Below are 40,616 nucleotides of genomic sequence, written 5' to 3'. Positions count from 1 at the left end.
CCGACGACCTCGTAGGTGGCGCAGACGAAAGCCCGGTTGCGGTCGACCGACGTCAGGCGGAGGTCGATCGGCCGGGGCAGCAGGGGCTTGCCCGCGCCGAGCGTCACCGCGGCGATGGACACCGCGATCTCGTCGAGCAGCCCCGCGGCGGCCAGGTCGGCGGCCAGGCCGCCCCCGCCGACGACCCAGATGTCGCGGCCGTCGGCAGCCGCCACGAGGTCGGCGTGCACCGCCGCCAGGCCGGCCTCGTCGTCGGCTGCTGCGAACCGGATGTCGGCCCCCTCCACCGGTGGCAGGTCGCGGTGGGTCAGCACCCAGGTCGGCACGTCGTAGGCCCACCCCTCCCCTGTCTGGTCCATGTGGGCCCGGATCCAGTCGTACGTCGTGGCGCCCATGACCAGCGCCCCGACGTCGGCCATGAAGGCGGCGTGGCCGAGGGGGCCGTCGGGGTCGTGGTCCTGGACGAAGAGCCAGTCGAGGCTGTCGTGGGGGTCGGCGAGGAAGCCGTCGAGCGTGGTGGCCGTGTAGTAGCGCGTGCGGGTCACTGGGTGCCTCCAGGTGCGGGGTCGTCGGAGCGGTCGATCAGCCACTGCAGGGGGTCGCCGTCGCCGGCGGCGGTCACCCCCGCTGCGCGGAGCAGCAGGCGGGCCCGCTGCCGGCGGGCCGCGGAGTAGGTCAGGACGTGGGCGACGACGCCGGCCAGCAGGAAGGACTCGGGCGGGTCGCACAGCGCGTCGACGAGCCGGTCGCCCCAGGCGCCGCGGCGGTCGATGTCGCGGATCGCGGCCAGCCAGCGCGGGGCCACGGCGTCGTGGCGGTCCAGAAGCGCCGTCGGGTCGCCGTCCGGGCGGGCCGGGACGTCGGCGCCCTCGATCGACGCGAGCCACACCTCCTTGGTGAACACGAGGTGGGCGAGGACCGCGGCGAGGGTGTCGTCGGGGCCGTCCCAGTCGAGCATCGCGTCACCAGGCTGGTGGACCGCGTGGAGCGCCTCGTCGTCGAGGTCGACCGCCAGGGCGAGCAGCGCACGGGTGTCCTCGAGGTCATGGGTGACCATGAGCGACGTGACCGCCCCGCCGCCGGGCGCGGGCTCGCCCTCGACCCACAGCGAGGCCGGCGGGTGGAAGTGGATGCCGTTGGGCGCGGTCAGCCAGTGCGCGGTCCGCCCGGCGGGCGCCGCCTCCCCGGCGGCCCGGTAGGCGCTGGGCGCGCAGCCGTACGCGCGGGCGAACGCCCTGGCGAAGCCGTCGACGGAGTCGTAGCCCGCGGCCTCGGCGGCCTCGTGGACCGCCGCGCCGCCGGCCAGCTGCCACGCAGCCCGCTCGAGGGCCACCCGGCGGCGCATCGCCACCGGCGGCTCGCCCGCGTCCCGGCGCAGCTGGCGCGCGAAGTGGAAGGGCGAGGCGTGCGCGTCCCGCGCCATCTCGCCGAGCGAGCGGTTGTGCTCGTCGAGCACCGCGTCGAGCAGCTCGCGCAGCCGGTCGCGGCCGGCGGGGGTCGAGGTCATGGGTCGAAGTGTGACCCGCCGGCGACCCCCGCGGTCCGACCGTCCTTGCGCACCTCGCGGGTCAGCTCTCCCCGCTGCCGACCCGGAGCGAGCGGAGCCGCTGCCCGGCGTAGGCGGTGGCCCCGACCGTGACGACGACGAGCAGCGCGATGCCGGTGCCGGTGCTCACCGCACTGGTCACCCCGAGGGCCTCCGCGCGTCCGCCGAGCAGCCCCTCGGTCACGGCGAGGCCCCACTGCTGGACGCTGAGCACCTGCGCGCCGGGGACGAACCCGCCGATGAGGGACTCCCAGATCAGGGCGTAGAGAAGGCCGATGACGACGGCGTTCCGGCTGACGACCGCCAGCAGGAGGAAGAGGGCGCAGTACGCGATGCCGGCGGCCACGGCCCCCACCCCGAAGGCGACGGCGAGGCCGTCCTCCAACCCCGCCACCACCACCCCGGCGAGCAGCGTCGGCACCGCCGCGACGACGGTGACCACGCCGATCGCCACGGCCAGCTTCGAGGTGACGATGGTGGGGCGCGGGAGCGGCTTGGCGAGGAGGTAGACCACCGAGCCGTCGTCGATCTCGGGGCCGATGGCGCCGGTGCCGGCGACCAGGGCCAGCAGCGGCACGACGGTCCCGAGAGCGAAGCCGCTGAGCAGCGCGACCGTGACCGTGAGGTCGTCCCCGGCCACGGATCGGATGACCACGGACAGGACCAGCAGGATGAGCGGGAGGATCGCGAGTGCGAGGACCCGGCGGCGGCCGAGGAGGCTGCGGGCGGTCAGCTGGGCGACGGTTGCGTTCACGGGCGTGCCACCAGGTAGGAGAAGACGCTCTCGAGGGATTCGTCGGCCGGGCTGACCTCGAACAGGCGGATGCCGTGGTCGGCGGCGAGCCGGGGCAGCGCGCGGGTGAACGTCGCGACGTCGGAGGCCTGCACGTGCAAGGCGCTGTCGGTGCCGTCCAGCAGCTCGATCCCCGTGGCGCCGGTGCCGGCGATGATCGCGGCAGCGAGCTGGCGGTCGTCGCCGGAGCGGACGACGTACCGGTGGGGTCGCTCGGTCATGAGCCGGCGGATGTGCCGGAAGTCCCCCGAGGCCGCGTGGCGGCCGGCGACCATGACCTGGATCTGCCCGGCGATCTGCTCGACCTCCTCGAGGATGTGGGAGCTGAACAGGATCGTCCGCCCGGCCGCGCCCATCTCGTCGAGCAGGTCCATCAGCTGGAGGCGCTGGCGCGGGTCCATGCCGTTGAACGGCTCGTCGAGGAGCAGCACCGGCGGGTCGTGCACCAGGGCGGTCGCCACCTTGATCCGCTGCTTCATGCCCTTCGAGTACGTGGCGATGTCCCGGTCGGCGAACTCGGCCATGTGCACGGTCTCGATGGCCCGCGTCGCGGCGGCCTCGGGGTCCGCCAGGCCGTGGAGCTCGGCGTTCGCGAGCACGAACCGCCCCCCGGACACCGAGTCGTACATGGCCTCCTGCTCGGGGACCAGCCCGATGCGCGTGTAGATGGCCTCGTTGCGCCACACCGCCTCGCCGTCCAGGGTCACCGTCCCGGCGGAGGGGGCGAGGAAGCCCGCCATCATGTTGATGAGGGTCGACTTGCCCGCGCCGTTGGGGCCGAGCAGGCCGGTGACACCCGGGCCGATCGACATCGTGACGTCGTTCACGGCGACGACGTTGCCGAACCAGCGGGACACCTGGTCGAGGGTGAGGACGCTCATGACACCGACACCGATCGGTAGCGGGCCAGCAGGGCTGCGATCGACCCGCCGACGAGGAGCAGGCCGACGCCGAGGAAGACGAGACTGCCGGCCCCGGGCGGGACGGGGAGGGAGCTGGTGGCGCCGAGCAGGCCGCTCTGCACCCCGTCGACAAGGGTGTAGGGGGAGAGGAGGCCGAGGTAGGCCACGCCCTCACCGGCCCCCTGCTCGATCGCGATCTCCTGGGTGACCGCCTGGACGCCGGACAGGACGACGAGGACCGCCACTATCGCCGCGACGGCGAGGCCGCGGCGAGGCGTGATCGCCGCGATGAGCGCGCCGAGCCCGGCGAGGATGCCGGCCAGCAGGGCGGTGCCGGCGAGCGCGCGGAGGAGGTCGGGGACCTGGTCGCCCAGCGGCAGCCCGACGACGAGGGCGCCGAGGAACATGATCACCAGCGGCGTGCCCATGAGCACCAGCAGCGCGGCGGCCATGGCACCGACCTTCGCGAGGACGTAGTCGGGGCGTTCGAGCGGTCGGGAGAAGTACAGCGACATGACCCCGAAGCGGAGGTCGCGGGACACGAGCGCCGGCGCCTGGGCCGCGACGAAGATCGAGATGACCACCTGCATGTTGAGCTGGTAGGACAGGTAGTCGGCGACGAGCTCGTCGGACCGGGTGACGGCGGTGATCGCGACGATCGCGAGGGCGGGGAGGCACATCACCGCCAGCAGGATCATCGGCATGACCTTCGACCGGGTGCTGCGACCGAGCCCGTAGGCGGCGCGGAGGCTCTCGGTGAACAACGACCGGCGGATGTAGCCGCGGCCGAGCCGCGGGCCGTCGTAGTGCCGGTAGCCGATGTCGTGGATGACGCCCTGGGCGTCGGCGGTGGCGGGGGCCGTCTGCTCAGCCATGGGTCGCAGCTCCCGTCGCGGCGGTCGTGGTAGCGGTGAAGATCTCTGCCATCCGATGGCGTCGTCGCTCCATGCGGATCAGGCCGAGCCCGGCGGCGACGACCGCGTCGCGGACGGCGTCGTAGGTCGCGTCGTCGCGCAGCTGCACCTCGATGAGCCGCCCCGCGGTCTGCACGTCGAGGCCGGCGCGCTGCAGGGCTGCGGCGACCTCGTCGTGGCGGTCGTCGACCTCGACGACCAGCACCTGGCTGGCGGCGGTGACGTCGGCGGTGGAGGAGGCGCGGAGCAGCCGGCCGGCGTCGATGACGACGACGTGGTCACACACCCGCTCGAGCTCGCCGAGGAGGTGGGAGGTCACCAGCACCGAGATGCCGAACTCGGCGCTGATCCGGGCGATCAGCCCGAGCATGTCGTCGCGACCGGCGGGGTCCAGCCCGTTGGTCGGCTCGTCCAGCAGGACCACCTCGGGGTCGTGGACCAGCGCCTGGGCGAGCTTGACCCGCTGGCGCATGCCGGTCGAGTAGCCCCCGATGGGCCGGTACCGCTCCTCGTACAACCCGACGTGGCGGAGGATGTCGGCCGTGCGCTCGCGGGCGGCGGTGGGCGGGAGGCCGGACATCCGCGCCATGTGCACGACGAGCTCGGTCGCCGCGACGTCGGGTGGGAGGCAGTCGTGCTCGGGCATGTACCCGACGCGCTCGCGGATGGCGGGCCCGTCCGCGGCCACGTCGAGGTCGAGCACGGTCGCGGTGCCGCTGGTGGCCGGCAGCAGGCCGAGCAGCATCTTGATCAGCGTCGACTTGCCGGCTCCGTTGGCGCCGATGAGCCCGACGACCCCCTCGCCGATGGCGACGGTCAGGTCCGACACCGCGGTCACCTGGCCGAAGCGCTTGGTGAGGCCGTCGGTGGCGATCAGGGTCACGCGGGATCTCCTCGGTCGGGGTCGTGGGGAGGACGACCGACAGCATCACCGCCTGCGGTCGGACCAGCCATGGGGGATCGCCCCCACATGACCCCGACGGGGCGTTCCCCGACGTGGACGGTCAGCCGCGGGTGAACGTGTCGGTGTCGAAGGGGTCGCCGCCCGCGAGGCCGGGCGCGCCCGCGACGTCCATCGCGACCTCCTCCGCCCGGGTCGCCCACGCGGGCATCGGGAAGTTCACGACGAGCGGCGCCGGGACGCGCGGCTGCTTCAGGATCATCGTGCCCGGGTTGATCAGCATCGCCCGGTCGCGCTGGGACTCGGGCATCCAGCGGTACTCGTTCTTCGACGCCTCGGCGGGGTCCATGCGGCCGACGACCTTGATCGAGGCGTTGGTGATGATCGCCTCGTCGACCGCGGAGGCGGTCTGCTGGGCGCCGATGAGGATCATCCCGAGGGACCGTCCGCGCTCGGCGATCTCGACGAGGGTCGACTTGATGGGTGAGTTGCCCTGCCGGGGGGCGTACTTGTTGAGCTCGTCGAGCACGACGAACAGCAGCGGGTCGCGGGTGCCCCGCGCCTCCTTGGCCGCGAACTCCTGGGTCAGCAGCGCGCCGACGACGAAGCGCTGGGCCCGACCGGACAGCGGGGTGAGGTCGACGACGTTGACCTGCTCGTCGGAGCTCATGACCCGGACCCGGTGGCGCTGCCAGCCGTCCTGGTCGCCGCGGATCAGGTGGGCGACGTGGTCCGCGGCGGAGTCGAGCCGGCGCATGAACGCCCCGATCGACCCGGAGGTGGCGAACCGGCCGACCCACTGGGGGTCCTCGTCCTCGGCGTAGTCGCGGATGATCCGGACCAGGTCGGCGAAGGTGGTGGCCTGCTCCACGCCGATCTGGACCCCTCCCTGGGCGAGGGGGGTGGCGAACCGCTCGAGGGCGGTCGCGACGTTGCGGGCGACCGCGGTGTACTGCTGGCGCTCGTCGTCGGTGTCGGCGAAGAGCAGGCTGAGCATGCCCTCGGCGCAGAAGTCCGCCAGCGACCACCAGTAGGCGCGGACCTTGTCCTTGCGGGCGCTGGCGGGGGTGGGCGATGCCGCCCCCTTCACCGGGGGCGACCAGAACGCGACCGAGCCGAAGGGTTGCGCGGGCAGGCCGACCTCGGCCCATCTGGCCCGCTGCTCGACGCTGAGCCGGGCGTTCGGCTGGTCCAGGTACAGCAGGTCCTGGCCCTTCACGTTGAAGATCAGCGATCGGGCGTGCTTTCCGGAGGGGCCGAGCACGGTCGAGCCGTCGTGGAACAGCGCGTGCAGCAGGAACGTGGCGTAGGACGTCTTGGTCGCCACGCCGGAGACGCCGGAGATGTTCACGTGCGCGCCGCTGGTCCCGTCGACGAAGTCGGCGTCCACGAAGACCGGTCCACCTGCGCGGTGCAGACCCGACGCGAGGCGTCGCCCCGGCTCGATCTTGTCGAGGAACATCGCCTTGTCGCGCTGACGGCCGGCGACCTTGTGGACCTCGTTGCCGGGGATCGGCGGCAGGAACACCTCCGGCTCGATCCGGGTGGTGAGGATCGTCGCGACCTCCGATGCCCGGCCGTACATCTGCCCGGCCATGACCCGCTCGACGTCGGAGTGGTGCTCGAGCCCCTCGTGGAAGCCCCGCACCTCGGTGACCACGCCGTACAGCTCGATGTCGGACTGCCCCGGGACGGGCCGGCGGACCGCGACGATGTCGTCGAGCTGGAGGAACTGGCCGGGCCCCACGTGCACGTGGAACTCGAGCGGCCGGGCGGCCTCGGTCCCGATGACGCGGCCGGCGGGCGTGGTCTGGGCATCGGGGGTGGGGACATCCATGACCCTCACGATAGGCAGCAGGTGCGACAACGCCGAGCACCTGCACCGGTCGTCCCAGACGGGTCGACATGGGATATGGTGACCTCGCCGCACGCGTCGAGGTGCGCCCGGGACGTCCGGGAAGGGCACGGCCCACTCGTTCATGAGGCTCCCATGGACGAACTCGAGAACATCCGCAAGCGTGCGAAGCACTTGGTGCGCGACCACCGGGCGGGGCTGATCACCGTGCCGGAGCGGATCCGGCAGCACGCGCCGCGGTTCGCCGGCATGACCGACCTCGAGGTCCTGGACGCCCGCTTCACGCTGCGGGACGCACAGCAGGTGCTGGCCGCCGAGCTCGGTTTCCCCACGTGGGAGGAGCTGACGGCCGCGACCGATCTCCCGGAGGCTCGACCGGCCCCGTGGCGGGGGACGTGACGGGCGTTCGCCCAGGTCTTCGTGCGGGCGATCCCTCCCTCGATCGAGTTCTACGCCGACGTGCTGGCCTTCCGCGTGGACTACGTCTACGGCGTCCCGCCGTTCCACGCGCAGCTGAGCCGTGACGGCGTGGCGCTCAACCTGCGCCGGAAGACCGACCCGCCGTGGCCGGCGCCCCCTCCCGAGCCCGATCTCCTCGCCGTCCGGTTCGAGGTCGACGACGTCAGGGCTCTCTACCTCGAGGTGCGGGAGCGCGGGGCGCGGCTCCACCACCCCCTCCGCCGTGAGCCCTGGGGCCAGCGCACCTTCGTCGTCGCCGACCCGGACGGCAACCTGCTGTCGTTCGGCTCGCACATGCCCGTCACCCCTCCGCCGGAAGGACCCTCCCGATGAGCTTCACCCAGGCCGAGCGCGACTACCTCACCGCGCAGCCCCTCGCCCGCATCGCCACCGTGGACGCGGGGGGCCAGCCCGACGTCGTGCCGGTGGCGTTCGAGCTCGACGACGACGTGCTGTGGATCGGCGGCGGCGGCGAGTCGTTCCTCTCCACGAGGAAGGTCCGCAACGTGATGGCGGGCCGCAGGGACGTCGCGCTGGTCGTCGACGACCTCGCCTCGCTCGACCCGTTCGTCGCCCGCGGCATCCGGGTGTACGGCCACGCCGATGACCCCGTCGAGCGGACCGGTCTCATCGGGCCCGGCTGGTACGTGCGGATCACGCCGACGGTCTCGTGGAGCTGGAACCTGGCCGGCGAGCCGGCCGGCGCCGAGTGGTACCCCATGCCGCGGAGGGCGCACGACCAGGAGCGGTGACCGGTCCCCCCTCCACCCGAGCGGCGTGATCAGCCGGGCAGCTCGACCCCGTCGACCTCGGTGGTCACGCCGTCGCCGAGGAGGCACAGGTGGCCGGCGGCGGGGAGGGCCTCGGCGAACGGCGTCTCGTAGCTCCACGCGATGTCGTGGCCCGAGCCGTCACGCAGTGACCAGTAGGAGGCATCCCCCTTGTAGGGGCAGTGGGTCCGCGTGGTGGACGAGGTCAGCAGGTCGGTGCGCACGTCGCCGGCGGGCAGGTAGAACCGGTTCGGCAGACCCGTCTCGCTGACGACGACCGGGCGGGTCGACTCGGCCAGGACCACGTCGCCGTGGCGGACCACGACGTGCCGGCTGGACCGCCGCGCGTCGACCCGGTGGTAGGGGTCGCGGAGGTGGCCGTGCACCTGCTCGTCCTCGTCGAACCAGGCGTCGAGGCGGTCCCAGTAGAAGGCCTGGTACCCCTCGAGCCAGGCGGCCGCTGCCTTCGGGTCGGGGTAGCCCCACACCGCGTCGGTGGCGGTGCGGTCGCCCACGCGGATCGACCAGTAGCGGGCGTCGCCCTTGAACGGGCAGTGAGTGGTGTGGTCGGAGTCGACCAGCAGGTCCGCGCTGACGTCGGCGGTGGGGACGTAGAGGACGGGCAGCATGTTCGACTCGTGCAGCAGCCGCCCCTCGACGGTGTCGAGCACCACCTGGCCGGCGAACACCGCGCGCACCCGCCGCGGGAACGGCGACAGGAGCAGCCGGTGCGGCGGCCCGTCGACGGTGTAGTTCGTCTGCTCGGGCGGGGTGGTCGTGAGGGGGCCGTCGCCGAGGGTCAGGGTCATCGCGTCCTCCGGGGGATCGTCGCGGTCGCCGTCGCCCGACCGTAGCCGCGCGGCCCGCGCCCGGACCCCGGTGAGCTCAGGCCGCGGCGCGCCGTTCGGCGATCCCCTGCTCGACCAGGCCGCGGTCGATGCCGGACGCGCGGAGGAGGTCCGCCGCCTCGCCGCCCTCCCGGAACAGCGCGAGCAGGATGTGCTCGGTGCCGATGTACCCGTCCTTGCGGGCGAGGGACTCGCGGAGGGACAGCTCGAGCACCTTCTTCGCCGGCTTGGTGAAGGGGATGTGGCCCTTGGGCTTGCGGGCAGCGCGCTCGAGGGCGCCATCGCCGAAGGTCTCGGCGACCTGGTCGCGGACGGCGTCGAGGTCGATGCCCAGCGTGCGCAGGACCGCCGCGTCCGAGGCGTGTCGCAGGTGCTCGCGGAGCCGGGGCCCGTCCAGCCCGGCGGTGCGCAGGATGTCGCCGGCCATCTGGTCGGTCCCCTCCGCCATGGCGAGCAGGATGTCGGTCGGGCGGATGGTCCGCTGGCCGAGGTCGCGGGCGACCTGCTGGGCCCGGACGACCACGTCGCGGGCGTTGTCGGTGAACCGCTCGAACACGTCCTCATCTCCTCCGCAGCCGGCTGCGCGCGTGCTTCTTGTGGACCGCCTGCTTGGAGACCCCGAGCGCATCGGCGATCTGCTGCCACGACCAGCCCTGCTCGCGGGCGTTGTCGACCTGCAGGACCTCGAGGTCATCGGTCAGGTCCCGGAGCGCGGCGACGGCGCGGAGGCCGATGGCGGGGTCGCGGCTCGACGCCTCCCCTGCGGCGGTCATCACCGGTGGTGCGGTCATGTGTCAACTGTAGTTGACGGCCGATGGAGTGTCAACCACCGTTGACGGCGTGCCGCACGACCCGCCCTCGGTGTGTCGGGAGACCCGTCAGGATGACGGGTGTCCCGACACACTGGCGGGGTGGGTCCCCACGACGACGTCACCGCCGCCGAGGTGCTGGCCGCGCTGTCCCGGCTGGACGAGCCGCCCGAGCTGATCCTCGCCGCGCTGGCCGCGGCCCTCGGAGGATCGGCCGACCGGCTGCCCGCGGTCGACGCGCTGGTGGCCCGCCTCCCCACGGACGTGCGGACGCCGTGGCTGCTGGGCCGGGCCCGGGAGGTCCTGCACGACCCGGCGGCCCGGACCGCGCTCGGCGCGTGGTTCACCCCGCCGGACGTGGCCAGGGAGCTGGTGGCGTGCGCCACGTCCGACCCGCCCGCCCGGGTGGTGGACCCCGCCTGCGGCGGTGGCGCGTTCCTGCTGGCGGCGCACGAGCGGTGGCCGGCGGTCGAACTCGTCGGCGTCGACGTCGACCCGTTGGCGGTGGAGACGACCCGGCGGGCGCTCGACCTCGCCGGCGCGACCGACGTCCACGTGCGCGTCGGCGACGGGCTGGCGCCGCGGGAGGCGATGCCGGGCGACCTCGTCCTCACCAACCCGCCGTTCCGCTCCCAGCTGAGCGCCCGGACGGCACGGTCGCCGGACCGGCGTCGGCAGCTGGAGGCGTGGCTGGGCCCCGCGGCCCGCGGGTACGTCGACGACGCCGGCCTGTTCCTGCTGGCGGTCGCCCGGGACCTGGAGGTCGGAGGGGTCGCTGTGCTCGTCGTGCCGGAGGCGGTGCTGGCCGCAGCCGGTGCGCAGGCGGTCCGTGAGTCGGTCGGTTCCACGTGTGACGTGGAGGTCGTGTGGCGCGACCGCGACGGCGCCTTCCCGGGGGTGCCCACCTGCGCCGTGCGGCTGGTCAGGCGGCGCGAGGGTGGGCCGGGGACTCCGCCGGGGACGTGGACCCCCCTGCTCGCTGCGGATGTCCCCGCCGTGGCGGTCCCCGGAGCGCGGGTGATCGGCGACGTCGCGATGGCCTCGGCGGACTTCCGCGACGCCTACTACCTCCTGGCCGACCACGTGGTCGAGGCGGCCGAGGCCCCCGAGGGCCGCCCCGTCGTGACCGCCGGGCTGATCGACCCCGCGCACCTCCGCTGGGGTGAGGTGCCGGCGCGGTTCGCGAAGCGGCGTTGGCGGGCGCCCGCGGCGCGTGCCCTGCCGGCGGGGTTCGCAGCGGCGCGGCTGGGCCCGAAGGTGCTGGTGGCGACCCAGAGCCGGGTGCTCGAGGCGGTCGTGGACGCCGACGGCGGGTGGATCCCGTCGACGCCGGTCATCACGGTCCGGACGGACAGGCCGTGGCACGTCGGCGCCGCGCTGACGAGTCCCGTCCTGACCGCCGTCGCGGCACGACGCCACGCCGGTGCCGCCCGAGCCCGCGGCGCGCTGAAGCTGAGCGCGGCGCAGGTCCTGTCCCTCCCCCTCCCCCGTGGTCCGTCACCCGCATGGGACGCCGCCGCGGACGCCTACCGCCGGGCCCACGACGCAGACGATCCTGTGGCCCGGCACGAGCTCGTCGTGGCCTGCGGACGGGCGATGGTGGCCGCGTTCGACGTCGATGACGAGGCGCTGGTCAGGTGGTGGGTTGCCCGGTTGCCCCGCCGCGCCGCACGGATCGACCACCACGAGGGGTGAGACCCACCTCCGGGGGGTGATCCGCGCAGGTCACGGGCACGGGGCTCCACGGATCGACCACGCCGGCGACCTCCTCACACCTCTCCAGTGGTCGATCCGTGCGTTTGGGGTGGGGGGGTGGGGTGGGGGGTTGGGGTGGGGGGTTGGGGTGGGGGGTTGGGGCGGGTGCGGGTGCGGTCAGCAGGTGTCGAGCTCGTCGAGCTGGACCGCGGCGGGGTGGCTGATGACCGAGCCGGCGCCGATGAGGGCCAGGTCGACCTCGGTGCAGCCCGTGACCATCGCCGCGGTCGGGTCCGGGACGACGTCGCCGTTGACCATCAGCAGCGGGGCACCGGCGTCCGACGCCATCCCGGCGGCGGCCAGCCCGTAGGCCCAGCCGTCGGGGTCGAACCCGTCGATGATCGTGAAGCGGCGCGGGCCGGAGTCCGCGGCCTGCCACAGGGAGGCGGCGATCGCCGCGGCGGTGCCGGTCCGCTCGGAGGCGGCGATCCGGACCGGGTTCGGCACGGCGCCGGCCACCGCGTCGGACAGCGCGGCGGTTCCGCCGAACAGCACGGTCCGGTCGATGCCGTTGGCGGACAGCCACGCGGCGACGTCGGGGTGCAGGGCCGCGGTGTCCGTCACCAGCGTGGGGACGCCGGTGGCCGCGCCCCACGCCCCTCCGGTGACCGAGTCCGCCCACCCGGCGGTCGGGTTGTCCGCGGGTCCGCCGGCGCGGGCGAGCGCCACCGCGGTCGTGCCGGGTGCGACCTGGCGCACCCGGTCCGCGACGGCGATCGCGGTCTGCACGCGGGAGGGACCGGCCAGGCGGTCCACGACGTAGCCGAGGGCGGTCAGCTCGGCCTCGACCTCCTCCGACACCGCGTTCACTCCGCCGAGGACGTGGACGGTGCCGCCGGGCGGCAGGACCCGCTGGATCTCCATCCGGGTGCCGGCGTGCAGCTGCCCGGTCGGGGTGAACAGCAGGGGTCCGTCGGCGGTGAGCGTCGCCCCGGCGAGGGAGTCGGGGAACTCGTCGTCGCGGGAGAGCACGACGCGGCCGGCTGCGCCGTCGGCGAAGCGCGCGCGGGAGATCGCGAGGCCCATGGCGATCGGGTCGCTGACGTTGACCCGCTCGGTCGTGGCGGGGTTGCCGTCGAACGCGCCACGCGGCTCCGTCGGGTCGACCGGGCTCGGCTCCGGCACCGCACCCGGGGGGAGGGGCTCGGTCGGCGGGTCCGTCGGCTCGGTCGGCGGGTCCGTCGGCTCGCCGGGGGCGGCACCGAGGGGTGCGGCGCTCCAGTCCGGCGAACCGCCGACGCCCAGCGACACGGCAGCGGCGAACCCGCCCTCGCAGTCGGTGTCGAGCCCGGTGGCCATGAACAGCTCCCCGGAGCCGGTGCCCTCCTCGCCCTCGCGCACGAGCTCCCACACGAGCGAGGACCCGTCGGGCGACCACTCGGGGTTCCGGAAGGACCGGGTGTCGGAGAAGCTCGGCTCGGGGCCGACGATCTCACACGAGAAGGTCGGCGCGGCGGGTGGCGGGCCGGTCATCTCGAAGACGTAGAGGCGGGAGCCGACCGGCACCCAGGCGATGCCGGGCAGGGCGACGACGACGCGGTCCTGCGCGGTCGTGACGTCCGCCATCGACGGGAAGCAGCCGAGGTTGTCGTCCCCGGCCTGGGTGGGGGCGGTGCACGGCTGGAACCAGTTCTGCAGCGCCGCGCCCGACGGGCCGTAGGTCGCCACCCAGGGGGTGCTGTCGTCGTCGTAGTCGATGAGGAACGCCCGATCGGTCGAGTAGGTCGCGTCCGCGGAGTCGAACGCCGGGTTGGCGACCGGCGCCGGGTCCCGGCCGTCGGCGTAGGCGAAGTCGACGGTCGGGGCCACGACGAAGCCCTCGGGCGTCTGGTAGCTCTGGTAGGTGGTGTAGGTGAACACCTCCCCTTCGGCGCGCACGTCGAGGTCCTGGAAGTTGCCGCCGGGGACGCTGAACGGGCCGTCGAGGACCGTCCCCTCCTGGTCCATCCGCACGACCTGCCCGCCCTCACCACCCGTGACCGCGACGATGCGGCCCTGGTCGTCCTGGGACGGGAACAGGTAGGGCGCCGCGGCGGTCCCGTCGGTCGTGACGGGCCGCGCGGTGGAGGGGTCGTCGGCCGCCATGATCCAGACGTCGTGGTCACGGGTGAAGACGATGCTCCCCGTGGCCGCGGCGCTCGCCGGAACCGCGACGAGGACGGCGGCGACCAGCGCGACGGCGATGGCGGCGACGGATGCGCCCGTCGCGCGAGTACGGCTCGATGTCATGCCCACGGGTCCACCCCTCTGGTGTCGGCTGCGAGACGAGCGGACGCTACGCCCGACCCGGAGCAGGCACAACGGCCTGTGATCGCTTCGTCACCGATCCCCCGGCGGCGACGTCAGCGGCCCTCGGCAGGGCGCCGCCACAGTCCGTGGACGGTCCAGCCGCGGTCGTGGAAGCCGGCGGCGTCGGCGACGCGGGCCGACGCGGTGTTGGCCGGGTCGTGCAAGTAGGTGGGGACGCCGCCGTCGGCCAGGATCCGGCGGGTGGCGGTCACCACGAGCCGGCGGGCGAGGCCCTTCCCCCGCGCGGCCGGCGAGGTGACCACGGCGATCTCCCGACCCACCGGGTCGTGGACCTTGATGCCGACGCCGGCCAGGTACCCCCCGCGCGGGTCCATCGCCACCAGCCGCGGCCCGTTGAACGGCGCGAGCCACGACGGCAGGCGGGCGTCCTGGGTCGGCACCCAGGTCCCGGTCGACGGCAGGGGCGCGGGCAGGTGGGTCCAGCGGAAGACGCCGGTGCCGAACACCGCGCCGTCCATCCCGAGCAGCGGGGCCAGCCGGTCACCCAACCCCGGGTCGGCGAGGTCGGTCCCGATCACCCGCCGGACGTCGTCGACCGCAGAGGGCGGGACCGCGATCACGTGGCGCTCGCCGTCCCCGACCCCGAGCAGCGGGCGGACGGACCCGTCCCAGGTCGGGCGGTCCCGGGCGGGGTCGCCCACGACCTGGACGGTGGCGCGCGGCGGCCACTCCCCCACCCAGGCGCGCAGGTGGGCCGTCAGGCGGTCGGCCATCACTCGAGCTCGATGACGTGGTAGAGCTCGGCCAGGCGGCCCTCAGCCAGACCCCCGGCCGCCGCGGAGTCGGCCATCCAGGCGCGGACCCGGTCGGCCATCTCGTCGACGCGGTGGGCGGTCTGGCTGACGTGCTCGCGCAGCGCCGCGATCTTGTCGTCGAAGGCATCGGTGACGTCGACGGCGTGCCGGGCCCCGGGGTGGGCCATGACGAAGACCTCCTGCACCACCCACGGGTCGAGCCCCTCCTCGAGCAGCTCGGGGAACGCGAACGGGTTGCGCGCGGCCGGGTAGATCGCGCGGATGCACGCCTCGCCGGCGGCCATGTGGTCGGGGTGGCTGGCCGGCAGCCGGTCGTAGTTCCGCTCCGGCGACTGGATCAGCATCCGCTGGGGGCGGACCTCCCGGATGACGCGGGAGATGTCGCGCACCAGGTACGCCGTCGGCTCCACCCAGCCGTCCCGGTAGCCGTCGAGGAACCGGACGTCGGTGACGCCGAGGACGGCCGCGGCCGCCGTCTGCTCGGCCTCGCGGATGCCGCCCATCAGCTCGCGCGGGGTGTCGTCGAACCCGCCCTGGTCCCCGCGGGTGATGAGCAGGTAGGTGACGTCGACACCGGCCCGGACCCAGCGGGCCACCGTTCCCGCGCAGCCGAAGTCGATGTCGTCGGGGTGGGCGCCCACGACGAGGGCGCGCTCGATCTCCGCATCAGGTCTGGGCATCGCCGGCAGTGTGACCGGTCCGGCGCGACGGCGCAGCAGCGCGGCACGCGACGGGCTAGCGCCGGCGCCGCTCGAAGCCGAGGCGGGGGTCGAACCCCAGGGGCAGCTCGAGCCGGTTGGCGGCCAGCACGGCCTCGTCGGACAGGACGTCCACCACCCTCCCGTCGGCGACCACCCGGCCGGCGTTGACGATCGCCGCCCGGTCGCACAGCTCCAGGGCGAAGGGCAGGTCGTGGGTGATCAGCACCTGGGTGATCGCCAGGCCGGCGAGGACCTCGGCGAGCTCCCGCCGGCCGGCGGGGTCCAACCCGGACGTCGGCTCGTCGAGCACCAGCACGTCAGGCCGCATCGCCAGGACGGTCGCCAGGGCGACCCGGCGCCGCTCCCCGCCGCTCAGGTGGTGGGGGGCGCGGGACGCGAGGTCGGCGGCCCCCACCGCGTCGAGGGCCTCCTTGACCCGCAGCTCGAGGTCGGGTCCGCGCAGCCCCAGGTTGGCGGGTCCGAAGGCCACGTCGTCGGCGACGCGGGGCATGAACAGCTGGTCGTCGGTGTCCTGGAAGACCATCCCGACCCGACGGCGGATCTCCCCGAGGTTCGCCGGCACCACGGGCATGCCGCTGACCTCGACGACGCCCTCCTGCACTGCGTGGATGCCGTTGAGGTGCAGCGCCAGCGTCGTCTTGCCCGCGCCGTTGGGACCGAGCAGGGCGATCCGCTCGCCGACGCCGACCTCGAGGTCCACGCCGTCGAGCGCCCGGCGCCCGTCGGGGTAGGTGAACGCCAGGTCGGCGATGCGGAGCGTGGGCGGCGTCACAGGCCGCCCAGGGTACGGGTGGCGGCGGCCGCGAGGAGGGCGAGGAGCGCGAGCAGGGGCAGGGCGGCCGCGGCGGCCCACTCGCCCCGCCCCGCGCGCCGGTCGTCGAGCACGGGCATGGTCCCGTCGAAGCCGCGGGCCAGCATCGCCGCGTGGACCCGCTCACCCCGCTCGTAGGAGCGGACGAACAGGGCGCCGGCCGAGCTGGCGATCGGGCGGGCCTGCCACAGCCAGCGCGGGTCATAGCCGCGGGCGGTCATCGCGGTGCGCATGCGGCCGAGCTCGCCGGTGAGCACCTCGAGGTAGCGCAGCATGAACGTGGCGATCGCCGTCATCACCGTCGGGACGCGAAGGCGGTTCAGGCCCCGCATGATCGCGGTGGTCTCCGTCGTGGCCGCCAGGACCACGGTCGTCGTGACCCCCAGCACGGCCTTGCACAGGATCGTCCGGGCGGCGACGAGCCCCTCGGCGGACACCGCCACGCCGAGCACCTCGGTCCGCGGGCCGGTGGCCACGAACGGGATCAGCGCGACGAAGGCGATGAAGGGGACGACGACGAGGGCGCGGCTCGCGACGAAGCGCACGGACAGCCGGGCCGTCCGTGCGACGGCGGCCAGCACGACGGCATGCCCGGCGAACGCCCAGCCGAGGTCGGCGGGGGTGAGGGCGACGACGGTCACGAACCCGAGCGCCGCGGCGACCTTCGCCTCGGGCGCCATCGCGTGCACGCGCGAGTGCCCGTGGACGTACAGGGCGTGGGCGTGGCCGGCGCCCATCAGCGTCCGCGGGTCATGCGGGTGCTGGCCGGTCGGTCGGCTGCGGCTCGCCCGGCGTGCCGCCGCGGGGGACCTCGGTCGCGCAGGGCGAGGACCAGCCCGCCGGTGACGAGGAGGGTGAGCAGCACGCCCGTCACCCCGGCGACTGCCAGGCTGAGCTGCTCGTCGTCGACGCCGGCGGTGGCGTAGTCCGCGAAGATCGACGAGCCGAGGGCGTGCTCCTCCGCAGCGGAGATGAAGCCCTGGTCCTCCGCGACCCGCTCCAGCCCGTCGGGGTCGTCGACGGCGAACTGGCTGACGACGGTCGCGATGACCACGGTGACGGCCAGCCCCGTCAGGGCGAACGCACGCAGGCCCAGCCGGGGGCGGTCCGCGAGCTGGAGCCGATCGAGGTCGGACGCGCCGTGGACCAGGTCGGGGCGTGCCGCGAGGACCGCGCCGACGGCCATCCCGGTGATGATCCCCTCGCCGATGCCGATGAGGAGGTGGACGCCCACCATCGCGCCGAAGACGGTGTCGAAGGGGATCGGGGCGGAGGCGCCGAAGAGCCACTCGAGGCTGAAGGCCGCGGCGCTGAGCACGACGCTGATCCCGCCCGCGAGGCCGGCGGCCACGACCACCCCTCCCCCGTTGGCGGGGAGGATGCGCCGCAGCAGCCGGAAGGCCGCGTAGCCGCCGAAGCTGGTGACGACCGCCATGTTGAGGACGTTGTAGCCCAGGGCCGTCAACCCGCCGTCGGCGAACCCGAACGCCTGGACCACGACGACCACGGTCACGGCGAGCGTCCCCATCGCCGGGCCCAGCAGGATCGCGGCGAGGGCGCCGCCCAGGAGGTGCCCGGTCGTGCCCGCGGCGACGGGGAAGTTGACCATCTGCGCGGCGAAGATGAAGGCCGCCGCGATGCCGGCCAGCGGGATCTGGGACTCCGACAGCCGGTCCTTCGCCTGGCTCGCGAGGGAGGCGCCGACCGCGCCGATCGAGATGGCTCCGGTGGCTGCGGCGGTGCCGACGGTCAGGAACCCGTCAGGTGCGTGCATGGCGTCGTCGTCCTGTCATCGGGAGCGGGTCGGCGCGAAGCTTACTGCGATCTGTTCGCAGTTGTCACGGGCCGTCGGCGCAGTCCGCGCAGACGCCGGTGACGCTCAGCTCCACGGACTCCGCGTCGAAGCCGTGCCCGGACGCCAGGTGGTCGCGCACCGACTGCACCAGCGTCCCGCGGTGGTGGTCCACCGTGCCGCAGGTCCGGCACACCAGGTGGAAGTGCTCGTCGGGGTGGGCGAGCTCCCAGCGGCTCGCCTGGTCGCCGGCCAGCCGCGACTGGCGGACCAGGTCGAGCTCCTCGAAGAGGCTGAGCGAGCGGTAGACCGACGCGAGGTTGACGGTCGCGTCGATGCGAGCGACGCGCTCGGCCAGCTCGTCGGCCGTCAGGTGCCCCTGGGACTCCGAGAGCGCGCGCCACACGGCCCTCCGGGGACCGGTGACCCGGTGCCCCCCAGCGCGGAGGATCGCGGCGACATCGGGTGCTGCCATGCTCGAGCGAATGGTACCGGCGCAGACGGGGGAAGCCCCGGCACGGGCAGTGCCGGGGCGGGGAACGGGGTGATGGCCTCCTGCGCCACCGCCCCCGTGGGGACGCTGGCGGCCCCTAGCGGGGGATGGCCGCCAGCCAGACGGCCTGCTCGGCGCGTCGCCGCTCCTCCGCTGCCCGTCGGAGGGCGTGGTCGGTCATCCCGTGGTCGTGGAGGGTCTGGTCGTCCTGGGGGATCGCGATCTCGGCGGTGTCGGCCTCGTCCGGCGCCCGCCCGTCCGGGACGCGCGGGGACTCGGGAACCGGTCCGACCTGGCTGCGTCCGACCTGGCTGCTGGGGTCTCGCTGGCTCATGGCTCGCCCTCCCGTGGTGGTGATCCCACCCTCTCCCCGCACGGGGGCCGGGTCACGTGGCCGGCCGACCCACGGACGGATGGCCGTCTGGTCAGCCTCGGCGCCGCAGCACCCGGTACGCCGCCGCCGCGGCCAGCCCGTACGCCAGGTGCGCGCCGAGGTCCTTGGCGAGCTCCTCCGCCTCGTAGTCCCAGATCGGCTGGTAGAAGCCGGCGGCGCCGAGGGTCAGGTAGCTGTTGAGGAAGGCGGTCATGCCGGTGGCGAGCCCGCCGGTGACCACGCCGCGCTCGTCGTGCAGCAGCGCGTGCCCGACGCCGTAGCTGATCCCGGTCAGCCAGTGGACCACGTCGGTGGTCACGCCGGCCGCGTCGTCGGGCAGGTCCACGCCGATGGCCTCGGCCACCGCCTCCCCGACCTGGCCGGGGGTGGAGGCCTCGTCGAAGGACCCCGTCGATCCGGTCGAGAGGTCCCACTCGACCGGACCGGCATCCCCACCGCCCTGGCGGTAGCGGCGGTACCACACCGCGTCCATGGCGGCGGTGCCGATCACCCCGGCGGCGGCGCCGGCGATGATCCGTCGGATGGTCGATGGCATGCGTTGCTCCGATCTGTGCGGCTACCCGCGCACCCTTCCCTGCGACGGCGTCCGCTGATCAAGCTCCGGCGGGCGGGGCGATCAGGTGCGGCGCAGCACCAGCCAGGCGAACCCGACGACGCCCCGGTAGCGCCGGTACTCCTCGCGGCGCTCCGCGGCGTAGGCGCGGGCGGCGTCGGTCCCGACCGCCTCCACCCCGGCGGTCCACGCGGCTTCGAAGGCGTCCCACTCCTCCGCGGTGGAGCGGTCCACGTCCTCGACGGTCCACGACTCCATGGCCGCCCACTCGAGCAGCTGGTCGGTGTCGGGCATGTCGCCGAACACCTCCCGGTGCCAGGCGTCCGGCCGCCGCTCCCACACGCCGTCACCGACGAGCGCCAACCCGCCGCTCGGCACGAGCTCTGCCAGGCGCAGCAGCATCGCGGCGGTGCCGCCCAAGGCGTGCGAGGACGCGACGCAGATCGCGGCGTCACAGGACCCCTCCCACTCCGCCGCATCGGCCTCGGCGAAGGTGACCCGTCCGGCGAGCCCCGCCTCGCGCGCGCGATCGCGGGCGGCATCCAGCGCGGCCCGGTCGAGGTCCACCCCGATGCCGCGCGTGCCGGGCGCGGCGGCGAGGACGCGCAGGAGCAGGTCCCCGCGGCCGCAGCCCACGTCGAGGACCGTGCCGGGGGCCTCGACGGCCAGGCCATCGGCGATCGCGTCGATGCGCGCAGGCGAAGCCGGCGCGTTCACGGCCAGGGCCGCCGCACCGGCCTGTCGCAGCGCCGCCCGCTCGTCCACCGCGGCAGCGTACGCCAGGCCATCGGGGCGGGTGCGGTGGCACGGCGCAGTCCTAGACTTCACAGCGTCAGGTCGGGTGCACGGAAGGTGGGGATAGGTGGGTCAGACGGTCGGGGACGGGGGAGCGGTCGACAGGGCGGGGGACCGCCTCGAGCGCCTGGTGGCCATCGCCGGCCGGTTGAGCACCGCCGGGTCCACCGAGGCCGTCTCGCGCGAGGTGGTGGACGCGAGCGCCGAGGAGCTCTCGGCACAGCGGGTCGCCGTGATGGTCGTCGACGAGTCCGGCGACCAGCTGCGGATGATCGCGACCGCCGGCGTGGACCCGCTGGTGGTCGAGGTGTACGGGGACGTGGACGTCGCCGCGGACCTGCCGGCGAGCGAGGTCGTGCGCACGGGCGAGCTGTTCGTGACCCGCAGCCGCGCCGAGCTCGACCGCCGCTACCCGGTCCTCGCGGACGTGCCGATGCCCGCCTCGATGGTCGTGGCCCCCCTGCGCGCGCCGGACGGGAGCGCGGTCGGGATCCTCTCGATCGGGTTCGCCGAGGAGGGGCGCGAGGTCGACGCGCCGACGATGCAGTTCATCCAGGGCCTGGCCGACATGTGCGCACAGGCCCTGCACCGGATCCGGGTGGAGGACCAGCTCCGGGAGGTCCTCGTCCAGCAGCGGTTCCTGGCCGACGCCGGCGCGCTGCTGATCAGCTCCCTCGACCCGACCGAGGTCATGGACCAGGTCGCCCGGCTCGCGGTACCCGCCGTCGCCGACATCTGCGCGGTGTGCCTGGGGGACGGCGACGCCCTGCGGGTGGCGGCCATCGCCCACGCCGACCCCGATCGCCAGCCCGTCGTCGAGCACCTCGCGGCGCGCTCGGAGATGGTCACCCACGAGGGGCTCATCGCCCTGTGGCGCGAGGGCGAGGCGACGGTGACCGCCGAGGTCGACTGGACCGCCGCCGTCGCCGCCGCCGAGGACGCCGAGCACCGCTCGCTGCTGTCCGCGCTCGAGGTGACGTCGGCGCTGGCGGCTCCGCTCGTCGCCCGCGAGCAGCGCCTCGGCGTGCTGATCCTGATGACCACCACGTCTGACCGGCGACTGGGCCCCACCGACCTCGCGCTGGCCGAGGACCTCGCAGGCCGGGCCGCGCTGTCCCTCGCCAACGCGCGGATGCACTCCGACCGGCTGGAGCTGACGGAGAACCTCGAGCGGGCTCTCCGCAACCGGGTCGTCGTCGAGCAGGCGAAGGGCGTGCTGGCCGCCCGCCTCGCGGTCACGCCGGACGAGGCCTTCGAGCCGCTCCGCGCCGCCGCCCGTGCCCGCCGGCAGTCGGTCTACCTCCTGGCCGAGGAGGTCCTCCGCGGCGCGGTGGACGTCGCCGAGCGGGTCGCTGGAGCCGACCGGACCGACGACGAGGTCAGACGATCCGACGTCCGGTGATGCTGGCGGGGGTGACCGCGACGGTGCGGCTGTGCCGGTCGGCCCAGGACCGCAGCAGCTCGGTCAACCCGGCGCGCTCCTCGCTGTCCCGGACCTCGCGGGCCTTGCCGCGCACCAGCACGCTCCACCCCTCCTGCCAGGCGGGATCGACGTCATCGACCTCGAAGGCGACTCGCTCGTTCATGATCGCCGCGCTCCACATCGAGCCGGCGTCGGTGTGGAAGACGATCTCGCCCCCGACGACCCGGTAGTTGACCGGCAGGACGGTCGGCCCGTCCTCGGTGGTGAAGCCCAGCCGCCCCACGTGGGTCGGGTGCGACTGGAGCAACCGGAGGCACTCGTCGACGGTCATCTCGTACAGCTCGGCCATGTCGCCTCCGGGGTGTCTCGTCGTCTGCCCATCGTGTCCGATCGGACGAGGAGGGGGAGGGGTCCGAGGTCCCGCTCCCGACGGGACCATCGACCCGGTTCCCGGTGAGGCGTAGCGTGCGGACATGAGGTGGTGGCGGCGGCGGTCGCCGGCGCGGGGGCGCGCGCCGTCGGCGATCGGGCGCGCACGTCGGGTGGAGATCAGCCACCTGACCGGCGTCGTCCTCCACCTCCCCCAGGGCGGCCCGGCGGCCATCCGCGGGACGATGCGGCGGTGGGTCGTGACACCCGACGGCATCACCCGCGCCCCTGACGTCGTCGGCGTCCACGTCGTCGGGGTCCCGCTCCGGTCGGTCGGGTTCATCGCCCGCCGTCAGCTCGGCGGGCTGCCGATCGCCGTCGAGCAGGTCAGGACCACGACGTGGCGACGGCGCACCCGCGTGGTGGTCGGCGACCCGGACTCGGTCCGCCTGCCCTTCGGCGACGACCCGCCGGACGCCCGCTGACGGGACGGCGTGCGGGTGCGACCCCGCTCAGGAGCCCCGGGCGGCGTCGAGCACGGCCTGGCACACCGCCGACTCCCCGCCGAGCGCCAGCACCCGGGCGGGGTCGAGGCGGGCGATCTCCTCGGCGACCTGCGGCGGGAGCGTCCCGCAGCTCGGGACCAGCAGGATCGGGCCGTCGGTGAGCACGCCGCCGGCGACCGCGTCGACGACGACGTCGGCGCGCGCCAGATAGGCCGTCGCGGCCCCCGCGGGGAACTGCCGCTGGGAGATGGCGATGGCCGTGTCGATCCGGGTCGGGCCGGCCAGACGACCGCCGTCCCGGAGGCTGGTGTCCGGCCCCTCCCCCACCTGGCGTGCCGCCCCGGAGTCCGCGGCGACCTGCAGCGGCGCGGTGTCGACCGCCTCCCAGGCCGACCCGGGGATCTCGCGGAGGGTGCGCAGGTCGTCGTTCGCCCAGCGCTCGTCCGGGACGCCGGAGATGAACCACGGCGACCCGTTGTCGGCGAGGATCGCGCCGTGGGTCTGCAGCGCGACGACGATCGGGCGGACCTGGTCGGGGAAGTCCGCGGGGTCGATGGCCGCCGAGAGCCGGAACCGGGCGCCCATCGGCGGCAGGCTCGGGTCGTCCGCCGCCCCCGCCTGGTGGCGGGCGGGCCAGATGTGGGACCGGTCGGTCTGCGGCGCGGTGATCCGGATCGCGTGGTCGATGACCCCGCTCGCCACCTCGTCGTAGCGGACCAGGCCGGGGAGGATCGGCAGGCCGGCAGCGTCCGCCGAGGTCCAGCCCTCCGGCCGCAGGTCGTTCGAGTTCAGGTCGAACACCGCACCCGATCCGGCGGTCCACCCCTCCCCTGCCGCCGGCGGGTGGGCGTCGAACAGCTCGTAGAGCGTGCAGGTGTCGCGGTCCACGATCAGGACGTGCCGGTCGCCGTCGGCGTCGGGGCCGCCCTCGATGCTCGGGTCGGGGGGGATCGGGTAGGGGCCGGGGTCGCTCTCGTCGGCGTAGGTGAACGTCACGGGCACCCGCTCGGTGTCGGCGTCGACGACGTCGTAGGGGATGCCGATGGGCCCGCCGTCGTAGGTGCCGGAGCCGAAGTCGGGGTGGATCGGATCGTCCGCGCCGATGGCCGCCACCCAGTCCGCGGAGCGGGGGTGCACGTCGAGGTCGTCGACCGGGGTGTTCCAGACCGAGTCCGCGGGCAGCACGGGGCAGTCCGGTGCGTCGGGCAGGGTGGCCGCGGTGGCGCCGGTCGGCGCGGGGGCGCAGGCCGCCGCCAGCAGGAGGAGGGGCAGGACGATCAGGTGGCGCATGGTCAGAGCCTGGCACCCGACGGGCAGCGGAGTGGTGACGTCCTGGTGGCGTCAGGCGGGCATGATGGCGTCGCACCCCTCCGGCCAGGAGCCAGCCGATGCTCTTCCTCGCCCACGTCGCGGGTGACCATCCCGACGACGTCCTCGCGAGCGACCCCGACGGGCCGTGGCGCGAGGTGTTCCCGCTCGCCCCCGGACTCGCGTTCCTCGACAGCGACCAGTCGCGGTCGCGGGTCTACCACGCCCTGAAGGACCACCTCCCGTCGGGCACGCCGCTGCTGGTCGCCGAGCTGCACGAGGTGCCGAAGTTCAAGGGGATGGCACCGGGTGCCCTGGCGTGGGCGCGGTCCCGTGCCTGACGGGGGGGTCGTGGCGACGACCGAGGAGCTCGGCTTCCGCCGCCTGGGCGACGACGACCTGCCGCTGCTGCACCGCTGGCTCAACGAGCCGTGTTCCCCCTGCACCCGGCCTGGACCCAGGTGTGCGCATCGCAGTACGCGGCGAACGTCGCGTCGTGCCGTGCGCTCGCGGCGGCGGGGTTCGCGGTCCGGGGGACGTTCGCGGACGAGGACGGCGAGTGCACCCTGTACGTCCGATCGCCCCTGAGACACAGATTTGGTTAGGTTGTCCTAAGGAGCGTAGGGTGCCCCGCCATGTCACGCACCCTGCTGAGCCTGCTCGCCGTCCTGCTCCTGGTCGTCTCCGCCTGCGGCGGCGCCGACGACACGTCCTCGACCGAGGTCGCCGAACCCGCAGAGGAGACCGAACCCGCAGAGGAGGAGGCGGCCGACGGGGGGACCGTCACGATCGAGCACTACTCCGGCACCGACGAGGTGCCGGTGGACCCCGAGACCGTCGTCGTGATGGACCTCGGCGTCCTCATGTCCCTCGATGCCCTCGGGATCACCCCGGACGCGTTCGGGTCCCTCGGCACGCCCCTGCCGCCGGGCTACGCCGAGGTCGCGGAGAACCCCGACTTCGCCCCCGTCGGCACGGCCTTCGAGCCCGACTACGAGGCGATCAACGCCCTCGAGCCCGACCTCATCCTGGTCGCCACCCGCTCCTCCGCCACGTACCCGGACATGAGCGAGATCGCGCCGACCGTCGACCTCACCTTCGCCGAGGACGTCGACTTCATGACCGCCTTCCGGGACCGGCACACCCAGATCGGCGAGATCTTCGGGGTCGAGGACGAGGTCGCCGCCCAGCTCGACGAGATGGACCGGCGCATCGAGGAGATCGCCGCGCAGACCGGGGACGCCGGCGAGGCGCTGGTCGTGCTGACCGCCGGCACCGAGGTGTCCGCCTACGGGCCTGGGTCGCGCTTCGGACTGGTCCACGACGTGCTCGGCTTCGCCCCGGCCGACGAGTCGCTCGCCCGGGACGAGACCCACGGCGAGGCGGTGTCCTTCGAGTTCATCCTCGAGGCCGAACCCGACGTCATGTTCGTGATCGACCGCTCCGCGGCGATCGGCGAGGAGGGGGCGGAGAGCGCCGAGGCGATCCTCGACAACGACCTGGTCGCCCAGACCCCCGCCGCTGTGGAGGGGCAGATCCACTACGTGGACGGGGCCGACTGGTACCTGGCGTTCAACTCGATCCCGGGCGTCCAGGGCATCCTCGACGACGTCGAGGATGCACTCGGCTAGCGGGCGTGGCGACGACGACCGCGGCGGATCGCCGTCCGGCTGGAGTCGGACGAGCGATCCCGCTCGGCCTGGCCGCCCTGGTCGTCCTGGCCCTGACCTCGATCTTCGTCGGGGTCAGCGCCGTCGACCCCGTCGGTCTGGTGCGGGGTGACGAGGCGCAGCTGACCGTCCTGTGGACCGCGCGCCTGCCGCGGACCGTCGCGGTCGTCCTCGCCGGGGCGGCGATGGGCGTGACCGGTCTGGTCATGCAGGCGCTGACCCGCAACCGGTTCGTCGCCCCCTCCACGGCCGGGACCCTCGAGTCCGCGACCTTCGGCCTCCTGATCGCGACCGTCGCCGCACCGGGCGCGCCCATCGGGGTGAAGATGGCGATCGCCGCGATCGCCTCGCTGCTCGGGACGGGGCTGTTCCTGTGGCTGATCGAGCGGATCCGCTTCGCGGACCTCGTCATGGTGCCCCTCGTCGGCATCATGCTCGGCGGCGTCATCATGGCGATCACGACCTTCGTCGCCTACCGCTGGGACCTGCTGCAGACCCTGGCGAGCTGGACGAACGCGGACTTCTCGGCCACCATCCGCGGGCGGTACGAGCTGCTGTGGCTGGTCGCGGTCGTCTGCGTGGTCGCCTGGCTCTACGCCCAGCGGTTCACGATCGCCTCCCTGGGGCGGGAGGTGTCGGTCAACCTCGGCGTCGACCACACCCGCACGGTGCTGCTCGGCCTGGCGATGGTCGCCGTGGTCACCGCGGTCGTGGTGGTCGTGATCGGCGTGATCCCGTTCCTCGGCCTGGTGGTGCCGAACCTCGTGACGATGCGCCACGGCGACCGCCTCGAGCGCGTGATCCCCCTGACCGCGATCGGCGGCGCCGTGTTCCTGCTCGCCACCGACCTGGTCAGCCGCACGATCCGCCACCCCTTCGAGATGCCGGTCGGCACGGTCGCCGGCGTCGTCGGCGGCACGATCTTCCTGTCCATGCTGCTGCGGGGCCGGGATGGCTGAACGCCCCTCCCCCGCCGGTGTCGTCGGCACACCGGCCGCAGCCCAGGACCGCGGGTCGCGGCGCAGGCCGGCCGGCCTGGTGCTGGGTGGGCTCGCGGTCCTGGCGCTCGCGATGGCCACGCTGTTCATGACGTGGGACCTGCAGGGCTCGCTGTCCTTCGCGCTGCGGCTGCGCGGCACGAAGCTCGCGGCCATGGCGCTGATGGGGACGGGCCTCGGCGTCGCGACGGTGATCTTCCACACCGTCACGGCGAACCGGATCCTCTCCCCCTCGATCATCGGCCTCGACCGCCTCTACGAGCTGATCCAGTCCGCCGCCGCGTGGCTGCTCGGCGTCCTCGTGTTCCTCCAGATCGACGTGCGCGTGCGGTTCCTCGGCGAGGCGCTGGTGCTGATCGGCTTCACCCTCGCCCTCACCCGGGTCTTCCTGCGCCGCACCGCCACCGACCTGCACCGGATGCTCCTGGTCGGCGTGGTCTTCGGCGCGGTGTTCACCTCGCTCAGCGCCCTCGTGATCCGGCTGATCGAGCCGAGCGAGTTCACCATCCTCGTCGACCGCTTCTACGCCGACTTCGCCGGCGTCGACGACCGGCTGCTGGTCGTGGCCGTGGCGGTGATGGCGATCGCGCTGACGGCGGTGTGGCGGATGGCCGACACCCTCGACGTCGTCGCCCTCGGCCGGGACCTGGCGGTCGAGCTGGGTGTGGACCACCGCCGCGTCGTCGACCGGACGATGGTCGCGGTGGCGATCCTGGTGGCGGTGCCGACGGCGCTGGTGGGGCCGGTGACCTTCCTCGGGCTGCTCGTGTCCAACCTGGCCTACCAGGTCACCGGCACGTTCCGGCACCGGGTCACGATCCCCGCCGCCGCGCTGCTCGGCGTCACCACGCTGGTCGCGGCGCAGTTCATGCTCGAGGAGCTGCTGGCGTTCCAGACCCGCGCCAGCATCGTCGTCAGCTTCGTCGGCGGGGTGGTCTTCCTCGTCCTGGTGCTCAGGGAGGCACGCACGTGATCAGCATGGAGGGCGTCACCAAGCGGTACGGCGACACGACGGTGGTCGATGCCGTGGACCTCGTCGTGCCCGACGGGGGCGTGGTCGCCCTGATCGGTCCGAACGGGGCCGGCAAGTCGACGCTGCTGTCGATCGCCGGGCGGCTGCTCGACGCCGACGCGGGCCGCGTGCTGGTCGACGGGGACGACGTCGCGACGACGGACTCGCGGACCATCGCCACCCGCCTGTCGATCCTGCGCCAGGAGAACCACGTCGCGGTCCGCCTCACCGTCGCCGATCTGGTCGCCTTCGGCCGCCACCCCCACACCGGCGGGCACCTCGGTGACGAGGACCGCGCCGCCTGCGACGCCGCGATCGCGGCGATGGGTCTGGAGGGGTTCCGCGGACGTCGGCTCGACCAGCTGTCCGGCGGGCAGCGCCAGCGGGCGTTCATCGCGATGGTCCTGGCCCAGGAGACGCCGCACGTGCTGCTGGACGAGCCCCTCAACAACCTCGACCTGCGCCACGCCGCCCAGACGATGGACGTCGTCAGGCGGCTGGCCGACGAGCACGGCCGCACCGTCGTGGTCGTCCTCCACGACGTCAACGTCGCGAGCCACCACGCCGACCGGATCGTGGCCATGCGGGAGGGGCGGGTCGTCGCCGACGGCCGCCCGGGCGAGGTCGTGACCCGCGAGGTGCTGCGCGAGGTCTTCGACCACGACGTCGAGGTCGTGGACGTCGGCGGCCGACCGGTCGCGCTGCACTTCGCCGCCAGCCGCTCCACCGCGCCGGAGGTGGCGTGATGGCGACGCCGCACGGGACGGTCGTCCGCACCGAGCGGCTGAGCGACCACATGGTCCGGGTCGTCCTCGGCGGGGAGGGGTTGCGGGGGTGGGCACCGAACGGGTTCACCGACGCGTACCTGGTCCTGTGGTTCCCGCCGGCGGACGCCCCCTACGCCGCACCGTTCGACGTCGAGTCGGTCAAGGCCGGCCACCCCCCGGAGCGCTGGCCGATCCACCGCCACTACACCGTGCGGCGCTGGGACGCGGCCGCCGGGGAGCTGACGATCGACTTCGTCGTCCACGGCGACGAGGGGGTCGCCGGTCCGTGGGCCGCATCGGCTCAGCCGGGTGACCGGGTCGTCGTGTCCCTGCCGGGCGGCGCGTACCGGCCCGACCCGGACGCGGACTTCCACCTGCTGGTCGGCGACGAGTCCGCGCTGCCGGCGATCGCGGCGTCCCTCGAGGTCCTGCCCGCCGGCCGGCGGGCGACCGCGGTGCTGGTCTGCGACGGGCCGGCCGACGAGGTGCCGCTCGACTGCCCCGGCGACCTCGAGGTGATCTGGTGCCACCGCGTCGGCTCGGCGGCCGCCGCCGACCTGCTCCTCGACGCGGTCCGGGCGCTCGAGTGGCCCGCGGGACGGGTCGACGCGTTCGTCCACGGCGAGGCCGGCGAGGTCCGCGGGGTCCGCCGCCACCTGCTGGCCGACCGCGGGCTCGACCGGGCGCAGCTGTCGGCGTCCGGGTACTGGCGCCGGACCATGACCGACGAGGCGTGGCGCGCGGTCAAGCGGGACTGGAACGCCGACGTCGAGCGGGACGTGCGCTGACCATCGCCGAGGTCGGCGACGTCGGCCCTACAGCCTCAGCTCGCCCGACACCACCCCGGCCGCCACGTCAGCCACCTTGATGCGGTTGGCGCGGGCGTGGCCGCGGAGCCGTTCGAAGGCCGCGGTCGGCGCCTCGCCGTGCCGTTCGGCGAGCACGCCCTTGGCCTGCTCGATCACCGTGCTGTTGTCGAGGGCGTGCTGCAGGGCCGAGGCCAGCTCCGTGGCCTCGCCGAGCATCCGGCTCGTCATCAGGTAGGCGCCGGTGACGTCGCCGAGCAGCTGGGCCGTCGCCAGCTGCTCGGCGTCGAGCCGGACGGCGTCCCGCGCGATGAGGTCGAGTGCCCCGATCATCGCGGACCCGGCCCGCATCGGCACCGCGTGGATCGAGCGGACGCCGAGCTCGAGGGCCCGCGGCGCGAACTCGGGGTACTCCTCCACGTGGTCCCGCAGGTCGGGTGTGAGGACCTGCGTCCCCTCCAGGAACGCGCGGGAGCACGGCCCCTCCTGCAGCAGCGCCTCGAGCTCCTCGATCCGTCGACCGGTCTCGCTGCTCGCGGTCGCGACCGAGAGGTGCCCGTCGGGTTGGCGGACGAGCACGCCGACGCCGTCCACGGGCAGCACCTCGGCGGTCCAGTGGCCCACGCGGTCGAGCAGGCCCTCGACGGTGACCGGCTCGGCCATCATCGTGGCCAGGTCGTGCAGCGCATCGACGAGGGGGGTGGAGGAGGTCATGGCGCCCGAGTATCACATGGCCCTCCCGCGCCCCTCCCGCCGGGTCGATCAGCGGCCGAGGAACCCCTTGATCGTCGATCCGAGCTGGCCGAAGTCGACGTCGCCCTCCCCGTCGCCGTCCACCAGCTCCTCCAGCCGGTCGGCGATCGGCGGGGGGAGGCGGTCCTTCATGAAGTCGACCGCGGTGCGCGCCGCCTGCTCGGCCTGCCGGTCGTCGAGGCCGTCCACCCCCTTCGCGAGGGCCGCCTTCAGCTGCTCGATCATGTGGTCCTCCGGGGGTGGTGCTCGCGGGTCGACGGTGTGGGGGATCCTGCCCCAGGCGACGACAGGCGTCGAGGGCCGCGTGGCACCAACGACGGGCTAACGACACCGGAGGGACGGGTCGGCGCCCTGCCTACGATCCCGTCGGGATGGAGCGGGGATCGAGCGAGGAGCGCGGCATGACCAGCACACCGACGTCCAGAGCCGCAGCCCGACGACCCCTCGTGGCCGGCTTCGTGGGGATCCTGCTCCTCGTCACGGCGGGTGCGGCCCTGGCTCAGACCGAGGTCACCACCCCTGACACCGGGGGGAACGTCGGCTGGTCGCCCGCGATCGCGCTCGACGCGGCGGGGAACCCGGTGATCGCCCACCGCGATCGCGACCAGGACGACCTGCGGGTGCTCCACTGCGACGACCCGGTGTGCGGCGGCACCGAGCCCGCGAGCGTGCCGGACTCCGCTGGCCGGACCGGCCTCGCCCCGCGCATCGCCCTCGACCCGGCGGGGAACCCGATCGTCGCCTACCACACCCTCGCGAGCCAGGACGCGCCGGACCTGGCGGAGGGAGTCGTCGTCCTCCACTGCGGCGATCCGCGCTGCGCGGGTCCGGCGACCCGGACGTTCCTCCCCGCCACGACCTCCTCGGCCTTCGCCCTCGACCTGCAGATCGGTGCCGACGGCCACCCGATCCTGGCCTGGTCCGGACCCGACGACGGGGTCGCGGTCGTCGTCGACTGCGACGACCCGGCCTGCAGCGGTGACAGCCCCGTCGTCGTCACCGCAGAGGGCGCCGTCGGGACGGTGGCCATGGCCCTCACCCCCCAGGGGAACCCGGTCGTCGTCCACGGGGTGGCCGGCGACGGCACCGCCGCGGCGCAGACCGTGGTCGTCACCTGCGGCGACCCCGGGTGCACGAGCGCCCAGCGGGACGCGCTCGACATCGGGCCGGCGGTGGGTGCGGCGTCGGTGCAGGACGTCGTCGTCACCGCCGACGGCGTGCCCACGATCCTCCTCGCGACCGTGGACCCCTCCGGCATCGTGGTCGCCCGCTGCGGCGACCCCGGGTGCGGCACGGCCTCGACCACGACGCTCAGCGCCACCGAGGACTTCGCCGTCGTGCAGGGGGACATGGCCCTGGCGGACGACGGGCACCCCGTCGTGGCGTTCAACCAGCCCAGCGGCGAGCTCCAGGTGGTCGACTGCGCCGACGCGGGCTGCGGCGGCTCCTCGACCTCCACGCCGTCGCGCGGGGGTCCGGGGCACGGGCTGTTCGCCGACATCGTCACCACGCCGGATGGCGGGTTGGTGGTCGCCTCCTACGACCAGCCGGACGGCGACCTCGTGGTGGTGCGCTGCGCGAGCACCAGGTGCGCGTCCCCGCCGCAACCCGCCGCGGCGGCGGTCGACGTGAGCCAGCAGCGCTTCCCGCCCTCGCCGGACTTCGGCGGCGCGTGGGCCGGGGGTGCGGGGACGCATGGCGCCCCTGCGTCGCACGTGGTCATCGCCACCGTGGAGGGGTTCGCCGACGCGTTGTCCGGTGCCGTCCTGGCCCAGGACGGCCCGCTGCTGCTGACCCCCACCGCGTCGCTGGACCCGGCGGTGGCCGGCGAGGTCGACCGGGTGCTCGGCCGCTCCGGGACGGTGTACGTCCTCGGCGGCGAGTCGGCGATCTCGACCGCGGTCGTCGACGAGCTGTCCGCGGCGGGCTACGACGTCGAGCGGCTGGCCGGCGCCTCCCGCTTCGAGACCTCCACGGCCATCGCCACGGCAGCCCGCGAGCGCTACGGCGACACGGGCGAGATCGCCTTGGCCCGCGCGTTCGGCCCCGAGGGCAACCCGACCGCGGCCTGGGCGGACTCGGTGACGGGCGGCGGGTGGGCCGCCGACACCGGCACGCCCGTGGTGCTGACGACGTCCGACGCCCTGCACCCCGCCGTGGCCGCCTGGGTCGACGACGACCAGCCGGACGTCACCCACCTGCTCGGGGGGTCCGCCGCCCTGTCGGCCGACTTCGACGAGCTGCCCGGGGCGAGTCGCACCGCCGGCGACACCCGGTTCGACACCGCCCGGCAGATCGCCGCGCAGCTATGGGGTCAGGCGGAGGAGGGGCCGCGCACGTACCTGGTCCTGGACGCCACCACGCCGTCCGGCTGGGCGTTCGGGCTGCCGGCAGCGGGCCTGGCGGCGGACCTGGACGCGCCACTGCTGGCGGTCGGCGACCAGGTGCCGCCCGAGAGCGCCGCCGCGGTCGAGGGCTGCGGTGAGCAGGTGGCGCTGATCCCCGCGGGACCGGTCGACGACGCGGTGATGTCCGCGCTCGACGGGGCTGACTCCGGGGCGTGCTCGGGCTAGGCCGAGGGGTTCCACAGCACCGGCGAGGGGGACGGTGCTGGCCATGCCCACGCGCGACGGCACCCCGCCGGGTGGCGACCAGCTGTCCTCGAGCGCCCGGCTGGGCGTGATCGTGGTGCGCGACGGCGACGGCTGCGTGTGGTGCGCCCGGCCGTTCGACGACCGCACGCCGCCGACGCGCGAGCACGTCATCCCGCGGGTCAAGGGCGGGCCGAGCTGGCTCGAGAACGAGGTCGCCGCCTGCGCGCGCTGCAACCGCGAGCGGGGTCACGCGACCCCGGTGCAGTGGCTCGAGGAGGTGCGCCTCCGCGGACGGTCGCCGCGCCCCGACGTGATCGAGGCGGCGCTGGTGCGCATGGCCGAGCGGGTGCGCGAGCACGGCGGGGCGCGGCGGGCCCGCAAGGCGCTGTGGAGCGAACTGCGGAAGCTCGGCCGGCAGGACCTGATCCCCTGAACCGCTCAGCCCCCCTGAGGCGAGACGGCCGACCGGGCGGCGCCGGCCACCGCCACGGCGGCCGCGACGTGCCACGCCGCGTGGCCCTGCAGCCACGAGTCCGGGCGGCACAACGAGCCGCCGGTGCGGCTGGTCGCGTGCAGCGCGCCGGCGAGCACGCCGACGGCGGCAGGCCACCGATGGGCGGGGGGACGGTGGCCGACGGCGGCCGCGAGCGACACGGCCAGGGCGGCGACCGCGCCGTCGTGCACGGCCTTCCCCACGCGGCCGCCGGGGCCGTGGTAGGCGACGCTGCCGACCCCCGCGGCGAACGTGGTGGCGGCCACGACCTGCCACGGCCGGTCGCCGGCGCGCCGCGCGCCCCGCCAGATCGCGGGGGCGACGGCTGCCAGCGCCAGGCTGCTGACCGTGTTGGCGGGCTGGGCGAACGAGCCGGGCCGGATCCGCTCGCAGTCGCCGCACGCCACGTGCTCGGTCACGACATCCCCTCGGCGGCGTACACGGCGTCCACCACCTGCTGGCGGAGCACCGCCGCGTCACCCAGGGTCGCGATCCGCTCGCGGGTCAGGCGCCAGCGCAGCAGCGCGCCGACGAGCGACCCCGCGCGGTCGAGCAGCACCAGGCTCGCGACCGCACCGGTGATGAACACCACGACCAGCCAGGCGATGGCCGCGGCACCGTCGACCGCCAGCGCGGCGGCGGTCCCCCACGAGGCGGGGAACGCGACCAGCCCGACGAGGACCCGGACGGTGCCCTTGGACACCGGGCGGGTCACCAGCAGCGACACGGCCGCGACCAGCAGCGCCGGGATCGCGTTGACCACCGCGGTGGCGGTGACGAGCGAGCCCAGCACGGCGATGAGCACGCCGGTGTAGACGGCACGTCGTGCCACCCCGGCGGTGTCCACCGGGGCGACGACGTCCCGGTCGTCGATGCGCAGGCCTGCCAGGACGGTGGCGTACCGGCCGACCGAGTCGCGGACGGCCCGCTGGGCGGCCTCGGGGACCGTGCCGAGCCGGCGTGCCAGTGCGGCGCGCTCGGCCAGCGGGGGCTCGAGCCGTCGTCGGCTGCGGGTGGCGATCTCCGCCGCCTGGTCGAACGCCAACCACGTCTCAACGTCGGGGAAGTCGGGCGCGACGGCCTCGAGCGCCTGCTCGAACCGCGCGGTGAGGGCGCGGACCGCCTCGACGTCGTCCACGCCGACGTCCGCGGCAGCGAGGTCGTCGAGCGCCAGCGGCGAGCCGAACTGCACGAGCGCGCTGGCCCTCAGGGAGACCTTGTCGGTGAACGTCAGCCCGGCCGGGACGACGACCAGGTCGGTGGCCCCGGCTGCACGGGCACCCAGGGCGATGCGGGCGGCACCGGTCCGCAGCGGCTCGAGGTGGGGCCGGTCGTGGGTCGTCCCCTCGGGGAAGATCGCCACGAGGTCACGGCTGACCAGCGCCGCGTGTGCGGCCGCGAACGCACCCTCGTTGGCCGTGCCGGCGGGCCCGTCGACGCGGCGGTGGACGAAGATGACGCCGAGGACGCGCAGCAGCGGACCGACGCCGGGGATGCGGGCCAGGGTGGCCTTCGCGAGGAACCGTGGCGCCCGCGGCAGGGCGGCGGCCAGCAGCAGCGGGTCGAGGAACCCGCCGGCGTGGTTGGCGACGATGAGGACCGGTCGGCCCGCCGGCACGTGCTGCCGGCCGGCGACCTCGAGGCGGCGGTAGAGGAACAGGGCGACCAATCGGGCCAGCAGCGGGAGGAGCCTGCGCACGCCGCCAGCCTCGCACCCGATGCGTCCACGACCCGCGACGCCGCGCTCAGCGAATCGCGTCGACCTGGACGAATCCGATCAACTCGACGATGGTCTGCAAGCTATCCGTTGCACAAGTGATCAGTTGCAGATAGTGTCGGACCGATGGTCGTCCCCGCACCCGCCGACGCAGACCGAGACGCGGAGCTGGATGCAGCGTTCGCTGCCTTGGGGGACCGGACCCGCCGGGCCATCATCAGCCGCCTCACTCGAGGGGAGGCGACCGTCGGCGAGCTGGCCGCACCGTTCGACCTGACGCACCAGGCCATCTCCCGCCACGTGGGCGTCCTTCGACGGTGTGGCCTCATCCAGCAGCGCGTGGATGGGCAGCGACGGCCGTGCCGCCTGGATCTGGAGCGCCTCCAGGAGCTGACTGGTTGGATCACCGAGCAGCAGCGGGAGTGGGAGTCGCGGCTCAGCCGCCTCGACGAGCACCTGTCGGCCCTCGAGGAGGGGGAAGCGCGATGACCGCACGCACCCGCCTCGACGGGGACGAGCTCATCGCGATCCGAGACCTGCAGGCGGATGTCGATCTGGTCTGGCTCGCGTTCACCACGCCGCAGCACCTCGCTGCGTTCTGGGGCGGGCACCACGCCACGGTCCGGCCTGGCTCGGTCTCGGTCGACCTGCGGGTCGGCGGCGGCTTCGAGCTCGAGACGCGAGGTGCGGACGGCACCAGCCGGCGGTTGCGGTTCCGCTATGACGTGGTGGAGCCGCCCACCCGACTGTCGATGCTCGAACCGCTGACGGGCATCACGACGGACATCCGGTTCGAGCCGACGAGCACCGGCACCCGGGTCGTGGTCAACCAGCGCCGGCTCCCACCCGAGCTGCAGACCGAGCACGCCGCGACCGGCCTCGCCGGGATCCTCGACCGGCTCGACACCGCCCTCCAGACCATCTGACCACCGAGACCGGAGACCTGACGTGACCACCCAGACCGATCTCGTCGACCGCTACATGGACGGCTTCCGCCGGAGCGACCACCGGGCGATCCTCGACTGCCTCACCGATGACGTCGTGTGGCGCATCCACGGGCACCGGACGACGGTCGGCAAGGCCGAGTTCGACGACGAGATCGAGAACCCCTCGGACGAGGGCAGCCCGGAGCTCGTCGTGGAGCGGACCATCGAGGCCGAGGGCGTCGTCGTCACCGCGGGCACCGGCGTCGCGCACCACCGGGGCGCCGGACGCGTCGAGTTCGCCTACAACGACATCTTCACCTTCCGCGACGGCCGGATCGCCGAGGTCGACTCCTACGTCGTCCCGATCGACTGAGCGCGAGCACGCCCGCGGCGCGCGGCGCACCGGTCAGGACCGAGCCGCGGGATGGTACGAGCCGGTGGTCGCCGGTCCGTCGACGGCGTAGGTCTGCACGGCGAGACCGCCTGGCGTCGCAGCCAGATCGAGGAGGCGCAAGCCGGTGGCGTGATCGGACCGCTCGAAGAGCCGGCGGCCGTCACCGACGACCACGGGGGCGCAGACGAGCCGGAGCTCGTCGACCAACCCGGCATCGAGCATCGAACGGCCCAGCGTGGTGCTGCCGTGGATCTGCAGCTCCCCGCCCGTCTGCGCCTTCAGCGCCCTGACCGCAGCGACGACGTCGCCGCGGAGCACCGTCGCCGGCCCCCACGTGGCCTCCGTGTCGTCCAAGGTGCCTGACACCACGTACTTGTGGCAGCCGTTGAGGCTCCGGGCGACCGGGTCATCGGGGTCCGGCATGTTCGGCCACGCCTCGGCGAACGCGGTGTAGGTGCGACGGCCGAACAGGTACGCGTCGGCGGCGTCCGCCCAGCCCTCCACGATGCCGAGGAAGGTGTCGTCGAGGAAGGGGACGAACCACCCGCCCCGGTCGAAGCCGCCGCTGGTGTCCTCGTCGGGGGATCCAGGACCCTGAGTGACCCCGTCGAGGGAGGTGAACGTCATGAACACGATGCGCATGCCGAGTTATCATACAACAAGATGCTTGTATCAGGTCCGACCGCAGATGCCGATCGAGTGGATCGGCGGTTGCGCGCCCTCGCCGACCCGACACGCCGCGACATCGTCGCGCGCACGATGCGCGAGGAGCGCTCGGTCGGCGATCTCGCCGCCGCGTACCCGATGAGCTTCGCCGCCGTGCAGCGCCACGTGGCGGTCCTCGAAGAGGCCGGACTCGTGGTCAAGCGACCCGCGCACCGGCACCGGTTCGTCCGGGCCCGCCCGGACGCCCTCGACGAGGTCCAGCAGGCCCTCAGCGATCTCCGCGACCAGTGGCACGAGCGGGTCGAGCGGATGCACGACGTGCTCGACGGAGGGGGCGAGCGATGAGGCCGGCCGTGCGCTCACGCATCGACGGCGCGGCTCGGGCGGCGGTCGTCGTCACCGAGTTCGATCGCCCGGCCGAGGCGGTGTGGTCGCTGTTCTCGGACCCGCTGGCGCTCGCCCGGTGGTGGGGTCCACCCGGGATGCCGATGGCGGTGGAGCACCACGATCTGCGCCCGGGCGGACGCGTCGAGATCACGGTGCAGACGCCGGCTGGCGAGGTGCGAGGCCGGTGGACGGTCCACGAGGTCGTCCCGCCCCACCTCCTGCGGTTCACCTTCACGAGCGACGGGCTCGACGTGACCGAGATCACCGTCGAGATCTCCGACGCCGGAGGGTCGCGGACGGCGATGGAGGTCACCGCGCACTTCACGTCCGAGGAGGCGATGCGGCACGCCGTGCACATCGGGTTCGTCGAGGGTCTCGCCCGATCCTGCGCCACCGCACACGATGTCACCGGAGTCATGTGAGCCGGAGACGCCGACATCCGAGAGGGCCTGCACAGATGAGACCGCTCCGCTACTCGATCAACGTCACCCTCGACGGTTGCTGCCACCACGAGGCGGGGCTGCCCCCGGACGAGGAGTCGATGCGGTACTGGACCGCAGAGGTGGAGCGGGCCGACGCGCTGCTCTTCGGCCGCGTGACGTATGAGATGATGGAGTCGGCGTGGCGGCGGCCGGCCAGCGGCGCGTGGCCGGACTGGGTCGAGGAGTGGCAGACCCCGTTCGCCGAGGGCATGGACCGCGCGCGGAAGCACGTCGTGTCGAGCACGCTCGACGAGGTCGACTGGAACGCCGACCTGGTGCGCGGCGACGTCGTCGAGGCCGTCCGACGGCTGAAGGAGGAGCCGGGCGAGGGGCTGTGGGTCGGTGGCGTCACGCTCCCCGCGGCGCTCGCCGACGCGGGGTTGATCGACGAGTACGAGTTCCTGGTCCAGCCCGTCCTCGCCGGCCACGGGCCGACGCTGCTCGCCGGTCTGCGCGGGCGCATCGAGCTCGAGCTGGTCGATCGCCGCGAGCTGCGGTCCGGTGCGGTGGCCATGCGCTACCGGCCCCGGCCGGACCCCGCCTGACGCGGCGATCGACCCCGGCTCTCCCGAGCGTGCCTACCGGTCGGGGTCGCCGAGGAGGCCGAGGTGCAGGGCCCGCATGACCGCCCGCGTGCGGTCGCGGACACCGAGCTTCAGGAGGACGTTGGACACGTGGTTCTTCACCGTCCCCTCCGCGAGGTGCAGGGCGGTGGCGATCTCCCGGTTCGCGTACCCGCTGGCCAGCAGGCGCAGGACCTCGAGCTCGCGGGGGGTGAGGGGGTCGACCGGCGCGGTCATCGGCCCCTCCTTGCCCGCCGAGGTGCCGAGCCCGCGCGCAGCGCGCAGCAGCCGATCGGTGATCGCCGGTTGCACGAGGGTCTGGCCCGCGGCGAGGGTGCGGACGGCACCCACGAGCTGCTCGAGGGTGACGTCCTTCAGCAGGTACCCCCTCGCACCGGCGCGGATGGCCTGCAGCACCAGGTCGTCGTCGTCGAAGGTGGTCAGGACCAGCACCGGCACCTCCACCCCCCGGTCCCGCAGCGCCGCCATGGTGGCGATGCCGTCGCGGCCGGGCATGCGCAGGTCCAGCAGGACCACGTCGGGGTGGTGCGCCTCGACCGCCTCGAGCGCCGCGTCACCGTCGTCGGCCTCGGCCACGACGGTCACGTTGTCGGCCAGCTCGAGCAGGCTGCGGATGCCCTGGCGCACCAGGGTCTGGTCATCCACGACGAGCACGCGGATCACGGCGCCGGCACCGTCGCGACGACGCAGAACCCGTCGCCGCCGCTGAACCTGGCCTGGCCGCCGAGCGCCTCGACCCGCTCGCGCAGGCCCGTCAGCCCGTTGCCCAGCGGCCAGGTCGCGCGCCCCACGCCCGTCGTCGTGCGCGGACAGCACCAGCCGACCGTCGCCGTCGACGGTCACGTCGATCCACAGGTTGTCGGCGTCGGAGTGGCGGATGGCGTTGGTGACGATCTCCTGGACGCACCGGACGACGGCGGTGCGGCGATCCTCACCCACCATCGCGCCCTCCTCGACCTGCAGGTGGACGCGGGGGCTCGGGAGGTCGGCGGTCACCGCCTCGAGGGCGGGCGCGAGCTCCGGCACGGTGTCGCGCAGCGCCCCGACGGTGGCCCGCAGGTCGGTGAGCAGGTCCTTGGCGATCGACCGAGCCCGGGCGACGTGCGCCGACGCCGGCGGTTGGGCGTGGTGGCTGGCGACCTCGAGCTCGAGCGCCAGCGCGGTCACCTGGTGGCCGATGACGTCGTGCAGATCCCTCGAGATGCGCAGCCGCTCGGCGGTGCGGCTGCTCACGTCGAGCAACGCGGTGGTGGCCCGCAGCTCGGTGTGCGCCTGGGCCAGCTGGAGGCGGGCCGCCTTGTGGCGCTGCTCGCTGACCACGCCGAGGACGCTGACGCCCTGCAGGAGGAGGTACACGCCGGCGGTCAGCACGACCCCGGCGGCGCCGTTGCCGGCCATCGCCGCGGCGAGCCCGACGATCGCGGTGTTGCCGGCGACGATCATCCCGGTGGCCCGCCGTCCGACGACGTGGGCGCTCAACGTCGAGGTGACGACCAGCAGGATCGGCGTGCTGGGACACGCCCCAGTCGTAGAGGGGCAGGGCGAGGATCGCGCCGTCGGCGAGGCGCAGCTCGTCGGCAAGGGTCTGGGCGAGGCCGAGTGCGTCGCGCTGCTCGGGCGAGCGCTGCTCCTCAGGCGTGAACCCGCTGGTGATCGCTGCCTGCCAGGTGGAGGCGGGGAGGGGGTCTGCGCCGATGTGTCGGCGGACGACCCTGGTGGCGGGTCGTGCGGTGGTCCACCCGTCCTCGGCGAGGTCGGCGAGCTCGCTGCTCGCGGAGTGGCTCGATCGCGACGAGCGGCATCGCATGGATGTCCCTGATGGCGATGTTGATGAGCGTCCCGACCGCGATCGACGCGCAGCTCAAGCGGGACTCCGGCGTGAACTTCTTCGAGTACTCGATCCTGTCCCAGCTCTCGGGAGCGCCTGGCTGCCGGTTGCAGATGACCCGGCTCGCCCAGCTGGCCGGCGGATCGTTGTCACGGCTGTCGCACGCGGCGTAGCCGGCTGGAGGAGCGCGGGCTCGTCATCACCGGCGAGTCGCGGTGCACGGAGCTGTCCCTGACCGAGAACGGCACGACGTTCGTGGAAGGGGCAGCGCCCCGGACACGTGCGCGAGGCACGGCGCCTCGTCTTCGACGTCCTGGACCGGGATCAAGTCGCACAGCTGCGGGAGATCGCACAGGCCATCACGGGGAAGGCGTCGCCCGACGTGGCCGGCGCGCTGCGCGAGGCGATCATCGCGTCCGACGAGCCCTGACCACCAGCCCGTTGGTTGTCTCACGAACTGGTTGGTCATGGGTTGGTCATGGCTGTTCAGCCGACCGAGGGCACGGTCCGCGGTTGACAGCTTGCGCACCGTCCGCTGATCGAGGTCGAGGGCTCGCGGGATCCGACGCGGGACGTAGTGGTCGTAGCCGTGCCGACCCGGCACCCGCCGGACCTCTCCGAACGTCTTGTTGTCACCTGCCACCACGATGGGACCAGGGTGTTGCCAGTTGCTAGGGACCACCTCGGCCGGGGTGAGGGTCGTAGTAGCAGGGTCATGAACGCGATGACGGCTGTCAACGATCTGCCTCCTTGGTG

50 protein-coding genes and 2 pseudogenes are annotated in these 40,616 nt (G+C 74.0%); 22 read left to right on the top strand and 30 right to left on the bottom strand.

Annotation, left to right across the window (positions count from 1 at the left end; genetic code table 11):
- From ACEQ2X_RS14430 to ACEQ2X_RS14400, 7 genes are all read right to left on the bottom strand, one after another.
- Nucleotides 1-545, bottom strand: a 545-nt coding sequence (locus tag ACEQ2X_RS14430) for a dihydrofolate reductase family protein (protein ID WP_370326521.1), incomplete at its 3' end; no start/stop codon positions are given.
- Nucleotides 542-1,507 carry a helix-turn-helix domain-containing protein gene (locus ACEQ2X_RS14425; protein WP_370326520.1) on the bottom strand — a complete coding sequence of 322 codons (966 nt, stop codon included), beginning with the start codon at nucleotides 1,505-1,507 and terminating at the stop codon, nucleotides 542-544. The genes ACEQ2X_RS14430 and ACEQ2X_RS14425, both read right to left, overlap by 4 nt.
- Nucleotides 1,508-1,568: 61 nt before the next feature.
- Nucleotides 1,569-2,300 carry an ABC transporter permease subunit gene (locus tag ACEQ2X_RS14420; protein WP_370326519.1) on the bottom strand — a complete coding sequence of 244 codons (732 nt, stop codon included), beginning with the start codon at nucleotides 2,298-2,300 and terminating at the stop codon, nucleotides 1,569-1,571.
- The gene (locus ACEQ2X_RS14415; protein WP_370326518.1) at nucleotides 2,297-3,220 is read right to left on the bottom strand and encodes an ABC transporter ATP-binding protein; all 924 of its coding nucleotides are present in this window, start codon (nucleotides 3,218-3,220) and stop codon (nucleotides 2,297-2,299) included. The genes ACEQ2X_RS14420 and ACEQ2X_RS14415 overlap by 4 nt, the downstream gene beginning before the upstream one ends.
- The gene (locus ACEQ2X_RS14410) at nucleotides 3,217-4,116 is read right to left on the bottom strand and encodes an ABC transporter permease (protein WP_370326517.1); all 900 of its coding nucleotides are present in this window, start codon (nucleotides 4,114-4,116) and stop codon (nucleotides 3,217-3,219) included. The genes ACEQ2X_RS14415 and ACEQ2X_RS14410 overlap by 4 nt, the downstream gene beginning before the upstream one ends.
- Entirely contained in the window at nucleotides 4,109-5,038 is a 930-nt protein-coding gene (locus ACEQ2X_RS14405) for an ABC transporter ATP-binding protein (protein WP_370326516.1), read from the bottom strand. Before ACEQ2X_RS14405 ends, ACEQ2X_RS14410 begins: the two co-directional genes overlap by 8 nt.
- Before the next feature lie 121 nt (nucleotides 5,039-5,159).
- Nucleotides 5,160-6,893: an ATP-binding protein gene (locus ACEQ2X_RS14400; RefSeq protein WP_370326515.1), complete on the bottom strand. Its 1,734-nt coding sequence runs from the start codon at nucleotides 6,891-6,893 to the stop codon at nucleotides 5,160-5,162.
- Nucleotides 6,894-7,046: 153 nt separating this feature from the next.
- Between ACEQ2X_RS14400 and ACEQ2X_RS14395 the strand changes: the two genes are divergently transcribed.
- From ACEQ2X_RS14395 to ACEQ2X_RS14385, 3 genes are read left to right on the top strand one after another with little or no spacing between them, the layout of a single operon-like run.
- A complete protein-coding gene (locus ACEQ2X_RS14395) occupies nucleotides 7,047-7,310 on the top strand; it encodes a hypothetical protein (protein ID WP_370326514.1) in 264 nt (87 codons plus the stop codon).
- A 21-nt stretch (nucleotides 7,311-7,331) separates the two neighbouring features.
- Nucleotides 7,332-7,703: a VOC family protein gene (locus tag ACEQ2X_RS14390; protein WP_370326513.1), complete on the top strand. Its 372-nt coding sequence runs from the start codon at nucleotides 7,332-7,334 to the stop codon at nucleotides 7,701-7,703.
- Nucleotides 7,700-8,122: a PPOX class F420-dependent oxidoreductase gene (locus tag ACEQ2X_RS14385; RefSeq protein WP_370326512.1), complete on the top strand. Its 423-nt coding sequence runs from the start codon at nucleotides 7,700-7,702 to the stop codon at nucleotides 8,120-8,122. Before ACEQ2X_RS14390 ends, ACEQ2X_RS14385 begins: the two co-directional genes overlap by 4 nt.
- A 29-nt stretch (nucleotides 8,123-8,151) precedes the next feature.
- Here ACEQ2X_RS14385 and ACEQ2X_RS14380 read toward each other — a convergent pair whose 3' ends face one another.
- The 3 genes from ACEQ2X_RS14380 to ACEQ2X_RS14370 all read right to left on the bottom strand — a co-directional run bounded on the left by ACEQ2X_RS14380 (nucleotide 8,152) and on the right by ACEQ2X_RS14370 (nucleotide 9,779).
- Nucleotides 8,152-8,949 carry a DUF427 domain-containing protein gene (locus ACEQ2X_RS14380; protein WP_370326511.1) on the bottom strand — a complete coding sequence of 266 codons (798 nt, stop codon included), beginning with the start codon at nucleotides 8,947-8,949 and terminating at the stop codon, nucleotides 8,152-8,154.
- A gap of 76 nt (nucleotides 8,950-9,025) precedes the next feature.
- On the bottom strand, nucleotides 9,026-9,544 hold the full coding sequence (locus ACEQ2X_RS14375) for a Clp protease N-terminal domain-containing protein (protein ID WP_370326510.1): 519 nt from the start codon (nucleotides 9,542-9,544) through the stop codon (nucleotides 9,026-9,028).
- 4 nt (nucleotides 9,545-9,548) lie between these two features.
- Nucleotides 9,549-9,779, bottom strand: a complete 231-nt coding sequence (locus ACEQ2X_RS14370; protein ID WP_370326509.1) for a helix-turn-helix domain-containing protein — start codon at nucleotides 9,777-9,779, stop codon at nucleotides 9,549-9,551.
- A 120-nt stretch (nucleotides 9,780-9,899) separates the two neighbouring features.
- Between ACEQ2X_RS14370 and ACEQ2X_RS14365 the strand changes: the two genes are divergently transcribed.
- Nucleotides 9,900-11,492 carry an N-6 DNA methylase gene (locus ACEQ2X_RS14365; RefSeq protein WP_370326508.1) on the top strand — a complete coding sequence of 531 codons (1,593 nt, stop codon included), beginning with the start codon at nucleotides 9,900-9,902 and terminating at the stop codon, nucleotides 11,490-11,492.
- Between the two features lie 177 nt (nucleotides 11,493-11,669).
- Here ACEQ2X_RS14365 and ACEQ2X_RS14360 read toward each other — a convergent pair whose 3' ends face one another.
- From ACEQ2X_RS14360 to ACEQ2X_RS14315, 10 genes are all read right to left on the bottom strand, one after another.
- Nucleotides 11,670-13,781, bottom strand: coding sequence for a cell wall-binding repeat-containing protein (locus ACEQ2X_RS14360; RefSeq protein WP_370326507.1), 2,112 nt, complete (start codon nucleotides 13,779-13,781; stop codon nucleotides 11,670-11,672).
- Nucleotides 13,782-13,894: 113 nt separating this feature from the next.
- The gene (locus ACEQ2X_RS14355; RefSeq protein WP_370326506.1) at nucleotides 13,895-14,575 is read right to left on the bottom strand and encodes a GNAT family N-acetyltransferase; all 681 of its coding nucleotides are present in this window, start codon (nucleotides 14,573-14,575) and stop codon (nucleotides 13,895-13,897) included.
- Nucleotides 14,575-15,297 carry a PIG-L deacetylase family protein gene (locus ACEQ2X_RS14350; RefSeq protein ID WP_370326505.1) on the bottom strand — a complete coding sequence of 241 codons (723 nt, stop codon included), beginning with the start codon at nucleotides 15,295-15,297 and terminating at the stop codon, nucleotides 14,575-14,577. Before ACEQ2X_RS14350 ends, ACEQ2X_RS14355 begins: the two co-directional genes overlap by 1 nt.
- Before the next feature lie 55 nt (nucleotides 15,298-15,352).
- The gene (locus tag ACEQ2X_RS14345) at nucleotides 15,353-16,111 is read right to left on the bottom strand and encodes an energy-coupling factor ABC transporter ATP-binding protein (protein WP_370326504.1); all 759 of its coding nucleotides are present in this window, start codon (nucleotides 16,109-16,111) and stop codon (nucleotides 15,353-15,355) included.
- The gene (gene cbiQ / locus ACEQ2X_RS14340) at nucleotides 16,108-16,887 is read right to left on the bottom strand and encodes a cobalt ECF transporter T component CbiQ (RefSeq protein WP_370326503.1); all 780 of its coding nucleotides are present in this window, start codon (nucleotides 16,885-16,887) and stop codon (nucleotides 16,108-16,110) included. Before cbiQ ends, ACEQ2X_RS14345 begins: the two co-directional genes overlap by 4 nt.
- Nucleotides 16,887-17,924: an energy-coupling factor ABC transporter permease gene (locus ACEQ2X_RS14335; protein WP_370326502.1), complete on the bottom strand. Its 1,038-nt coding sequence runs from the start codon at nucleotides 17,922-17,924 to the stop codon at nucleotides 16,887-16,889. The genes cbiQ and ACEQ2X_RS14335 overlap by 1 nt, the downstream gene beginning before the upstream one ends.
- Nucleotides 17,925-17,988: 64 nt before the next feature.
- Complete coding sequence (locus ACEQ2X_RS14330) at nucleotides 17,989-18,417, bottom strand: Fur family transcriptional regulator (RefSeq protein ID WP_370326501.1); 429 nt, start codon at nucleotides 18,415-18,417, stop codon at nucleotides 17,989-17,991.
- 115 nt (nucleotides 18,418-18,532) lie between these two features.
- Nucleotides 18,533-18,769 (bottom strand): hypothetical protein, encoded by a 237-nt coding sequence (locus tag ACEQ2X_RS14325; protein WP_370326500.1) that lies wholly within the window; start codon nucleotides 18,767-18,769, stop codon nucleotides 18,533-18,535.
- Between the two features lie 91 nt (nucleotides 18,770-18,860).
- Entirely contained in the window at nucleotides 18,861-19,364 is a 504-nt protein-coding gene (locus ACEQ2X_RS14320) for a hypothetical protein (RefSeq protein ID WP_370326499.1), read from the bottom strand.
- Between the two features lie 81 nt (nucleotides 19,365-19,445).
- Entirely contained in the window at nucleotides 19,446-20,147 is a 702-nt protein-coding gene (locus ACEQ2X_RS14315; RefSeq protein WP_370326498.1) for a cyclopropane-fatty-acyl-phospholipid synthase family protein, read from the bottom strand.
- 97 nt (nucleotides 20,148-20,244) lie between these two features.
- Between ACEQ2X_RS14315 and ACEQ2X_RS14310 the strand changes: the two genes are divergently transcribed.
- Nucleotides 20,245-21,579, top strand: coding sequence for a GAF domain-containing protein (locus ACEQ2X_RS14310; protein WP_370326497.1), 1,335 nt, complete (start codon nucleotides 20,245-20,247; stop codon nucleotides 21,577-21,579).
- Here ACEQ2X_RS14310 and ACEQ2X_RS14305 read toward each other — a convergent pair.
- The gene (locus tag ACEQ2X_RS14305) at nucleotides 21,557-21,949 is read right to left on the bottom strand and encodes a pyridoxamine 5'-phosphate oxidase family protein (RefSeq protein WP_370326496.1); all 393 of its coding nucleotides are present in this window, start codon (nucleotides 21,947-21,949) and stop codon (nucleotides 21,557-21,559) included. The two genes, ACEQ2X_RS14310 and ACEQ2X_RS14305, sit on opposite strands and share 23 nt — an antisense overlap.
- 124 nt (nucleotides 21,950-22,073) lie before the next feature.
- Between ACEQ2X_RS14305 and ACEQ2X_RS14300 the strand changes: the two genes are divergently transcribed.
- The gene (locus ACEQ2X_RS14300) at nucleotides 22,074-22,454 is read left to right on the top strand and encodes a hypothetical protein (RefSeq protein ID WP_370326495.1); all 381 of its coding nucleotides are present in this window, start codon (nucleotides 22,074-22,076) and stop codon (nucleotides 22,452-22,454) included.
- Between the two features lie 27 nt (nucleotides 22,455-22,481).
- On the opposite strand, the gene ACEQ2X_RS14295 is transcribed toward ACEQ2X_RS14300, so the two are convergent.
- Both ACEQ2X_RS14295 and ACEQ2X_RS14290 read right to left on the bottom strand, forming a co-directional pair.
- On the bottom strand, nucleotides 22,482-22,802 hold the full coding sequence (locus tag ACEQ2X_RS14295) for a cell wall-binding repeat-containing protein (RefSeq protein WP_370326523.1): 321 nt from the start codon (nucleotides 22,800-22,802) through the stop codon (nucleotides 22,482-22,484).
- Nucleotides 22,803-23,765, bottom strand: a pseudogene (locus ACEQ2X_RS14290) (hypothetical protein); the annotation flags it as partial.
- A 98-nt stretch (nucleotides 23,766-23,863) separates the two neighbouring features.
- Here ACEQ2X_RS14290 and ACEQ2X_RS14285 point away from each other — a divergent pair.
- The 6 genes from ACEQ2X_RS14285 (at nucleotide 23,864) to ACEQ2X_RS14260 (ending at nucleotide 29,018) form a co-directional block, all read left to right on the top strand.
- Entirely contained in the window at nucleotides 23,864-24,124 is a 261-nt protein-coding gene (locus ACEQ2X_RS14285) for a hypothetical protein (protein WP_370326494.1), read from the top strand.
- Between the two features lie 294 nt (nucleotides 24,125-24,418).
- Nucleotides 24,419-25,414 carry a siderophore ABC transporter substrate-binding protein gene (locus tag ACEQ2X_RS14280; protein ID WP_370326493.1) on the top strand — a complete coding sequence of 332 codons (996 nt, stop codon included), beginning with the start codon at nucleotides 24,419-24,421 and terminating at the stop codon, nucleotides 25,412-25,414.
- A gap of 5 nt (nucleotides 25,415-25,419) precedes the next feature.
- Complete coding sequence (locus ACEQ2X_RS14275) at nucleotides 25,420-26,412, top strand: ABC transporter permease (RefSeq protein ID WP_370326492.1); 993 nt, start codon at nucleotides 25,420-25,422, stop codon at nucleotides 26,410-26,412.
- On the top strand, nucleotides 26,405-27,424 hold the full coding sequence (locus ACEQ2X_RS14270; protein WP_370326491.1) for an iron chelate uptake ABC transporter family permease subunit: 1,020 nt from the start codon (nucleotides 26,405-26,407) through the stop codon (nucleotides 27,422-27,424). Before ACEQ2X_RS14275 ends, ACEQ2X_RS14270 begins: the two co-directional genes overlap by 8 nt.
- Nucleotides 27,421-28,209, top strand: a complete 789-nt coding sequence (locus ACEQ2X_RS14265) for an ABC transporter ATP-binding protein (RefSeq protein WP_370326490.1) — start codon at nucleotides 27,421-27,423, stop codon at nucleotides 28,207-28,209. Before ACEQ2X_RS14270 ends, ACEQ2X_RS14265 begins: the two co-directional genes overlap by 4 nt.
- Nucleotides 28,209-29,018 (top strand): siderophore-interacting protein, encoded by an 810-nt coding sequence (locus tag ACEQ2X_RS14260; protein ID WP_370326489.1) that lies wholly within the window; start codon nucleotides 28,209-28,211, stop codon nucleotides 29,016-29,018. Before ACEQ2X_RS14265 ends, ACEQ2X_RS14260 begins: the two co-directional genes overlap by 1 nt.
- 27 nt (nucleotides 29,019-29,045) lie before the next feature.
- On the opposite strand, the gene ACEQ2X_RS14255 is transcribed toward ACEQ2X_RS14260, so the two are convergent.
- Together ACEQ2X_RS14255 and ACEQ2X_RS14250 are read right to left on the bottom strand one after the other, a co-directional pair.
- Nucleotides 29,046-29,750 (bottom strand): ANTAR domain-containing protein, encoded by a 705-nt coding sequence (locus ACEQ2X_RS14255; RefSeq protein WP_370326488.1) that lies wholly within the window; start codon nucleotides 29,748-29,750, stop codon nucleotides 29,046-29,048.
- Nucleotides 29,751-29,798: 48 nt separating this feature from the next.
- A complete protein-coding gene (locus tag ACEQ2X_RS14250) occupies nucleotides 29,799-30,014 on the bottom strand; it encodes a hypothetical protein (RefSeq protein WP_370326487.1) in 216 nt (71 codons plus the stop codon).
- Between the two features lie 176 nt (nucleotides 30,015-30,190).
- On the opposite strand from ACEQ2X_RS14250, the gene ACEQ2X_RS14245 reads away from it, so the two are divergent.
- Nucleotides 30,191-32,362 carry a cell wall-binding repeat-containing protein gene (locus ACEQ2X_RS14245; protein ID WP_370326486.1) on the top strand — a complete coding sequence of 724 codons (2,172 nt, stop codon included), beginning with the start codon at nucleotides 30,191-30,193 and terminating at the stop codon, nucleotides 32,360-32,362.
- 43 nt (nucleotides 32,363-32,405) lie between these two features.
- Complete coding sequence (locus tag ACEQ2X_RS14240; RefSeq protein ID WP_370326485.1) at nucleotides 32,406-32,816, top strand: HNH endonuclease; 411 nt, start codon at nucleotides 32,406-32,408, stop codon at nucleotides 32,814-32,816.
- Between the two features lie 5 nt (nucleotides 32,817-32,821).
- Here ACEQ2X_RS14240 and ACEQ2X_RS14235 read toward each other — a convergent pair whose 3' ends face one another.
- Nucleotides 32,822-33,295 (bottom strand): hypothetical protein, encoded by a 474-nt coding sequence (locus ACEQ2X_RS14235; protein ID WP_370326484.1) that lies wholly within the window; start codon nucleotides 33,293-33,295, stop codon nucleotides 32,822-32,824.
- On the bottom strand, nucleotides 33,292-34,575 hold the full coding sequence (locus ACEQ2X_RS14230) for a 1-acyl-sn-glycerol-3-phosphate acyltransferase (protein WP_370326483.1): 1,284 nt from the start codon (nucleotides 34,573-34,575) through the stop codon (nucleotides 33,292-33,294). The genes ACEQ2X_RS14235 and ACEQ2X_RS14230 overlap by 4 nt, the downstream gene beginning before the upstream one ends.
- A gap of 144 nt (nucleotides 34,576-34,719) precedes the next feature.
- Between ACEQ2X_RS14230 and ACEQ2X_RS14225 the strand changes: the two genes are divergently transcribed.
- Genes ACEQ2X_RS14225 through ACEQ2X_RS14215 form a run of 3 tightly spaced genes read left to right on the top strand, consistent with a single transcriptional unit; the run spans nucleotide 34,720 to nucleotide 35,892 of the window.
- Nucleotides 34,720-35,082 (top strand): ArsR/SmtB family transcription factor, encoded by a 363-nt coding sequence (locus ACEQ2X_RS14225; RefSeq protein WP_370326482.1) that lies wholly within the window; start codon nucleotides 34,720-34,722, stop codon nucleotides 35,080-35,082.
- Nucleotides 35,079-35,519: an SRPBCC domain-containing protein gene (locus ACEQ2X_RS14220; protein WP_370326481.1), complete on the top strand. Its 441-nt coding sequence runs from the start codon at nucleotides 35,079-35,081 to the stop codon at nucleotides 35,517-35,519. The genes ACEQ2X_RS14225 and ACEQ2X_RS14220 overlap by 4 nt, the downstream gene beginning before the upstream one ends.
- A gap of 22 nt (nucleotides 35,520-35,541) precedes the next feature.
- Nucleotides 35,542-35,892 (top strand): nuclear transport factor 2 family protein, encoded by a 351-nt coding sequence (locus ACEQ2X_RS14215; RefSeq protein ID WP_370326480.1) that lies wholly within the window; start codon nucleotides 35,542-35,544, stop codon nucleotides 35,890-35,892.
- Nucleotides 35,893-35,925: 33 nt separating this feature from the next.
- On the opposite strand, the gene ACEQ2X_RS14210 is transcribed toward ACEQ2X_RS14215, so the two are convergent.
- Nucleotides 35,926-36,555 carry a dihydrofolate reductase family protein gene (locus tag ACEQ2X_RS14210; protein WP_370326479.1) on the bottom strand — a complete coding sequence of 210 codons (630 nt, stop codon included), beginning with the start codon at nucleotides 36,553-36,555 and terminating at the stop codon, nucleotides 35,926-35,928.
- A 69-nt stretch (nucleotides 36,556-36,624) separates the two neighbouring features.
- Between ACEQ2X_RS14210 and ACEQ2X_RS14205 the strand changes: the two genes are divergently transcribed.
- The 3 genes from ACEQ2X_RS14205 to ACEQ2X_RS14195 are packed head-to-tail and all read left to right on the top strand — an operon-like array spanning nucleotide 36,625 to nucleotide 37,993.
- The gene (locus ACEQ2X_RS14205) at nucleotides 36,625-36,924 is read left to right on the top strand and encodes an ArsR/SmtB family transcription factor (protein ID WP_370326478.1); all 300 of its coding nucleotides are present in this window, start codon (nucleotides 36,625-36,627) and stop codon (nucleotides 36,922-36,924) included.
- An 8-nt stretch (nucleotides 36,925-36,932) separates the two neighbouring features.
- Nucleotides 36,933-37,388 carry an SRPBCC domain-containing protein gene (locus ACEQ2X_RS14200; RefSeq protein WP_370326477.1) on the top strand — a complete coding sequence of 152 codons (456 nt, stop codon included), beginning with the start codon at nucleotides 36,933-36,935 and terminating at the stop codon, nucleotides 37,386-37,388.
- Nucleotides 37,389-37,423: 35 nt separating this feature from the next.
- Nucleotides 37,424-37,993 (top strand): dihydrofolate reductase family protein, encoded by a 570-nt coding sequence (locus ACEQ2X_RS14195; protein WP_370326476.1) that lies wholly within the window; start codon nucleotides 37,424-37,426, stop codon nucleotides 37,991-37,993.
- 33 nt (nucleotides 37,994-38,026) lie between these two features.
- On the opposite strand, the gene ACEQ2X_RS14190 is transcribed toward ACEQ2X_RS14195, so the two are convergent.
- Both ACEQ2X_RS14190 and ACEQ2X_RS14185 read right to left on the bottom strand, forming a co-directional pair.
- The gene (locus ACEQ2X_RS14190) at nucleotides 38,027-38,695 is read right to left on the bottom strand and encodes a response regulator (protein WP_370326522.1); all 669 of its coding nucleotides are present in this window, start codon (nucleotides 38,693-38,695) and stop codon (nucleotides 38,027-38,029) included.
- Nucleotides 38,696-38,827: 132 nt separating this feature from the next.
- Nucleotides 38,828-39,430 (bottom strand): annotated as a pseudogene (locus ACEQ2X_RS14185) (sensor histidine kinase); the annotation flags it as partial.
- A gap of 420 nt (nucleotides 39,431-39,850) precedes the next feature.
- Between ACEQ2X_RS14185 and ACEQ2X_RS14180 the strand changes: the two are divergent.
- Both ACEQ2X_RS14180 and ACEQ2X_RS14175 read left to right on the top strand, forming a co-directional pair.
- Complete coding sequence (locus tag ACEQ2X_RS14180; protein ID WP_370326475.1) at nucleotides 39,851-40,033, top strand: hypothetical protein; 183 nt, start codon at nucleotides 39,851-39,853, stop codon at nucleotides 40,031-40,033.
- Nucleotides 40,034-40,140: 107 nt separating this feature from the next.
- The gene (locus ACEQ2X_RS14175) at nucleotides 40,141-40,290 is read left to right on the top strand and encodes a hypothetical protein (protein ID WP_370326474.1); all 150 of its coding nucleotides are present in this window, start codon (nucleotides 40,141-40,143) and stop codon (nucleotides 40,288-40,290) included.
- Nucleotides 40,291-40,616 lie beyond the last annotated feature (326 nt).

Origin of the sequence: Euzebya sp. (assembly GCF_964222135.1) — a bacterium.
GTDB lineage: Bacteria > Actinomycetota > Nitriliruptoria > Euzebyales > Euzebyaceae > Euzebya.
This window is presented reverse-complemented; position numbering and strand designations above follow the sequence as displayed.

Bases quoted from the DNA above. Each gene is read 5' to 3' on its own strand.
- ACEQ2X_RS14285 (WP_370326494.1), top strand. From the start codon at position 23,864: ATGCTCTTCCTCGCCCACGTCGCGGGTGACCATCCCGACGACGTCCTC.
- ACEQ2X_RS14225 (WP_370326482.1), top strand. From the start codon at position 34,720: ATGGTCGTCCCCGCACCCGCCGACGCAGACCGAGACGCGGAGCTGGAT.
- ACEQ2X_RS14180 (WP_370326475.1), top strand. From the start codon at position 39,851: ATGGCGATGTTGATGAGCGTCCCGACCGCGATCGACGCGCAGCTCAAG.
- ACEQ2X_RS14410 (WP_370326517.1), bottom strand. From the start codon at position 4,116: ATGGCTGAGCAGACGGCCCCCGCCACCGCCGACGCCCAGGGCGTCATC.
- ACEQ2X_RS14250 (WP_370326487.1), bottom strand. From the start codon at position 30,014: ATGATCGAGCAGCTGAAGGCGGCCCTCGCGAAGGGGGTGGACGGCCTC.
- ACEQ2X_RS14350 (WP_370326505.1), bottom strand. From the start codon at position 15,297: ATGCCCAGACCTGATGCGGAGATCGAGCGCGCCCTCGTCGTGGGCGCC.
- cbiQ (WP_370326503.1), bottom strand. From the start codon at position 16,887: ATGGGCGCCGGCCACGCCCACGCCCTGTACGTCCACGGGCACTCGCGC.
- ACEQ2X_RS14270 (WP_370326491.1), top strand. From the start codon at position 26,405: ATGGCTGAACGCCCCTCCCCCGCCGGTGTCGTCGGCACACCGGCCGCA.
- ACEQ2X_RS14305 (WP_370326496.1), bottom strand. From the start codon at position 21,949: ATGGCCGAGCTGTACGAGATGACCGTCGACGAGTGCCTCCGGTTGCTC.
- ACEQ2X_RS14300 (WP_370326495.1), top strand. From the start codon at position 22,074: ATGAGGTGGTGGCGGCGGCGGTCGCCGGCGCGGGGGCGCGCGCCGTCG.
- ACEQ2X_RS14240 (WP_370326485.1), top strand. From the start codon at position 32,406: ATGCCCACGCGCGACGGCACCCCGCCGGGTGGCGACCAGCTGTCCTCG.
- ACEQ2X_RS14220 (WP_370326481.1), top strand. From the start codon at position 35,079: ATGACCGCACGCACCCGCCTCGACGGGGACGAGCTCATCGCGATCCGA.
- ACEQ2X_RS14400 (WP_370326515.1), bottom strand. From the start codon at position 6,893: ATGGATGTCCCCACCCCCGATGCCCAGACCACGCCCGCCGGCCGCGTC.
- ACEQ2X_RS14395 (WP_370326514.1), top strand. From the start codon at position 7,047: ATGGACGAACTCGAGAACATCCGCAAGCGTGCGAAGCACTTGGTGCGC.
- ACEQ2X_RS14415 (WP_370326518.1), bottom strand. From the start codon at position 3,220: ATGAGCGTCCTCACCCTCGACCAGGTGTCCCGCTGGTTCGGCAACGTC.
- ACEQ2X_RS14255 (WP_370326488.1), bottom strand. From the start codon at position 29,750: ATGACCTCCTCCACCCCCCTCGTCGATGCGCTGCACGACCTGGCCACG.
- ACEQ2X_RS14210 (WP_370326479.1), bottom strand. From the start codon at position 36,555: ATGCGCATCGTGTTCATGACGTTCACCTCCCTCGACGGGGTCACTCAG.
- ACEQ2X_RS14195 (WP_370326476.1), top strand. From the start codon at position 37,424: ATGAGACCGCTCCGCTACTCGATCAACGTCACCCTCGACGGTTGCTGC.
- ACEQ2X_RS14335 (WP_370326502.1), bottom strand. From the start codon at position 17,924: ATGCACGCACCTGACGGGTTCCTGACCGTCGGCACCGCCGCAGCCACC.
- ACEQ2X_RS14245 (WP_370326486.1), top strand. From the start codon at position 30,191: ATGACCAGCACACCGACGTCCAGAGCCGCAGCCCGACGACCCCTCGTG.
- ACEQ2X_RS14325 (WP_370326500.1), bottom strand. From the start codon at position 18,769: ATGAGCCAGCGAGACCCCAGCAGCCAGGTCGGACGCAGCCAGGTCGGA.
- ACEQ2X_RS14355 (WP_370326506.1), bottom strand. From the start codon at position 14,575: ATGGCCGACCGCCTGACGGCCCACCTGCGCGCCTGGGTGGGGGAGTGG.
- ACEQ2X_RS14320 (WP_370326499.1), bottom strand. From the start codon at position 19,364: ATGCCATCGACCATCCGACGGATCATCGCCGGCGCCGCCGCCGGGGTG.
- ACEQ2X_RS14330 (WP_370326501.1), bottom strand. From the start codon at position 18,417: ATGGCAGCACCCGATGTCGCCGCGATCCTCCGCGCTGGGGGGCACCGG.
- ACEQ2X_RS14385 (WP_370326512.1), top strand. From the start codon at position 7,700: ATGAGCTTCACCCAGGCCGAGCGCGACTACCTCACCGCGCAGCCCCTC.
- ACEQ2X_RS14260 (WP_370326489.1), top strand. From the start codon at position 28,209: ATGGCGACGCCGCACGGGACGGTCGTCCGCACCGAGCGGCTGAGCGAC.
- ACEQ2X_RS14280 (WP_370326493.1), top strand. From the start codon at position 24,419: ATGTCACGCACCCTGCTGAGCCTGCTCGCCGTCCTGCTCCTGGTCGTC.
- ACEQ2X_RS14425 (WP_370326520.1), bottom strand. From the start codon at position 1,507: ATGACCTCGACCCCCGCCGGCCGCGACCGGCTGCGCGAGCTGCTCGAC.
- ACEQ2X_RS14380 (WP_370326511.1), bottom strand. From the start codon at position 8,949: ATGACCCTGACCCTCGGCGACGGCCCCCTCACGACCACCCCGCCCGAG.
- ACEQ2X_RS14370 (WP_370326509.1), bottom strand. From the start codon at position 9,779: ATGACCGCACCACCGGTGATGACCGCCGCAGGGGAGGCGTCGAGCCGC.
- ACEQ2X_RS14360 (WP_370326507.1), bottom strand. From the start codon at position 13,781: ATGACATCGAGCCGTACTCGCGCGACGGGCGCATCCGTCGCCGCCATC.